Raw genomic sequence first — 56,007 nt, 5'->3', positions numbered from 1 at the left:
GCGGTCTCCGAGAGCGCGATGCGCGAGGTGATCGGGCGGTCTCAGATCCAGCCGATCCTGACCGGAGCGCGCAACGTCACAGAGCAGAATGTGCACGAGCTGATCCAGAGGACTTTGGACAGCTATGGTGCCGGCATTCAGATCACCCAGGTGCAGATGCAGAAGGTCGATCCGCCCGCGCAGGTGATCGACGCCTTCCGCGACGTCCAGGCGGCCCGCGCCAATCAGGAGCAGCTGCAGAACGAAGCGCAGACCTATGCCAACCAGGTTGTCCCCCAGGCGCGTGGACGCGCGGCCAAGATCCAGCAGGATGCCGAAGGTTACAGGGAACAGGCTGTCGCCGAGGCCAAGGGTCAGAGTGCACGCTTCCTGAAGGTTTACGAGGAATACAAGAAGGCGCCCGACGTGACGCGTGAACGGATCTACTTGGAGACGATGGAGCGCGTGCTCGGCGGGGCTGACAAGCTCGTCTATGACGGTGGCCCCTCGGGCCAGGGCGTCGTGCCCTATCTGCCGCTTCCCGAACTGGCGCCAAAGCGGACACCTACGACCGGTCCGCAGTCGAGCGGAGGCACCCGATGAAGTCTCCGGTCACAGGTTTTGTCACGCTGCTCGCCCTCCTGTTCGTCGTGATCGTCGGCTACATGTCGTTGTTCACCGTGCAGCAGACCGAGCAGACGATCGTGCTCCAGTTCGGCAGGCCGGTCGACGTCGTCACCGCGCCCGGCCTGCACTTCAAGGCGCCCTGGAACTCGGTGATCAACATCGACAAGCGGATTCTCGATCTGGAGAACCCGTCGCAGGAGGCGATCGCCTCCGACCAGAAGCGGCTCGTGGTCGACGCCTTCGCGCGCTATCGCATCAAGGACGCACTGCGCTTCTATCAGAGCGTCGGCTCGATCCAGGCCGCCAACATCCAGCTCACCACACTCCTAAACGCGGCGCTGCGCCGCGTGCTCGGCGAGGTCACCTTCATCAACGTGGTGCGCGACGACCGCGAGAAACTGATGCTGCGCATTCGCGACCAGCTCGACCGCGAGGCCGATGGCTACGGCATTCAGGTCGTCGACGTCCGGATCCGCCGCGCCGACCTGCCGGAGCAGAACAGCCAGGCGGTCTACCTGCGCATGAAGACCGAGCGTGAGCGCGAGGCCGCCGAGTTCCGGGCACAGGGTGGGCAGAAGGCCCAGGAGATCAGGTCCAGGGCCGACCGCGAGGCGACCGTCATCATCGCTGAGGCCAATTCGCAGGCTGAGCAGACCCGTGGTGCGGGCGATGCCGAACGCAACCGCCTGTTTGCAGAAGCCTACGGCAAGGACGCCGACTTCTTCGCCTTCTACCGGTCGATGACGGCCTATGAGAACGGGTTGCGTGCGAACGATACCCGCTTCCTGCTCCGGCCGGAGTCGGATTTCTTCCGGTACTTCGGTAGCCCGTCCGGCAGGACGCCAACCGAGACGCAGGCGAAGCCGTAAGCCAGACAAAGGGCGGCGGATTTCGCCGCCCTTCGTCCAGACAAGAACAGCATAGCGGGAGGTTCCATTCCGATGAGGTCCATTGCGGTCGCCGACTTCCTCATCGGCCTAGGCATCCTGTTCGTCCTCGAAGGCTTGATGTTCGCGGCCAGTCCAAACTGGATGCGCAAAGCCATGAAAAGCGCCATCGCCACGCCGGACAACATCCTGCGGGCGGTCGGGATCGGCTCGGCCGTGGCCGGCCTGGTCCTGATCTGGGTTATGCGGCGCCCGATTTAGGCCTTCGGCCCAACGCCAAAGTGAAGGCGCCAGACTGGTTTTCGCCGTATTATCGGGCTCTTGAGGCCCGTTAAGCTCCGCGCTTGCGCCGCGCCCCCGTTAGAGCGCAGTCTGGCGCCGAATCCCTTTTGCCTGGAGATCACAATGACTGCTGCCACCATTGCCCCGTCCCGCTCGCGCCGCCGCGCGCGATTTGGTGTTCGACTTGGGCTGGTTGCGCTCGCCATCGGTGCTTGCGGCGCGTTTGGCGCGCCGGCTCATGCGCGTGGACCGGATGGCATCGCCGACGTCGCCGAGAAGGTGATCGACGCGGTCGTCAACATCTCGACCTCGCAGAACGTCGAAGCCAAGGGCGGGGGCAGCAACTCGATGCCGCAGCTGCCGCCCGGTTCACCCTTCGAAGAGTTCTTCGACGATTTCTTCAAGAACCGCCGGGGCCCCGGCGGCGGCAGCAAAGGCGGCGAGAACAACGCGCCGCGAAAGACCAACTCGCTCGGAAGCGGCTTCATCATCGACACGGCGGGGGTCGTCGTCACCAATAACCACGTCATTGCGGATGCCGACGAGATCCACGTCATCCTCAACGACGGCACCAAGATCAAGGCCGAGCTGGTCGGCGTCGACAAGAAGACCGATCTCGCCGTGCTCAGGATCAAGCCGACGAAGCCGCTGGTCGCGGTGAAGTTCGGCGATTCCGACAAACTGCGGCTCGGCGACTGGGTGGTCGCGATTGGTAACCCCTTCAGCCTCGGCGGCACGGTGACGGCGGGCATTGTCTCGGCCAAGAACCGCGACATCTCGTCGGGACCATACGACAGCTACATCCAGACCGACGCGTCCATCAACCGGGGCAATTCCGGCGGCCCGCTGTTCAACCTCGATGGCGACGTCATCGGCGTCAACACGCTGATCATCTCACCGTCCGGCGGCTCCATCGGCATCGGCTTCGCCGTGCCGTCGAAGACAGTGGTTGGCGTCGTCGACCAGCTCCGCCAATTCGGCGAGCTGCGCCGCGGCTGGCTGGGCGTGCGCATCCAGAGCGTCACGGACGAGATCGCCGAGAGCCTCAACATCAAGCCCGCGCGCGGTGCGCTGGTCGCCGGCGTCGACGACAAGGGCCCGGCCAAGCCCGCCGGCATCGAGCCCGGCGACGTCGTCGTCAAGTTCGACGGCAAAGACGTCAAGGACCCGAAGGACCTGTCCCGCGTCGTCGCCGACACCGCGGTCGGCAAGGAGGTCGACGTCGTCATCATCCGCAAGGGCAAGGAAGAGATCAAGAAGGTCACGCTCGGCCGCCTGCAGGATCCCGACAAGGTGCAGGCAGCGGTGAAGACCGACGAACCGGCGCCGGAGAAGCCGGTGACGCAGAAGGCGCTCGGCCTCGATCTCGCAACGCTGAGCAAGGATCTGCGCACGCGCTACAAGATCAAGGACAGCGTCAAGGGCGTGGTCGTCACCAATGTCGACGCCAATTCGGATGCCGCCGAGAAGCGCCTGTCCGCCGGCGACGTCATCGTCGAGGTGGCGCAGGAGGCGGTGTCGAGTGGCGGCGACATCCAGAAGCGGGTCGATCAGCTCAAGAAGGACGGCAAGAAATCGGTGCTGCTGCTGGTCTCGAACGGCGAGGGCGAGCTGCGGTTCGTCGCGCTGAGCGTGCAGTAAGGGGCGCTGTTCGCCCCACACTCAACTGTCATGCCCCGCGAAGGCGGGGCATCCAGTACGCCGCGGCTTCTCGGTTCTAGTTCGCTGTCTCTGGAATACTGGATCGCCCGCCTTCGCGGGCAATGACAGCGAGAGGGGAGGCTTTACCCCTCCACGAACTCTTCGCGCCGATACCCCTGCGCATAGAGCAGCGCGGTGAGATCGCCGTGATCGATCCGCGCGGCCGCGGCGGCAGCCACCGCCGGCTTGGCGTGATACGCCACGCCCAGACCCGCCGCCTGGATCATCGCGAGATCGTTGGCGCCGTCGCCGACCACGACCGAGTCGATGTCGTCGAGATCGAACGATTCCATCAGGTCCACCAAGGTCGCGAGCTTCGCCGCGCGGCCCAGGATCGGCTCCTTCACTTCGCCGGTGAACTTGCCGTCGCGCACGACGAGCTCGTTGGCGCGGTTCTCCTGGAAACCGATCTTGGCGGCGACCGCGCGCGTGAACAACGTAAAACCGCCGGAGACGAGGCAGGTATAGGCGCCGTTCGCACGCATGGTGGCGACCAGCTCGCGGCCGCCCGGCGTCAGCGTGATGCGCTTGGCCAGGACCTCGTCGACCGCGCTGGCGGGCAGGTCCTTGAGCAGCGCGACGCGCTCGCGCAGCGCCGGCTCGAACTCGATCTCGCCGCGCATCGCACGCTCGGTGATGGCAGCGACATGCGCCTTGACCCCGACGAAATCGGCGAGCTCGTCGATGCATTCCTGGCCGATCATGGTGGAATCCATGTCGGCGAGAAAAAGCTTCTTGCGCCGGAAGCCGACAGGCTGCACGACGATGTCGATGGGCAAATCGCCGCGGAGCTCGCGGAGCCGCTGCTCGATGGCGTTGCGGTCGCTTTCGAGGTTACTGTCCGCGCCGAAGGGGATGTCGACCGCAACCCCGTCGAACAGCCAGTGCGCGGGCGCCGCCTGCGGCAGCACGGCGCGGGCGCCATCGACGATGGTCGAGTCGAGCGCGGGATTGTCAGGGTTGCAGATCAGCGTGGCGACGAGGGACATTTGAGGTTTTCGTGAGCGAGGGGTATTCCAGCAAGGCCGTGCTTATCGCAGGCCCGACCGCCAGCGGCAAGTCGGCGCTGGCGCTGGAGCTTGCGCGTGCCGCCGGCGGCGTCGTCATCAATGCCGATTCCATGCAGGTCTATCGTGACCTCCGCATCATCACGGCGCGGCCGACCGCGGCGGACGAGGCGCTCGTGCCGCATCGTCTCTATGGCCACGTCGATGCCGCCGTGAATTTCTCGGCCGGTGCCTGGGTAAGCGATGCGGCGAAGGCGCTCGACGAGGCGAGTGCGCAGCGACAGCTGCCGATCTTCATTGGCGGCACCGGGCTCTATTTCAAGGCGCTGACCACAGGTCTCTCCGCGGTGCCGCCGATCCCCGCCGAGCTGCGCGAGGATGTGCGCGCGCGGCTGGAACGGAACGGCGTCGAAGCGCTGCACGCGGAACTCGCAGTCCGCGATCCGCGCGCGGCCGAGCGATTGAACCTGCGCGACCGCACCCGCATTGCCCGCGCGCTCGAGGTGATCGAGGCAACCGGCCGTTCGCTGCTCGATTGGCAGCGGGAGGGACAGCCACCGCTATTGCCCAAGGACAGATTTCGCGCGGTCTTCCTCGCGCCCGAGCGTGACGAGCTCTATGCCCGCATCGATGCCCGTTTCGATGCCATGCTGGGCGCCGGCGCGCTCGAGGAGGTCGAGCGGCTCGCCGCCAGGCATCTTGATCCGCTGCTGCCGGCCATGAAGGCCCATGGCGTGCCATCCTTGATCCGGCACCTGCGCGGCGAGCTCAGCCTGGAGGAGGCCGCCAGCATTGGCCGCGCCGATACCCGCCATTACGCCAAACGGCAATTCACTTGGTTCCGGCACCAGCTGCCGGACTTCGAATGGGTGAGGCCGGAGCAAGCGAGCGGATGGCTCGCCGCGGCCGTGCCGGCGGAACGGCGCACCGACTGACGCGCTTTTGTGCCGGGTTCCCGAATTTACCTCTCGCCGAACCCGGGGAACACCGCTACACTGCCAAAATCGCGCGGGAACGGCCGCATTGCCTTGACATCCAAGGTTTGGCCGCTATGTTTCGCGCAACCTTTGGGAAGCCGAGCGCCGTCATGCGTAACATTATTACCAAACTCCTTATCGCCGTCGTACCCAGGCACACCGCCGGGGGTGGCTAGCTGCCATCCACATGACAGGCGGTGTGCATGGGCCCTCTTCAGGGCCTTTTTTATTTCCCGAACCCGACACGAATGAAGCCGCTGACAACAGCGCATCCGGAGCAAGCCAATGAGCGACAAGAGCCACGATCCGAACCAGATGACCGGCGCCGCGATGATCGTCCGCGCACTCATCGATCACGGCGTGACGGACATTTTCGGCTATCCCGGCGGCGCGGTGCTTCCGATCTATGACGAGATCTTCCAGCAGAGCGAGGTCCAGCACATCCTGGTCCGCCACGAACAGGGCGCGGGCCATGCCGCCGAGGGCTATGCGCGTTCCACCGGCAAGCCGGGCGTTGCGCTCGTGACCTCCGGCCCCGGCGCCACCAACATGGTGACGCCGCTGACGGATGCGCTGATGGACTCCATTCCGCTGGTCTGTATCTCCGGCCAGGTGCCGACGCATCTGATCGGCAACGACGCGTTCCAGGAATGCGACACCGTCGGTATCACGCGTCCCTGCACCAAGCACAATTGGCTGGTGCGCGACGTCAACGATCTCGCCAAGGTGCTGCATGAGGCCTTCTACGTCGCCACCTCGGGCCGTCCGGGCCCGGTGCTGGTCGACGTTCCCAAGGACGTGCAGTTCGCCACCGGCACCTACCATCCCCCGCGCAAGTCCGACGTGCACCGCTCTTACGCGCCGCGCGTGAAGGGCGATGCGACGCAGATCCGCAAGGCGGTCTCGCTGCTCGCGAACGCCAAGCGTCCCGTGATCTACAGCGGCGGCGGCGTCATCAATTCCGGCTCCGAGGCGACCCAGCTGTTGCGCGAGCTGGTTGAGGTCACCGGCTTCCCGATCACCTCGACGCTGATGGGCCTCGGCGCCTATCCGGCGTCGGGCAAGAACTGGCTCGGCATGCTCGGCATGCACGGCACCTATGAGGCCAACATGACCATGCATGATTGCGACGTCATGCTGTGCGTCGGCGCGCGCTTCGACGACCGCATCACCGGCCGCGTCGATGCGTTTTCGCCCGGCTCGAAGAAGATCCACATCGACATCGATCCGTCCTCGATCAACAAGAACATCCGCGTCGACGTGCCGATCATCGGCGATTGCGGCAACGTCCTCGGCGACATCCTCCAGGTGTTCAAGGCGGAGGCGAAGAAGCCCGACATCAAGTCGTGGTGGCAGCAGATTGCGCAATGGCGCGCCCGCAACTCGCTCTATTACAAGAGGAGCAGCGACGTCATCCTGCCGCAACACGCGATCCAGGCCTTGTTCGAGCAGACGCGCGGCAAGGATGCCTACATCACGACCGAGGTCGGCCAGCATCAGATGTGGGCGGCGCAGTTCTACGGCTTCGAGGAGCCGCATCGCTGGATGACCTCGGGCGGTCTCGGCACCATGGGCTACGGCCTGCCGGCCGCGGTCGGCGTTCAGGTGGCCCATCCCGACAGCCTCGTCATCGACATTGCCGGCGATGCCTCGGTGCAGATGACGATGCAGGAGATGTCGACGGCGGTTCAGTACGAGCTGCCGATCAAGATCTTCATCCTGAACAACCAGTACATGGGCATGGTGCGCCAGTGGCAGCAGCTGTTGCACGGTAACCGGTTGTCGCATTCCTATTCCGAAGCGCTGCCGGATTTCGTCAAGCTCGCGGAGGCCTACGGCGCCGTCGGGCTTCAGGTGCACAAGCCGGCCGATCTCGACGGCGCCATCAAGGAGATGATCTCGGTCAAGCGCCCGGTGCTGTTCGACTGCCGCGTCGCGGCGCTCGAAAACTGCTTCCCGATGATCCCCTCCGGCAAGGCCCACAACGAGATGCTGCTGCCGGAGCAGGCCAACGACGAGGCGACCGCGAAGGCATTCGCCGGCGGCAAGGCGTTGGTGTGACGCCATGTTCGACCTGAACGAACTCGAGCGCGCACATGCGATCGTGGGGCAGGCGGTGCCGGCGACGCCGGCGCATGCTTGGCCGTTGCTCAGCCGCCGGCTCGGCACCGCGGTCGTGGTCAAGCACGAGAACCACACGCCGACCGGCGCCTTCAAGGTGCGTGGCGGCCTGGTCTACCTCGATCGGCTGAAGCGAGAGCGGCCGAACGTGCCGGGCATCATCTCGGCCACCCGCGGCAATCATGGCCAGAGTCTTGCTTTCGCGGCGCGGCGTCACGGCGTGCCCGCCGTGATCTATGTGCCAAAAGGCAATTCGGTTGAGAAGAACCATGCCATGCGCGCGTTCGGCGCCGATCTGGTCGAGCACGGCGACGATTTCCAGCTGGCGCGCGAAGAAGCCGGGCGCCGCGCGCAGCTCGAAGGCCTGCACATGGTGCCGTCGTTCCACCCTGACCTCGTGCTGGGGGTGGCGACCTACGCACTGGAACTGTTCCGCGCGGTGCCGGATCTCGACGTGCTCTACGTTCCGATCGGGCAGGGCTCCGGTATCAGCGCCTGCATCCTGGTGCGCGACTTGCTGGGCCTGAAGACGGAGATCATCGGTGTGCAATCGACCGAGGCGCCGTCATATGCACTTTCGTTCGCGGCCGGCAAGGTCGTAACGACCGAGACCAGTGATACGCTGGCCGATGGCGTGGCGACACGCTTTCCGGACGCGGAAGCTGTTGCGCTTGTTTGCAAGGGCGCCTCGCGGATCGCCCAGGTTACGGACGATGAGATCGCGCTCGCGATCCGCGCCTATTGGACCGACACGCACAATCTCGCCGAAGGCGCTGGAGCTGCCGCGCTGGCGGCGGCGCTGCAGGAAAAGAGCAAGCTGAAGGGCAAGCGCGTCGGTCTCGTGCTGTCCGGCGGCAATATCGATTTCGATCTGTTCCGCCGTTGGGTCGGGACGGACGCGCCGGCGACGGCGTGACGGAGAGACAAGAGGGGACGACAATGAACCAGCCCGCATCCGCCTATTTCATCGAGGACCGTCACGATCCCAACGAGACGCATACGCTTGCGGTGCTCGTGCAGAACGAGCCGGGCGTGCTCGCGCGCGTCATCGGCCTGTTCTCGGGGCGCGGCTACAACATCGAGAGCCTCACGGTCTCGGAGACTGAGGCCCAGAAGCATCTGTCGCGGATCACCATCGTCACCACGGGCACGCCGATGGTGATCGCGCAGATCAAGAACCAGCTCGACCGCATGATCCCGGTGTACCAGGTCGTCGACATGACCCAGACCAAGCGCTCGATCGAGCGCGAGTTGGCGATGGTCAAGGTGCGCGGGCAGGGCGAGCATCGGGTCGAGGCGCTCAGGCTGGCGGATGCGTTCCGCGCCCGTGTGATCGACGCCACCACCGAGAGCTTTGTGTTCGAGATCACAGGCAATACGGACAAGATCAATCAATATATCGATCTGATGCGCCCGCTCGGCCTCGTCGAGGTGTCGCGCACGGGTGTTGCCGCGATAGGTCGCGGGCCTGAAGGGATGTGAGCCATGTTGGCGCGCGACTGGTACTACAACGAGCGGAACCGGATGGGGATCGAGCCCGCTGTGGCCTCGATCTACGACAACCATGACGATGCCGATCTGCGCGCGCGCGCCGCGCTGAAGATGCTCGGGGTCCAGCGCGGCTGGCGCATCGCCGATATCGGCTGCGGCAACGGCGTGCTCGCCACCGAAGCGGCGTTGATGGGGGCCGACGTCGACGCCATCGACATTTCCCCGGCCATGCTGGCGCTCGCCGAGATCTACGCCCGCGACCGCAAGGCGCCCGTGCGCACCCAATCCGCCGGCCTGCTCAGCTTCGCCTACCGGCCGGAATCCTACGATCTCATCGTGAGCGAGTTCACGCTGCACCACCTGCCGGATTTCTGGAAGGCGGTGGCGATGTCGCGGATTTTTCGCGCGCTCAAGCCCGGGGCGACATTTTATCTCCGCGACATCGTTTACTCATCGATGCCCGACGCGATCGAGCGTGACGTCGAGCAATGGGCCGACTTCCAGATCAAGAACCACGATTTCTCCCGCGAGGGCGTGGTGACTCACATGCGCGATGAATATTCCACCTTCGGCTGGGTGATGGAGCGGATGCTGACCGACGTCGGCTTCGCCCTGGTCGCGGCCGACTACCACGCGCCGATGCACGGCACGTATCTGCTGCGGAAACCGAAAGCCGGCGAGCAAGGCTAGACCAGAACAACAAACAGGGCTGCGAGACAAAGCAGAACCGGAAACAACAATGAAGCCGGCCGACATCCTCATCGCCGTCATGGTGGCGATCATCTGGGGGCTTGCCTTCGTGGCGAGCCGGATCGCGCTCGACGAGCTGTCGCCGGAGCTGATGACGGCGTTGCGCTTCACCATCGCTGCGGTGCCGTGCCTGTTCATTTCCAAGCCGAAGATCGCCTGGTCACTGCTGATTGCGATCAGCTTCACGCTGTTCCTGGGTCAGTTCCTGTCTCAGGCCTATGGTATCGCCCACGGCGTGCCGGTGGGTTTGACCTCCGTCGTGGTGCAGAGCCAGGCGCTGTTCACGATCGGCTTTGCCGCGCTCGCGTTCGGTGAGCGGCCGACGCCGGTGCAGACTCTGGGGATCGTCGTTGCCGCGGCGGGCCTTTTGATGATCTGCGGCACCGTCGGCTATGATTTCAGCGTCGGCGCCTTCGCGGTTCTGATGGTCTCGCCGCTCAGCTTCGCCATCGGCAATCTGTTGCTGCGCGGCGCCCGCGGCGTGCCGATGTTCGATCTCTTCGCCTGGCTCTGCCTCGCCTCGGCCGTGCCGCTGTTCGTGCTGGCGCTGATCGCCAACGGACCGGCGCCGACCTGGACGTCGCTGACGCACATGTCGCTCGCGTCAGCGCTCTGCATGCTGCTGCTCGGCGGCATTTCCACCAGTATTGCCTATTGGCTCTGGGGCCGCCTCCTGCGCGACTATCCGGCTGCGCAAGTCGTGCCGTTCGCACTGCTGGTGCCGTTCGTGGGCTCGGCGGCCTCCAGCATCGTGTTCGGCGAACGGTTCGGGCCGCTGCGCCTCGCCGGCATGCTGACCGTGATCTTTGGGATCGCCGTGATGGTGCTGGCGAAGCGCCCGCAAGTTCTACCGAAGACTGCGTGAGGGTGATGATGACGTACTCGCTGCTCTACGCCTTCCTCGTCTTCATGGTCGTGATGTATTTCACGCCTGGGCCGAACAACATCATGCTGCTGTCCTCCGGCCTGACCTACGGCTTCCGGCGCACCATCCCGCACATCGTCGGCATCGTGCTCGGTTTCGCCTTCATGGTCGCCGCGGTCGGCCTCGGGCTCGGCTCCGTGTTCCTGGCCTATCCGATCCTCCAGACCATCCTGAAATATGCCGGTGCCGCCTATCTGATCTATCTCGCCGCTGTGATCGCCATGGCCGGTCCGGCCAAGCCGGGCGAGGAGAATGGCCGCGGCCCCATGACCTTCTGGGGCGCGGCCATGTTCCAGTGGATCAATGCCAAGGGTTGGGTGATCGTGATCGGTACCATCACTGCCTATGCGGCGATCGCCCAATTCCCGCTCAACATCGCCATTCAGACCGTGATCAGCCTCGTCGTCGGCACGGTCTCGACGGTGGTCTGGGCGCTATTCGGTACCGCATTGCGGCCGGTTCTGACTTCCGAGCGGCTGGTCCGCGCCTTCAACATCCTGATGGCGATCCTGCTGCTGGCCTCCCTCTACCCCGTTTTCATGGATGCATGATGTCGCGGATTTCCATGCAGAAACGGGTTTCCCTCAGGGCTGAAAATGCTCTAGACAGCCCCCGAAATCCGCAAATTTCACCCTTCGGACACTGACCATTGGCCGATTTCGGCCCTGAACGAGGAAACGACCTATGCGTGTTTATTACGATCGCGACGCCGACCTGAACCTGATCAAGGGCAAGAAGGTCGCCATCGTCGGCTACGGCAGCCAGGGTCACGCCCATGCGCTCAACCTGAAGGATTCCGGCGTCAAGGAAGTCGCCATTGCGCTGCGCAAGGGTTCGGCTTCGGCGAAGAAGGCGGAAGCCGCCGGCTTCAAGGTGCTGGAAGTTGCGGAAGCTGCCAAATGGGCCGACCTCGTCATGATGCTGACCCCGGACGAGCTCCAGGGCGACATCTACCGCGAGCACTTGCACGACAACATGAAGAAGGGCGCTGCCCTGGTGTTCGCGCACGGCCTCAACGTTCACTTCAACCTGCTCGATCCGCGTGCCGACCTTGACGTGCTGATGATCGCGCCGAAGGGCCCCGGCCACACCGTGCGCTCGGAATATCAGCGCGGCGGCGGCGTGCCCTGCCTGATCGCAATTGCGAAGGACGTCTCGGGCAACGCCCACGACCTCGGCCTGTCCTACGCCTCCGCCATCGGCGGCGGCCGCGCCGGCATCATCGAGACCACGTTCAAGGAAGAGTGCGAGACCGACCTGTTCGGCGAGCAGGTGGTGCTCTGCGGCGGCCTGGTCGAGCTGATCAAGGGCGGCTACGAGACCCTGGTCGAAGCCGGCTATGCGCCGGAGATGGCCTATTTCGAGTGCCTGCACGAAGTGAAGCTGATCGTCGATCTGATCTATGAAGGCGGCATCGCCAACATGAACTACTCGATCTCCAACACCGCCGAGTACGGCGAGTACGTCACCGGCCCGCGCATCATCACCGACGAGACTAAGAAGGAGATGCGCAAGGTTCTGGCCGACATCCAGGGCGGTAAGTTCGCCCGCGACTGGATGCTCGAGAACAAGGTCAACCAGACCTCGTTCAAGGCGACCCGTGCCAAGCTCGCCGAGCACCCGATCGAGGAAGTCGGCGCGAAGCTGCGCGACATGATGCCCTGGATCAAGAAGGGCGCGCTGGTCGACAAGAGCAAGAACTGACGTCTGCGCCGTCATTCCAGGTTCGCGCTCAGCGCGCGCCCCGGAATGACGAGCGAAATTCAAGCTTCGCTCGCCAAGCCAAATCTTGGACCTTGGCGGCTATGGTCGAGCGAGATCGCAAACAGCGGTCTCGCTCTTTTCGTCTCGGCGAGACATCGCTCTCTCATTCTTTCCGCGGCCTGAAGCGCAGTTGAGCGGCTCGGCTCCTGCCAAATACGGCGTCGCATCAGCCCGCCGGGACGGTCTGCCCACGCGGATCGCGGGCCATCGCAATCATGCGCAGCGCCAGCACGATGAGCAGCGGAAGCAAGAAGGCGGCATAGAGCGGCATCGTCGGCACGCGCTTGCCGAACGAGACCATGAACTGGAGCCAGAGGTAATAGCCGCCCACAAGGTGCAGGGCCCGCCAGGCGCGCGGGCCGATCAGTGCGGCGGTGCGGTCGAACGATGTCGCGCCCATTGCGATGATGAAGCCGTAGCCGATGCCGCCGAAGACGTAGGAGGCTGCCGAGGTGGCCTCGGCAAATCCGGCCGGATCCATCCCGGCAAACGTCATGATCGCCGCCGCGTGGATGGCGTGGGAGGCCGCGAAGCTGAGGCCCAGATAGCGACGGTTGCGCTTCTGCCAGCGCGTCCAGGCATTGGGCCACAGCCGCGCCAGCGCCGCGGCGCTGAAGGCGAGGCAGAACAACAGGAGCGAGCTTCGCGCCGTGAAGCGGATCACCGTGCGAACGCCCTCGACCTCGAACTGCCGCATCGAGGCGATCCATAGGCTGAGTGCGACGAGGCTCACGCAGAGAACGGCCAGCAGGCGCCAGCCTTCGAGCCAGCTTCGACGTTCGGACATGGCGATCTCCTCCCTATGTAATCATCGATTACATTTGGCGTTAAAGGCGCCGTCAACGGTGTAATCATTGCTTACATTCACGTTCGGGTGAGGCTAGAAAGATCCATGCCTGTCCATCAGCCGTCCAAGCCACGCGCCCGCCGCCCTGCCACCGAAGCCCGGCCGTACCATCACGGCGACCTCCGCCGCGTGTTGATCGATGCTGCGCTGCAACTCGCAGCGGAAGGCGCCGAAGTCTCGGTGCGGGAGGCCGCGCGCCGGGCCGCGGTCTCGCCGGGGGCGCCGTTCCGACACTTTCCCAACCGCGATGCGCTCATGGCGGCCTCGGCCGAGGAGGCGCAGCGGCGCTTTCGCGCCGAGATCGATGCGGCGCTGCGCGAGGCTCCGGCCGCCGACCCGCTCGCCCGCTTCCGCGCCTTCGGTCTCGCCTATTTGCGTTGGGCCATGCGCAATCCCGCGCATTTCGAGATCATCTCGACCGGGCGCTATTTTGCCCATGGCAGCTCGCCGGACCTGACACGAGACAACGCCGAGCTGATCGCGCTGACGGAGCAGATGCTGGTCGACGCGGCAGAGCAAGGCCTGCTGCGGTCGGCCGACCTCAAGCGTATCCAGATCGCCGGGCGCGCCCTCGTCTACGGTTTCGCCCGCATGAATCTCGACGGCCATTTCCCGCGCTGGGGCGTCGGGGAGGGCGAGATCGAGCGGATGGCGGAGGGGGTGATCGACCTGTTCATCGCAGGTATCGCAAAGCCCTAGCGGGCCAGCGGCTCTGGTCGATGCCGTACGGCGCAGCCCGCTAACATTAAGCGAAGGTCGGACCGCGCCGCGCGTTGCCTCTCCTTGACCATTCCGTTACAGTTTTATGACACGGTGCAGGCTTCCGGCTGCTCCGGACGCCCTGGCTGTTTTTGGGTCGGCCAGCCAGGCTTGGCATCACCGCGCCGGACCAGAAGTTGCGTGTCGTCGATGGCGTCCGCGCCGAATCCAGGTCCTTCTGCCACGACGGCCGTGCTGGCGAGCGTCGCCGCGCTCGGCATCTGGCGGCTGCTCGCGGTTGCAGCGCCGCATCTGGCGGCACTCGCCCTGATGTACGAGACCGAGACCGATTTCGGCTCGCGCCTGTCCTTCGCGCTTGCCTGGGGCATCCTCAACTTCTTCTGGATCACGCTGCTGCGTCGCCCCGCGCTGTCGGGTGCGCTGTCGCTGACCATGGTGGTCGTGCTGGTGCTGCTGTCGCGGCTCAAGCACGACGTCGTGCAGATGACGGTCAACTTCATCGACCTGATGATGATCGACGGCGACTCCGTCGCGTTCCTGTTCACGATCTTCCCGAACTTGCGCTGGTCGGTGATCCTGGCCGGTCTGGTCACGCTGCCGCTGATGTATGCGCTGTGGTGGCTCGATCCGTTCCGCATCCGCCGCCTGCCGGCGCTCGCCTGCAAGCTCGCCTGCCTTGCCGCCCTGGTCTGCTATTCGCTCTATCACCCGGACGAGGCCTGGCGCGGCTATTACGACGACGGCTATCTCTCGAAATTCTTCCGCTCGGGCGTCACGGCCGTCTCCGATTTTGCGCAATACGGCTTCATGGAGGCGTCTGCTTCGACCGGCGAGCGGCTCAACATGCCGCTGGTCGATGCCTGCCACCCGGCTGGCCGCCGGCCCAACATCATCATGATCCATGATGAATCGAGCTTCGACATCCGCGCCGCCCAGGGCATCAAGGTGCCGCCGCGCTATGGCGACTATTTCAAATCGTGGGACGGCAAGCAGCGCACGTTCCTCGCCGAGAGCAATGGCGGGCCGAGCTGGTTCACCGAGTATAACGTGCTCGCAGGGCTTTCCTCGCGTTCATTCGGCCGCTTCGCCTATTTCGTCACGCGCATCGCCTCGAACCGGGTCGAGCGCGGCCTGCCGCTGGCGCTGCGCCGCTGCGGCTATGACACGCTGTCGCTCTATCCCGCCCATGGCGGCTTCATGGGCGCGCGCAGCTTCCAGATGACGACGGGAATCGAGCGCTTCCTCGATTCCAAGGATCTGGGCGCCAAGGGTGTCGAGCCCGACAGCTTCTTCTACGACAAGGCGCTTCAGCTGATCGGCCAGCAGCCGCCGAACAAGCCGCTGTTCGCCTTCATCTATCTCGGTGCCAACCACTTCCCCTGGGAGACCCGCTTCCGTCCCGATCTGCTGCCGAATTGGCGCGCGCCGGGCAATGTGCCGTCCATCGATGAATATCTGCGCCGCCAGACCATGAGCGCAGAGCAGTACAAGGCGTTCGTTGCCGGTTTGAAGAAGACCTTTCCCGGCGAGCCATTCCTGATCGTGCGCTACGGCGATCATCAGCCGGAGTTTGCGGCTGCCATCCTCGAGCCCGGGCTCGACGAGGGCGCCATCGGCAAGAAGCTCGACGCCTACGATCCGCGCCTCTACGCGACCTATTATGCCATCGACGCCATCAATTTCGAACCGGTCGGAAGCCAGGCCGTGATGGACACGATTGACGGTCCCTATCTGCCGCTGGTGGTTCAGGAAGCCGCCGGCATCCCGCTCGATCCGTCCTTTGCCGAGCAGAAGGAGATCATGCTCCGCTGCAAAGGCATCTTTTACGGCTGCAAGGATGGCGCCGAGGCGCGGCGGCTGAACCGGCTGCTGATCGACGCGGGGATGATCCGGGGGCTGTAGCCTCTCGCTTGGATCGCGGACGCAACTCTTCGACCGTCACCCCTGAGGTGCTCATCAAGCGGCGGCGGACCTACTGCTTGATCTTCTCCCACAACCACTTCGCCACAGCATCGGGCGATGAATTCGCATCATTGCCGCTGGCGCGCAGGTTCGCCTCGCGCATGGTGGCGATGTCGATCTTGCCGAGCAATGGCTTGAGCGCCGCCTGCAGTCGCTCGTCTCCGGCGCGCTTCGGCGCGAGCAGCAGGATCGCGTCGTAGGGCGGGATCGCGTGTTTGGGATCGTCGAGCGCTGTGAGCTCGTATTTGGCGATCAAGCCGTCGCTGGTGTAGCCGGCGATGACGTCGACCTCGCCGCTGGCCACGGCCGCATACATGAAGTCCGGCTGCATCTGGCGCTGGGCGCGGAACTGCAGCCCATAGGCCTTTTGCAGCGCTGCCCATTCGGGGCGCGAGAAGAACTCGTAGTCGCCGGCAATCGACAGCGTGGCCGCATGTGCGGCGAGATCGGCGACGGTTCGGATGCCGAGCGCATCGGCGCGTCGTCTTGGCATCACCAGCGCATAGGCGTTCTCGAAGCCGAGCTCGCCGAGCAGGGTGATGTCGTCCTTGGCGAGCGCCGTCTTCAATTCCGCCACCAGTTCGGCGCGCGGCTTGATGTCGGTGCGATGCAGCTGGTTGGCCCAGAGCGTGCCGGAATAGTCGACATAGAGATCGATGTCGCCGGCCTTCAGCGCCCCGAAGATCACGCTGGAGCCGAGGCCGGAGCGTGCGGTCGCCGAGAGGCCCGCCGCCTTGAGGCGGTCCCTCATCAATGCCGACAGGACATATTGCTCGGCGAAGGTCTTGGCGCCGACCACGTAGCCTGACGACGAGCGCCCCATGGTCGGCACCAGCGTTGCTGCAACCAGCGCCGCGATTCCGAGCGCCCCGAGGCCGCTGCGCGCGCGGCTGCGGCGGCGCAGGCCGCTCTCGATCAGGCCGAGCAACTGGTCGACTGCGAGCGCGAGCAGGGCGGAAGCCATGCAGCCGAACAGCACGAAGACCCAGTTCTGGGTCTGGAGGCCGGCGAAGATGTAATTGCCGAGACTGGTCTGCCCGATTGGCGTCGACAGCGTCGCGGTGCCGATCACCCACACCGCCGCGGTGCGGATGCCGGCCATCATCACCGGCAGCGCGAGCGGCAGCTCGACGATCAGCAGCGATTGCCGCGCGGTCATGCCGACGCCCTCGGCAGCCTCGATCAGCGCGGGATCGATGCCGTTGAGGCCGGTGATGCCGTTGCGCAGCACCGGCAGCATCGAATAGAGCGCCAGTGCCAGCATCGCCGGCAGGAAGCCGAACGCCGAAAAGGATATTCCGAACCAGGCCAGCGTGACGGAAGCAGCCAGCAGCAGCAGCGGATAGAACAGCGCGAGCAGCGCCAGCCCGGGTACGGTCTGCACGATGCTGGCCAACGCGAGCAGGATGCCGCGTGGCGCCGGACGGTTGCGCGTCAGGATCGCCAGCGGCAGGCTCACGGCGAGGCCAAGCGCGAGGGCGGCGAGGCTCACCCGCACATGGTTGCCGAGGTAGTCCGGCAGATGCGACAGCGCCTCGCCCCAGCGCGGATCGGTGAAGAGGCTCATGCCGCACCGCCCATCGGCAGCAACGCATTCAGCCGCTCGACCTGGCGCCGCGGGGTACGCAACAGCTCGAGCACGTACTCGTCGCTGCTGCTCGAGAGCTCCGCAGCCGTACCCTGTGCGAGCAATCGTCCGCCGCGCATCACTGCGATGCGGTCGGCGAGCAGGATCGCCTCGGTCATGTCATGGGTGATCATCACGGTGGTCAGGCCGAGCTTGCGGTGCAGCGCGCGATAATCGTCGCCGAGCGCATCGCGGGTGAGGGGATCGAGCGCGCCGAACGGCTCGTCCATCAGCACGATGCGGGGCCTTGCCGCGAGCGCCCGCGCCACGCCGACGCGCTGGCGCTCGCCGCCGGAGAGCGCCTCGGGCAGCCGGTCGCGATGCGTTGCGCGGTCGAGCTGCACGAGCTCCAGCAGCTCGTCGACGCGGCCTGCAACGGCCGCAGCCGGCTCGCCGAGCAGCTTCGGCGTGATGCCGATATTGTCGGCGACGCTCAGATGCGGAAACAGCCCGCCGCTCTGGAAGACGTAGCCGACCCGGCGCCGAAGCGCGACCGGATCGACATTCCGCACGTCCTCGCCTTCGACGGTGATGGTGCCGCTGTCGGCCTCGATCAGCCGGTTGGCGAGCCGCAGCAGCGTGGTCTTGCCCGAGCCCGAGCCGCCGACGATCGCCACAAACTCGCCCGCGGCGATGTCGAGCGACACGTTATCGACGGCTGCAAGGGAGCCGAAGCGCTTGGTGACGTGCTGGTAGCTGATCGCCAGCTTGGAAGACATCGTGGGAGAGCTCTCTTTTCTTTTATGCTCCCCTGGAGGGGGAGGGTCGATCGCGCGCAGCGCGAGCGGGGTGGGGTAATCTGTCCACTCGGGCACTGCCTCTGTGGAGAGACTGTCACCCCACCCCGTCTCACATTTCGCTGCGCTCATGTGAGCCGACCCTCCCCCTCCAGGGGAGGGTAAGAGCGCGGCAGAACGACATGCGTAGCACGCCCGGCGCCTCGATTGAACTTGGCCGCACGAGCGGCTAAGGCATCGGCCTGAGTTGGAGGAAGCACATGACGACGCCCACGGCAGTGGCGCTGGAAGATGCCAAGGTTGCGTTCCGGCTGGGGGACGGCCGGGTCTATACGGCGGTGGAGAAGGCCCATCTCGCGGTGGCACAGGGCGAGTTTGTCGCCATTGTCGGGCCCACAGGGTGCGGAAAATCGACGCTGCTCAACGTCGCGGCGGGCCTGCTCAAGCCCGCCGCGGGCAGCGTCAGGATTTTCGACCAGCCATTGGCGGGGCTGAATCGGGATGCCGGCTATTTGTTCCAGGCTGATGCGCTGTTCCCCTGGAAGACTGCGCTCGACAATGTCGCGATCGGACTCGAGGTCAAGGGCACGCCGCGCGCTGAAGCCTTGTCGCAGGCGCAAAAATGGCTGACCGCCGTCGGCCTCGGCGCCTTCGCGAACCGCTATCCGCACATGCTTTCGGGCGGCCAGCGCAAGCGCGTGGCGCTGGCGCAGGTGCTGATCCGCGATCCGAAGATCCTGTTGATGGATGAGCCGTTCGGGCCGCTCGATGCGCAGACGCGCCAGGTCATGGGCAATCTGCTGCTCGATCTGTGGAGTGCCGACCGCAAGGCCGTGCTGTTCGTCACCCACGATCTCGAAGAGGCCATCGCGCTCGCCGACCGCGTCGTGATCATGTCGGCGGGGCCATCCTCGCGCATCATCGGCGACTGGCGCGTCGGCCTGGCCCGCCCGCGCGACATTTTCGAGGTGCGCCTCGACAAGGAATTCCATGCGCTCCATCGCGAGATCTGGAGCGTGCTGAAGGACGAGGTGATGAAGGGGTACGCACAGTCCACTCAGGCGGCGGAGGTGGTCTGATGTCGCGCACGACGCTGTTTGCGCTGCAGATCCTGGTCGCTGTCGTCGGCTTGGTGCTGTGGCAGGTGCTGTCGACCGTTCCCGTGTTCGGCAAGATCCTGCTGCCGCCGTTCTTCTTTTCCAACCCGTTGGACGTGTTCAGCCAGATCGTGAAATGGTTCGCCTCCGGCGTGATCTGGAAGCACCTCGGCATCACCCTCGCGGAATCGATCCTCGCCTTCGTGATCGGATCGCTTGGCGGCGTCCTGGTCGGCTTCTGGTTCGCGCGCCAGCCGCTGGTCGCCGCGGTGTTCGACCCCTATGTGAAGATGGTCAACGCCCTGCCGCGTGTCGTGCTGGCGCCGATCTTCGCGCTGTGGCTCGGGCTCGGCATCTGGTCCAAGGTCGCGCTCGGCGTCACCCTGGTGTTCTTCATTGTCTTCTTCAACGTCTATCAGGGCGTCAAGGAGGTCAGCCGGACCGTGCTCGACAACGGCCGCATGCTCGGCATGAGCGAGCGGCAGCTGATGCAGCATGTCTATTGGCCGTCGGCGCTGTCGTGGATGTTCTCGTCGCTTCATACCTCCGTCGGCTTTGCCGTGGTCGGCGCGGTGGTCGGCGAATATCTGGGATCGGCGGCCGGGCTCGGCTATCTGATCCAGCAGGCCGAGGGCATCTTCGATGTCGCCGGCGTGTTCGCCGGCATGTTCGTGCTGTCGGCCTTCGTCATCCTGATCGATTTCGGCGTCACCTTGGTGGAGCGGCGCCTCCTGGTGTGGCGGCCGGCCGCGTCGGACGGGCGGGGGTAGGAAGCAGGTCTATTTGATCGCGTCGATGCGATCGCGGACGTGTGTTGGGCACCGCTATTGCGCCGAGGGGCTGATGGCCAGCCCGCTCAGGCGGAGCTTCTCAAGCCAGGCCCGCTGCTCTATGGTGCCGGCGGCCGAACGGAGGAAACCAATGAAGAACACGATTGCCAGGCTCGCCGGCGCACTGCTCGCGCTGACGCTCACCACCTCGCTTGCCGCGGCGCAAAGCAAGGTCACCATCGCGGTCGGCGGCGGCTCCTGCCTGTGCTATCTGCCGACGGTACTGGCCAAGCAGCTCGGCGAATACGAGAAGGCCGGCGTCAGTGTCGAGCTCGTCGACCTCAAGGGCGGCTCGGATGCGCTCAAAGCCGTGCTCGGCGGCAGCGCCGACGTGGTCTCCGGCTATTTCGACCATTGCGTCAACCTCGCCGCCAAGAAGCAGGAGCTGCAATCCTTCGTGGTTTACGACCGCTATCCCGGCCTCGTTCTGGTGGTCGCGCCCTCGCGCACCAACGACATCAAGTCGGTCAAGGATCTCGCCAACAAGAAGGTTGGCGTCAGTGCGCCCGGCTCCTCCACCGACTTCTTCCTGAAATATATGCTCAAGAAGAACGGGCTCGATCCCACCAGCGTCGCCGTGATCGGGGTGGGCCTCGGCGCCACTGCGGTGGCCGCAATGGAGCAGGGCCAGATCGACGCGGCGGTGATGCTCGATCCGTCCGTGACCGTCCTGCAGGGCAGCCACAAGGATCTGCGTATCCTCTCGGACACCCGTACCCAGAAGGACACGCTGGAGACGTTCGGCGGCGAATATCCGGGCGGCGCGCTGTATTCGACCGTGGCCTGGATCAACGGCCATGAGAAGGAGGCGCAGGCGCTCACCAATGCGATCCTCGCCACGCTCTCCTGGATCCATTCGCATACGCCGGAGGAGATCATGGCGAAGATGCCCGAGCAAACCGTCGGCAAGAACAAGGACCTCTATCTTGCCGCACTGAAGAATACGATCCCGATGTATTCCGAGACCGGCAAGATGGACCCGAAGGGCGCCGACGCCGTGCTTGCAGTGTTCAGCGTCGGCTCGCCCGAGGTGGCGAACGCCAAGATCGACGTCAGCAAGACCTTCACCAACAAATTCGTCGAGCAGGCCAAGAAGACAACGGGGAGTGCCAAATAGCCGACGCCATGGCGTGATATCAGGCGTCATGACGTCACCGGTCATACATCGCGTCGCGACGCTCGATCTTGCGGTGCGGCCGATCGTGTGGCCGTTCGCCGAGGAACGGCGCGCCGAGATCGCGGCGCATTTCGCCGAGAAGCAGCGCGAGCGGCCGAAAATCTGGAACGGCCGCATCCTGCTCGGGCGCGACGCCGTGTTCGACGACGGTCACCTGACGGCGACCTATTTCGAGACGGATTTCGCAAGCTTCCTCGCCTGGCGCGACTGGGGCTTTCCCGACAAGGCCGTGTTCAACGGCTTCGGCATGGGCGCGCTGCGCGCCTCCGACGGCGCCTTCATCATGGGCGAGATGGCGCCCCACACCGCCAATGCGGGCCGCATTTACTTCCCTTCGGGAACGCCGGATCTCGACGATGTCAGGGACGGCGCGCTCGACATTCCCGGCAGCGTCGTCCGCGAGGTCGGCGAGGAGACCGGCCTGACCGCGACCGACTATCGGATCGAGCCGGGCTGGCATTGCGTGGTCACGGGCCCCACGATCGCGATGTTGCAGGTCATTAACCTGGACATTCCGGGTGATGTGGCTCGCGCCCGGATCGAAGCCACCCTTGCGCGCGAGACCGAGCCGGAGCTGTCCGCTATTCACCTCGTGCGCGGGACCAGCGATCTCAGGCCGTCCATGCCGCGATTTGTCACGGCCTTCGTCGAGCAGCAGTTCGCAGCCCGCTGATGCGCGAGGCTTGACATCGCCGCGCGCAGCCCATGTGATGGGCCGAAGAATTGCACCAAGAATGCAATGCACAAATCGTCCAGGGAGGTTTTGATGCGCCTGCGCATGGCTGCCCGCTTGGTACGGGGGCTGTTGGTCGCGATATCAGCGACGGGCTTGGCGGTGTCTGCCGCGGCCCAAGAGAAGAAGCTCAAGATCGGCGTCATCTACGATCTGACCGGCCCGCTCGCCGGCGGCGGTTCGGAGCTGCAATATACCGGCGCAAGGATCATGCTGGATCAGTACAGCGCGAAAGACGTCGAAGGCTACAAGATCGAGGCGATCTATGCCGATGCTCAGAGCAAGCCGGATATCGCCATCAATGAAGCGATCCGTTTGATCGAGCAGGAAAAGGTCGACATGCTGCTCGGCTTCTTCTCCTCGGCGCAATGCGTGCCGGTGGCCGCGCGGGTCGAGCAGCTGAAGAAGTTCATGTGGATCACGACATGCATTTCGTCGGCGGTGCTGGAGAACAAGAACTACAAATACGTGTTTCGCCCGCAGGCCTCCGGCGACCAGTTCGGCATGATGACGATGGACTTCATCGCGCAGAATGCGAAGGAAAAGCTGGGCAAGGACCCGAAGGACCTGCGCGTCGCCATCATCCACGAGGACGGCGCCTACGGCGTCGACGTTGCCAAAGGCAACGAGGCCGGTGCCAAGAAGGCCGGTTTCAACATCGTGCTCAGAGAGGGCTATTCGGCGACGGCCCCGGATCTGTCTGCGTTGGTCACCAAGCTGAAGCGGGCCAAGCCGGATGTGGTGTTCCATACCGGCTATAATCCCGACATCACCTTGTTGCTCCGGCAAGCCCGCGAGCAGGGGCTGAAGTTCGGCGCACTGGTAGGACATGGCGCCGGCTACGGGGTCTATGAGAAGTTGAAGGAAGGCCTGGGCGCCGACGTAAACTACGTCTTCAACACCGATCCGATCTCGATCTGGCTCGCCAACCAGAAGAGCATGGATCCGAAGCTACCGCCGATCATCAAGGCGGTCGGCGAGGAGTTCGACAAGCGCAAGCCGGGTGTCGCCATCCGTTCGGCCCATGTCGGCATGGCTGCGTCCAACACCTATTTGTTCCTGAACGACGTGCTGCCGCGAGCGATCAAGAAGTATGGCGGCGTAGATCCCGATTCCCTGCGCAAGGCAGCACTGGACACCGACATACCCGAAGGCGGCACCATGCTCGGCTTCGGCGTCAAATTCCACGGCGAGGGTTCGCCAATGGCCGGCCAGAACGAGCGCTCGTTCCCGGTCGTGATCCAATACGTCGACGACAAGTCCTATGTGGTGTGGCCCAAGAGCCAGGCGCAGCGCGAGGCCGTGCTGCCGCTGCCCAAGGGCACCACCTACAGCAACCAATAGCGGGGTTCTGCGGTGTTGGAAGTCAGCGGATTGGTGAAGCGGTTTGGCGGCTTCACCGCCGTGAACAACGTCTCGTTCCGGGTCGATCAGGGCGAGATCCTCGGCCTGATCGGTCCCAACGGCTCGGGCAAGAGCACGATCTTCAACATGCTGTCCGGCACGCTGGCGCCGACCTCCGGATCGATCCTGTTCGCCGGGCACGAGATTGCGGGCCTTGCGCCGCACCGGATCATCAACAGCGGCATCGGGCGGACCTTCCAGATCCCGCGGCCGTTCCGCCGCCTCAGCATTTTCGAGAACGTCGCGCTTGCCGGCTTCTACGGCCAGGGCCGCCACAGCCGCGCCAAGGCGGAGGAGGCGGCCGAGCGGTCGCTGGCGATGGTCGGCCTGCCGACCGACCGCCATGCTAGCGTCGATGGGCTTGGCGCAGCGGGGCTGAAGAAGCTGGAGCTGGCGAAGGCGCTCGCCACCGCGCCAAAGCTATTGCTCGCCGACGAGAGCCTCGGCGGTCTCGACGAGGCCGAGATGGACCAGGCTGCGGACATGCTGCGCAACATCCGCGACGAGCTCGGCATCACCATCATCTGGGTCGAGCACATCATGGGTGTCCTGATGCGAGTCGTCGACCGCGTCATGGTGCTCGATCACGGCGAAAAGATCTCGGAAGGCCTGCCGAGCGCGGTCGCCGGCGATCCGCGCGTCATCGAGGTCTATCTCGGCACCGACGCCGAGACCACGCAGGCCGCGGCCGCCGAAGCGCGCCGCCGCGCAGGGGGCTAGGCGATGCTGGAGCTTCGCGGCCTCAATGCCGGCTATGGCACCTTCCAGGCGCTGTTCGACGTCAACCTCGACGTGAAGGCCGGCGAAGCCGTCGGCGTGATCGGCCCGAACGGTGCCGGCAAGACCACCCTGATGCGCGTCATCTCCGGCCTGATCCGTCCCTCGCGCGGATCGATCAGGATGGAGGGCGTCGACCTCGTCGCGACACCGTCGCACAAGATCGTCAGCCTCGGCATTGCGCATGTGCCGGAGAACCGGCGGCTGTTTCCGCAGCTCACGGTCGACGACAATCTCAAGATGGGCGCCTTCATGAAGGAGGCGCGGGACCAGTACGCCGAGCGGCTGGAGGTGGTGTTCGACCTGTTCCCCCGCCTGAAGGAACGCCGTCACCAGATGGCCGGCACCATGTCCGGCGGCGAGCAGCAGATGTGCGCCATCGGCCGCGCGATGATGTCCAATCCGAAACTGTTGCTGCTCGACGAACCCTCGGCGGGGCTCGCGCCGGTGGTGGTGCAGCAGGTGTTCGAGTTGGTGAAGCGGATCCGCGCCAGCGGGCTGACGGTGCTGATCGTCGAGCAGAACGTGCAGCAGGTGCTGAAGGTGGTCGATCGCGCCTATTTGATCGAGGCGGGCACGATCCGCGCGTCCGGCACCTCGGCCGAGATGCTGGCGAGCGACACGGTCAAGGAAGCTTATCTCGGGGTGTGATGGGCATGCAGGCGTTCCTGGACATATTCGACATCTACCTGCTGGAGGCCGTCATCAACGGCATCCTGCTCGGCGGCGTGCTGGCGCTGCTCGCGCTCGGGCTCAACCTGATCTTCGGTGTCATCGACGTGACCTGGATCTGCTACGCCGAGCTCGTCATGATCGGCATGTACGGCATGTATTTCATGGTGCAGTATTACGGTGTCAGCTATTTCGTCGCCGCCCCGCTCACTATCCTGCTGGTCGCCGTGCTTGGTGCGGCGCTGCACTACCTCGTTATTGCGCCGCTGCTGACCGCGCCACCGATCAACCAGCTGCTCGCGACCGGCGGGGTGCTGTTCGTGCTGCAGAGCTTTGCCACCGTTGCCTTCGGCATCGACTTCCGCAATCTCGGCATCCGCCTGCCGGTGCTCGCCTTCGGCGACATGAATTTCAGCTACGCACGACTGCTTTCGTTCGCCGCCGCGCTGGTCGGCATGGTCGCGGTCTATCTGTTCATGACGCGTACCTTCACCGGCACTGCGATCCGTGCCATCTCGCAGGACCGCCAGATCATGGCGCTGATGGGCGTCGACACCAGGCGGATCTACCTGATCACGTCGGCGCTCGGCGGCGCGCTCGCCGGTCTCGCCGCCTGCCTGCTGGTGCTGCAATACGACGTTCATCCCTTCGTCGGCCTGTCGTTCGGGCCGATCACCTTCCTGATCTGCGTGCTCGGCGGCCTCGGCAATTTCATCGGCGGCTTCATCGCCGCCTTCGTGTTCGCCGAGATCATCTCGCTCGGGGGCCTGTTCTCCGACCTCGAATGGGGCTATGTGCTGGCCTTCGCGTTCTTCATCGTCATGATGTTCATCCGGCCCGCGGGCCTGCTTACGAGGCGCCGATGATGGGGCAGGGGCGGCTTGCTGCATGGGGCGTGGGGCTGGCGGCGCTGGTCGCGCTGCCCTTCGTCTATCGCGATCCCTATCATCTGCACATCCTGGTGCTGATCCTGATCTGGTCGTTCGCCTATACGTCCTGGTCGATGATGGGGCGGTTCGGCCTCGTCTCGCTCGGCCATGGCGGCTTCATGGGGATCGGCGCTTACGTCACTGCGCTGTTGTGGAATCACGCAGGACTGTCGCCCTGGATCGGCATTCCCATCAGCATGGCGGCGGCCGGCGCGCTGGCGATGATCGTCGGCTATCCCTGCTTCCGCTTTCGCATCACAGGGCATTATTTCGTGCTGGTGACGCTGGCGCTGTCAGGCATCGTGCTCCAGGTCATCACCGCGACGCGCGACTATACCGGCGGCTCGCTCGGCTACACCCCGAACCGCGCGTCCGGCAACAGGCTGCTGGCGCTGCAATTCGACGACAAGACCACCTGGTACCTGATCGCGCTGGCGGTTTGGCTGTTCGGCATCGTGGTCTGGCACTGGGTCGACCGCAGCATGGCGCGTTATGCGCTGGAGGCGATCTCCGAGGACGAGGACGCCGCGGCTGCGGCCGGTGTCGACGTCACTGCCGAGAAGCTGAAGATCACGCTGCTCAGCGCGCTGATGACGGCTTTGGCGGGCGCGATCTACTGCCAGTACCAGATGTTCATCACGCCCGACACGGTCAGCGGCATCGCGGTCTCGCTGCAGATGGTGTTCGCCGCGATCGTCGGCGGGCTGTTCGTCTCGCTCGGTCCGACCGTCGGCGCCATCATCACCATCCTGCTGGCGGAAAGCTTGCGCATCGGTTTCGGCACCAAGGCGGTCGGCTGGGACAACCTCGTCTACGGCGTGCTGCTCGTGCTTTTCATCATATTCCTTCCCAAGGGCATCCTTGGTAGCTTGCTCGACCGATTGAAGTTGCAACGCAAGGTGCCCCGCGCTCATGAGCAAAAAGCCGTCCAAGTCGCTCGTCCAGGAGCTTGACCGCTACATCACGCCGTTTCGCTACGATGGCTCGGGCAAGTTTCACCTCAAGGACCACAAGACCGACGAGAAGGGCGATCTCGACAAGGAGAAGGCGCAGGCGATCCTCGATGCCAACAAGAAGCGGCTGATCGCGTTTCAGGAGAAGCTCTACGCCCAGGACCGCTGGTCGTTGCTGATCGTATTCCAGGCCATGGACGCCGGCGGCAAGGACTCCGCGATCAAGGCGATCTTCGAGGGCATCAACCCGCAAGGGTGCGAGGTCACGGCCTTCAAGGCGCCGAGCAGCAAGGAGCTCGACCACGACTTCCTCTGGCGTCATGCGGTCGCGCTGCCCGAGCGCGGCCATATCGGCATCTTCAACCGCTCGCATTACGAGGAATGCCTGGTGACGCGCGTGCACCCGGAGATTCTCGCCAAGGAGAAGCTGCCGCCAAGGCTCGTCACCAAGAACATCTGGAAGGAGCGGTTCGAGGACATCTCCGCCTTCGAGCGCTATCTCTGCCGCAACGGCACCGTGGTGCTGAAGTTCTTCCTCAACATCTCCAAGGAAGAGCAGCGCGAGCGCTTCCTCGCGCGGCTGGACGATCCGGCCAAACAGTGGAAGTTCTCCATGGACGACATCAGGGAGCGTGCGCTGTGGCCGCGTTACCAGGCGGTCTACCAGGACATCGTCCGGCACACCGCGACCTCCCACGCGGCCTGGTACGTCGTGCCCGCTGACCACAAATGGTTCGCCCGCGTCGTGATCGGCTCGGTGATCAATGCAGAGCTGGAAAAGCTCGACCTGCGCTTCCCCCGCGCCGACAAGGCCTCGCTGGAGGAGTTCAAGCAGGTGCGCAAGGCGCTGGAGAAAGAAGGGACGGGAGGCAAGAAGCAAGCAAAGTGACAGCCGGCGGGACCACGAACTGCAAGAACGTCAACTTCGCGCTCCAGGGCGGCGGCGCGCACGGCGCCTTTGTGTGGGGCGTGCTCGATCAGGTGCTCGAGGACGGCAGGCTCGCGATCGAGGCGATCAGCGCGACCAGTGCCGGCGCGATGAATGCGGTGGCGATGGCCTCGGGCATGGCGCATGGCGGCGCGGAGGGCGCGCGGGAGAGCCTGCACGCGTTCTGGTACGAAGTGTCGCGCATGGACATGGCGTACGATCTGATGTCGCCGCTGAACCAGTGGATCCAGGCCCTGAAGCTGCCGCCGGAATATCATCCGGTCCACGCCTTCATCCATACGCTGACGCACACGCTGCCGCCGAACCTGCTCAATCCCTTTCATTTCAATCCGCTTCGCGCGCTGCTGCAGCGCGTGATCGATTTCGACCGGCTCAATTCCTCGCCCGAGGCGCCGCAGCTGTTTCTAAACGCCACCAACGTCCGCACCGGCAAGATCAAGGTGTTCCAGAGCCCGCTGCTCACGGCGGAAACCGTGCTCGCCTCGGCCTGCCTGCCGCCCTATTTCCAGGCCGTCGAGATCGATGGCGAGCATTACTGGGACGGCGGCTATCTCGGCAATCCCGCGATCTATCCGTTGATCTACCGCAAGGGCAGCCACGACGTCGTCATCGTGCAGGTGACGGCGATCCGGCGCGACGAGCTGCCGGCCAGTGCCGCCGATGTCCTGCACCGCATCAACGAGATCAGCTTCAATTCGTCCTTGATGCGGGAGATGCGTGCGGTCGCCTTCGCCACCCGGCTGATCGACGACGGCGAGCTCGACAGCAACAGGCACAGCCGCATGTACATGCATTGGATCGGCAACGACGCGCTGATGTCGCAGCTCGGCACGGCCACGCAGTTCCACCCCGAATGGAGCCTGTTGTGCCGGCTGCGCGATGAGGGCCGCGCGGCGGCGCGCAACTGGCTGGCGCGAAACTTCGACCAGATCGGAAAGGCGTCGACGGTCGACCTAGCGGAGATGTTTCTCTAGGCGACGGGGGCCGGCCATCGACAGAAAGTGCGAAAACAACCCCATGCACAGTAGCCGGGCATAGCGGAATCAATGGCTTATCGGCCTTCATCATCGCGATGCGGATTTTGCGAAATTCGTTTGCATCGTCGGGCAAAACAGGGGCATAACGTCACCATGCCGGCTGCCTTCGGAAATCCCTCACTTCGCCCGGAAGCGCTTGACACAACGGGCCTTCGCGGGAACCCGGCTCGTCAAATGTGATCGTCAGATGATTGATCTGGCTTGACAGTTTTGCGACGCAGGAGGAGCATCATAGCGGTCGCAAACAAGCGACGCGCAACGTCCACCTCATGAGCAAGGGGAGGTCTATGACACCACCTCCGCAAATCCAGCCGCGTTAATTGCGATGGAGCTCGTTCGGACTATCGCATAGCGGCGGAAACCGCGAACGGCACGCCGGGACAAGGTTTAGCGGGCTGCATCAGTGAGGCAAAGCCCCTACCTTCCCGGCGCTGTATTTTGATCGTGTCGGATGGCCGTGAAGGCCGCCGCACCAATTTTTTTGACACCCCGCTCGTCTCAATCCTGCTGGTTGATCCGCAAACGGTCTTTGCGCGCGCTGACGGGACGTCAGCTCCCGATCCTGCGCTGCGGCAAATGCCAAGAGAATGTCGTCCCAAAGGCCAACTTCCGACACAGGCGGGGGGCGAATAGCGCCGATCCGACATGACGGATGTGCTTCGGCGGGGCGGCCACGCTACCTGCGAGCACATTCACTTTTCCAGGGAATCTGCGTGTCGCAAAAGCTTGTCCCGGCGCTTCTCGCCGCTCTTTTCCTTGCGATCTCTTCTCTCTCCTGCGCCCGCGCCGATGCGCCGGCCGCGAACGGTGCCGCGGCGCTATCGCCTGACGAGGCGAAGCGTGCGTTGGACACGCTTCAGGACGACAAGAAGCGCGCGCAGATGATCGATACGCTCCGTGCAATCGCCAACGCGTCTGGTCCGCAACAGGCCGCGCCGCAGCCGAATTCGCCGATCCCGCTTTCGGCCGACGGCCTCGGTGCGCAGCTCATGCTGACGGTCTCGGAGGAGATCGGCGAAATCTCGCGTGAGATCGCCGGCATCGCGCGGACGCTCACGCATTTTCCGGCGTTCTACTACTGGATCGTGCGCACCGCGAACGATCCCGCGGCTTACAATCTTCTGATCGAGATCGCCTGGAAGCTTGCGCTGGTGCTCGGCTGCGCCCTCTTGGCCGAATGGGTGATCTTCCGCCTGATCCGCCGGCCGGTCGCGTTCCTGGAGGGACGCGTGCCGCAAACCGCGCGCCTGCCGGCACCCGCGTTGCCGCTAGCCGATCCGCCATCGTCAGTCGCCGACGTTACGCCTGCACCTGAAATGCAGGAGCGACGCCACAGCCTTGCGCGGGTCTGGCAGATCATGCTGCGCCTGCCCTTCGTGTTCGGGCGTTTCGTGCTCGAGCTGCTTCCCGTGCTCATCTTCGTCGGCGTCGCCACCGCGCTGCTCGGGACGGAGATTGGAGAACCGACAACCGTCCGCCTCGTGATCCTCGCCGTCGTCAACGCCTATGCGTTCTCGCGCGGGCTCATCTGCCTGGTCCGGGCGCTGGCGGGGCCGTTCGGCTTGTTTCCGGTGCGCGCGGAGACCGCCGCCTATGTCGAGATCTGGGCGCGCCGTATCGTCGGCGTCGGCATCTCCGGCATCGCCTTTGCCAATGTGGCGCTGCTGCTCGGCCTGCACCGCGCCGGCTACGCCGCGCTGCTGCGCATGGTGATGCTGGTCGTGCACCTCTTCATCGCCGTCATCATCCTGCAATGCCGCCGCCAGGTCGCCGATGCCATCCGCGCGCCGGCCGAGCGGCAGGGGATCGCGGCTCGTTTGCGCAACCGCATCGCCGGCGGCTGGCACTATCTTGCCATCGCGCTCGACCTCGCGCTCTGGGCGGTGTGGGCGCTCAACATCCGCAACGGCTATTCGCTGCTGCTGCAATATTTCGTCGGCACCATCGCAGTGGCGCTGATCGCACGTGTCGTCATCATGCTGACGCTGAGCCTGATCGACCGCGGCTTCCGCATCAAGCCGGAGATCCTCCAGCGCTTTCCCGGCCTCGAGATCCGCGCCAACCGCTATCTGCCGCTGCTGCGCAGGATCGTATCCGGCGTGATCGCCTTCATCGGTTTGGTGGCGGTGCTCGAGGTCTGGGGCGTGGACGCGATCGTCTGGTTCTATGGCGGCCAGATCGGCAGCCGGCTGATCTCGGCCGTGGTGACCATCGGCCTCGCCGTGCTCATCGCTGCGGCGATCTGGGAAGCCAGCAATGCGCTCCTGGACCGCCAGATCAATACGCTGTCGCGGGACGGGCACTATGCCCGCGCCGCGCGGTTGCGCACCTTCCAGCCGATGCTGCGGACCGCGCTGCTCTGCCTGATCGCGACAATCGTCGGCCTCACCGCGCTGAGCGAGATCGGCGTCAATGTCGCCCCGCTGCTGGCGGGCGCCGGCATTGTCGGCATTGCGATCGGTTTTGGCTCGCAGAAGCTGGTGCAGGATCTCATCACCGGCCTGTTCCTGCTGTTGGAGAATACGGTGCAGGTCGGCGACAGCGTCAGTGTGTCCGGGCTGTCGGGCGTCGTCGAGAACGTCTCGATCCGCACCATCCGCCTGCGCGCGGGTGACGGCGCCGTGCACATCGTGCCGTTCAGCGCGGTCACGACCATCACCAATGCCAGCCGCGGCGCCGGCAACGCTTCGGTCAGCGTCAACGTCGCCTACAAGGAAGACACCGACCGCGCCGGCCAGATCCTCAAGGACATCGTCGACGAGATGCGCCGTGAAGCGGATTTCCGCGCGCTCATCCGCGGCGACCTCGAGCTGTGGGGCGTCGACAAGGTCGACGGCGCGATGGTGTCGATCGTCGGCCAGATCCGCTGCACCGAGGCCGGCCGCTGGCCGGTCCAGCGCGAATTCAACCGCCGCATGAAGCTGCGCTTCCAGCAGAACGGCATCGAGGTCGCATCGTCGGTGCAGACTATCCTGATGCACATCGCGCCGCCGGCGGACAGCGCTGCCAATCTGACGCCCCGGCGGGCGGCGGGATAGACGGGCGATCCATATCAGTTCTTGGCGGCGGCCTGAGCGCCCGCCTCGTCCTTCGAGACGGCGCTACGCGCCTCCTCAGGATGAGGCTAATCGGCGTCGGTGCCCGTTGATCCTGATGTCGCGCACTCCGTCCTCATCCTGAGGGCCCGCCAACAGCGGGCGTCTCGAAGGATGGCCGCGGGTGAGATAGGGGCCTCCATGGTTCGAGATGGCGCTGACGCGGCTCCCCACCATGAGGAGTTCGTGCCCTGCCGTGTTAAGCTTTTCGCGCGCGAGTGCCAGGCGTTTGCAAAAATCTGCTGCGGTGCGAGATCACGATCGCGGCCGGAGTCGCTACGTCCTTGATCTCGACTGAACGCTGGCCGACAATGGCCGTGGTTCAATAAGAAACTCCTTGGGGGAATCGTGAATAGACCTGCTCGGGTCAGCGCCCATTCGACATCATCCGACACCGCGCACGGCATGACGCTGCTGCGCGACCCCCTGCTCAACAAGGGCACGGCCTTTACGGAAGCGGAGCGCGCCGCACTCGGCTTGCGCGGCCTGTTGCCGCCCTGCGTGCTGACGATGGAGACCCAGGCTCAGCGCGTGCTCACCAATCTGCGCACGCTCCCGACGGATCTGGAAAAATACGTTGCCCTGAACGCGCTGCATGACCGCAACGAGGCGCTGTTCTTCCGCGTCGTCGTCGACAATATCGACGAGATCCAGCCGATCATCTACACCCCGACGGTCGGGCTTGCCTGCCAGAAATACGGCCTGATCTTCCAGCGGCCGCGTGGCATGTTCATCTCCTCGCGCGACCGCGGCCAGATCGCGGAGATCCTGAAGAACTGGCCCTACCAGGCCAGGCTGATCGTCGTCACCGACGGCGAGCGCATTTTGGGACTTGGCGATCTCGGTGCCAACGGAATGGGCATCCCGGTCGGCAAGCTATCGCTCTATTCGGCCTGCGCCGGCGTGCATCCGGAAGCGTGCCTGCCGATCGTGCTCGACGTCGGCACCAACAACGAAGAACTGTTGAACGATCCCTATTATCTCGGCCTGCGCGAGCGGCGGCTGACGGGCGAGGCCTATGACAGCTTCGTCGACGAGTTCATGCAAGCCGCGCGCAAGACGTTCCCGGGCGTGCTGATCCAGTTCGAGGACTTCGCCAATCATTCGGCGTTCAAGCTGCTGCACAAATATCGCGACGAGGCCTGCGTCTTCAACGACGACATCCAGGGCACCGCGGCGGTGGCGCTCGCCGGCCTGTTCTCGGCTCTGCGCATCTCCGGCGACAAGCTGAAGGATCAGAAGATCCTGTTCCTCGGCGCGGGCGAGGCGGCGACCGGCATCGCCGACCTCGTGGTCTCCGCCATGATGGCGGAAGGCGCATCCGAGGCGGACGCGCTTCGCCGAAACTGGCTGGTGGATTCCCGCGGTCTCGTCGTCAGCGGCCGTGAAGGCCTTTCTGGCCATAAGCTCCGCTATGCCCATGCCGGTCAGGCGCCGATCGCCGACTTCCTCACCGCCATCAAGACGCTGAAGCCGACGGCGATCATCGGCGTCGCCGCGGTCGGCGGCGCCTTCACGCCCGACGTGCTCAAGGCGATGGCCGAGCTCAACGAGCAGCCGATCGTGTTCGCGCTCTCCAACCCGACCTCGAAAGCCGAGTGCTCGGCGGAGGATGCCTATCGCTACACGGAGGGACGCGCGCTGTTCGCCTGCGGCAGTCCGTATGATCCGGTCAAGCTCAACGGCCGCAGCTTCGTGCCGCGCCAGGGCAACAATTCCTACATCTTCCCGGGCGTCGGCCTCGGCGTCATCGCCAGCCGCTCGCGCCTCGTGACCGACGAGATGTTCATGGCGGCGGCCCACGCGCTCGCCGATTGCGTCGGCAAGGAGGACCTCGCCCAGGGCAGCCTCTATCCGGCACTGCCGCGCATCCGCGAGGTCTCCGTGCGCATCGCGGCGGCGGTTGCGGATGTGGCCTATCAACGCGCGCTCGCCGACGGACCCGCGCCCAACGACGTGAAGGCTCTGGTCCAGTCGCAGATGTACGAGCCGAAGTACTAGAGATCGGGCCGCGCCGAAACGCGCGGCTCGCGGGCCGTATCGGGCTGCATCCTTCGCCGATCTGTCCCGATTCTGAACAGGTCACTGTGGTGGAATCGCCACAGCTGGCGCGAAACGAAGGCGGCCCCAGAGCCGCTTTTGTTCCGACAAGGTTCTGCCCTCATTGCCCACCGAAACTTGGGGTTGTTCGGAGGGCGCATCATGTCTCGCATTGCAAGTGCCGAAACTGCCCGGATGTCGCTGGCGAGCTCGAGCCGGTTATTGCTCGCGGTCCTGGGTGCCGCATCGCTCGCTGCCTGCTCGCAATCGCCGGTCGGCCGTCAGAAAGCCGATCTCGCCGGAACAACCCGGCAAGCCGCGGTCGAGCGCCCGCACCGGGTGGCGGCGCTGCATCCGCGCCCGATCAGCCGGGCGCGCGTCACCGACCGCGACGCAAAGCAAACCGCTTCGCACGGCATCGCCAGCTTCTATTCGGATACGCAGACCGCGAGCGGCGAGAAGTTCGACAGGAACGAATTGACCGCGGCGCATCCCACCCTGCCGTTCGGCACCAAGCTGCGCGTTACCGAGACCTCCTCCGGCCGTTTCGTTACGGTCAGGGTCAACGATCGCGGGCCCTTCGTGCGCGGACGCGTGGTCGACATCTCGCCGTCCGCCGCCGAGGCGCTCGGCATGGTCGACAAGGGCATTACCAATGTCAGGCTCGAAGTCGTGCAATAGGGCGCCACGCGTCGCGACCGTGCGGCGCGCTTAACCGGCTGTTAGCGGCTTCTCAAGCACCATGGCTGTCCGCACAATTCGGGGCTTTGGGGGGGCGACGCTTGAACACGATCCAGCATCTCGAAGATCAGGCTGCGCGCGCCGAGCGGCTCGCCAAACGGATCACGGATACGCTGACGATCGAAAAGCTGCTGACCTTCGCGGGCGAACGCCGCCGCGAGATCGAGGTCATCGCCGGCAAGCACCGTCGCAACTAGCCGTCCTTTCGGCAAGCGAGCTTCATTTCATCGCGCTTTGGGAATGGCTTTCGATGAAGTCGCTGAGATAATCGGGGAGCTCTATTCCATAGATGTCGCAGCGTGCGCGGATCTCGCCGGCGACGTCGCACGAGATATCCTTCATCCAGTGCTCGAGCGTGTTGAACGAGATCACCTTGATCGGGTCATTGAAGCAGCCGGCGACGAGCTCGCCGATCGTGGTGTCGAGATCGCTGCGCTCGATGCGGATTTCGGTCGCCTCGTCACGGCGATCAACCACCACGAACAGGGTCTGGTCCGCTCCGTAAGGCACGATCGGTGATGATACGCCGGCGTCAAACATCTCGAGGCGCTCACGTCATTGCTTTGATCCCTGACAACGGGAAGAACCGGAAGAAGGTTCCTACTCGCGCGCTTGTGAAGGGCGTCAGAGAAATTCTCTCAAGCGCGACAGCTCGAGGACGTGTTCGGGGGAGAGGATTTCGGTGACGAGCGGCGGCTGCGCTACGGTGCGGATCTCGTAGAGATGGCGGGTCGTCGCCGGTTTCTGCATGAAAGCCGAGATGCAATCGTCGAGCGTGCCTTCGATGAGCTGGTAGGGCTCCCGGTCAGGCTGGCGCCGATTGGCAAGTGATGGCCATTTATGCAGCACCGCAAGCGCGCCGAAATTGACCTTTGAATCCCCGACCACGTCCCCCATCGCCCTGCCTCACGCAAAACAGGACCCCAGCACACGTGCTCGTGTGCCGGGGCCGATACACCTGTCGCTGCACTCAATGCCACAGACACCGAACGCGGCAGCCGGGAAAAGGTTCCCGGCCGCCTCGTGGCTGCGTCAGCTCGCCGCCGCCGCGATCTCGTGCCGCGGGCTGGCGTGACCATCTCCGTGACCGTCACTGCCGCTGATCTTGGGCGGCAGTCCGGCGAAGCGCCGCAAGGCTTCCGCCATCTGCACCCGTCCCGACACGCCTGTGATCACCACGTCCACCATCGCAAAGGACGAGTGGAAGTGGCCGCGCGCCTTCAATTGCTCGACCGGCACGCCCGCTGCGGCCATTGCCTCGGCATAGGCGATGCCCTCGTCGCGCAGCGGATCGAACTCGCAGGTGACCACGAGGGCCGGCGGCAGGCCGGCGACCTTGCCGCGCAGCGGGGCGACCCGCGGGTCGGTGCGGTCCGCCGGCGAGCAATAGAGGTCCCAGAACCAGTACATCAGCGAGCGCGTCAGGAAGTAGGCGGTCCCATTTTCGTTGTAGGAGGGCCGATCGAAGCTGCAGTCGGTGACCGGGCAGACCAGAAGCTGGCCGGCGATGGCTGGCCCGCCGCGGTCGCGCGCGAGCTGGCAGGTGACGGCGGCGATGTTGCCGCCGGCGCTCCAGCCTGCAACCAGCACCGGGCCCGGTCTGCCGCCGAGTTCGGCGGCGTGCGCGGCGATCCAGCGCGTGGCCGCATAGCCGTCTTCCGCAGCCGTCGGGAAACGATGCTCCGGTGCGTGGCGATAGCCGACGCTGACGAACATCATGCCGGTCCGCCGCACCATGTCGCGGCAGAACGGCTCGTCCGATTGCTCGTCGCCGAGCACCCAGCCGCCGCCGTGGAAATAGACCACGACCGGATGCGGTCCCGGCGTTGCCGGCTTGTAGACGCGGTAGGGCAGCGCGCCATCGGCGACGGGCAGGGTGCCGTCGACGATCTCGCCAATTGGCCGACCTGCAGGGCGGCCCTTGTTGAACTCGTTGACGAAGGCGCGGGCGCCGAGCGCGCCCATCGACTCGATCGGCGGCAGGTTGAGCGAGGCGAGCAGGTTCAGCACCAGCCGGACGTCCGGCTGCAGGCGCACCACCTCGCCGTCATTGCATTGGACCGTGCCGTCGGGGCCGGTGAGCTTGAAGCCGAGCATGCCGCGGCTGACCACCTCGTCGCAGATGCTGCGATAAGGGCCGACGCCGCCGGTATAGGGCATCAGGCCCTGCACCTTGCCGGGCACGTTCGCGCCGGTGTACCAGGTGTTGGCGAGTCGGTGCAGCGTCAGCATCGAGCAGTCGGCCATGTGCCTGTTCCAGCCGGCCTGCGCCGTCTCGGTCGGCTCGATCGTGGTGAAGCCGGCATCGCGCAGCGATGCAAGGCGATCGACCACCCAGTCGACATGCTGCTCGATCGACACCGCCATGTTCGATAGCACCGACGGGCTGCCAGGGCCGGTGATCATGAAGAAGTTCGGGAAGCCCTCGACCGTGAGGCCGAGATAGGTCTGCGGTCCCTGCGCCCAGACATCGGACAGCGACTTGCCGCCGCGCCCGGTGATCGGATGCACGGCACGGATCGCGCCGGTCATGGCGTCGAAGCCGGTTGCGAAGACGATGACGTCGACTTCGAAGCTGCGGCCGTTCGTGGAAATGCCGCTCGCGGTGATCGCCTTGATCGGCTCCTTGCGCAGATTGACCAGCGTGACGTTCGGCCGGTTGTAGGTTGCGTAATAATTGGTCTCGAGGCAGGGGCGCTTTGCGCCGAAAGGATGGTCGTCCGGCATCAGCGCCGCGGCGGTCTCGGGATCCTTGACGGCGACGCGGATCTTCTCGCGGATCAGGTCCTGGACGATCTTGTTGCCGTCGACGTCTACGGCCTGGTCGGCCCAGAGCTGCGTCAGGATGTGGACGAGGTCGCCGGCCGCCCAGGCGCGCTCGAACCGCTCGCGACGCTCGGCATCGCTCAATTGCCAACTCACGACCGTCTGCTGCGGGTAGGGCACGCCGGCCATCGACTGCCGCGCCTGCTCGCGATAGGCCGCGCGGTCGCTCTGCAGCAGGCTCATGCGGTCCGCGGGCGCCGGGCCATTATGCGCCGGCAATGCGAAATTCGGTGTGCGCTGGAACACCGTCAGATGCGCGGCCTGCTCGGCGATCACAGGGATCGACTGGATCGCCGAGGAGCCGGTGCCGATCACGGCGACGCGCTTTCCTTTGAGATCGACGCCGTCATGCGGCCAGCGCCCGGTGAAATAGACCTCGCCCTTGAAGTCCTTGACGCCGTCGATCTCCGGCGGCTTTGGCGCGGAGAGGCAACCGGTCGCCATGATGTAATGGCGGCAGGAGACGGGCGGCCCATTGTCGGTGGTGATGAGCCAGCGCTCGGACGCTTCGTCCCATCTGGCTTCGGTGACCTTGGTCTTGAAACGGATGTCGCGGCGCAGATCGTAGCGATCGGCGACGAAGCCGAGGTAACGCAGGATCTCGGGCTGGGTCGCGTATTTCTCCGACCAGGTCCAGGCGGTCTCGAGCTCCGGATCGAACGTGTAGCTGTAGTCGATGGTCTGGATGTCGCAGCGCGCGCCAGGATAGCGGTTCCAATACCAGGTGCCGCCGACATCGCCGGCCTTGTCGAGCCCGACCGCCGAGAACCCCGCCTTGCGCAGCCGATGCAGAAGGTAAAGGCCGGCAAATCCGGCGCCGACCACGGCAACATCGACCTGCTGAGGGGTTCCGCGCTCATCGGAGGTACGTGTGGCGACCATTGCGTCAGGCATGGTATTCCTCCCGGATGTCTTGTTTTGGCGGCAGGCTATCGCCGCAGGCTCAGCTTGTCATTACAGCAAGTGCAATCTTAGGGTGGTCGTTTGCGGCGGCTTCGTGACCGCGCGAAGGTTGTGGCACCACACGCACCGCGATGCACAATGGCCGTGATCGCCCGGGGTAATCAGCCATCGTCCTTCTGTGTATGCTTGCGCTTACAAGCCACGCGTACCGCCCGGGCGTCATGACAGAGTTGAGTGAACGCACCAAAGCGAACATGGACGTCGTCCTCGAGCAGACGTGCCGGCAACTGCCGCATGGCGGCGATCACGACAGCCGCAGGTTCATCGCCGAGCGCCTGATCGAGGCGGCGCGGGCGGGACACTCCACGCTCGGCGAGCTCGGCATCGTCGCGCGCCACGCGCTCGCGGAGCTGATTGGCAAAGGCGGTTAGGCTCAAGGCGCGCGAGGCTTGCCTCGCCGACGGCTTCGGACATAACCTGCCGAAACCCTTCATCGAGATCGTTGCGAAGATGCGGGCCTGGCTTGCATTCGTTGCGGCTATTGCAGTCCTGTGTGGCGTCGGCCCGGCCGCCGCTCAGCCGGTCGGGCAGTTTCCATTCGCGCTGACGCGTGAAGGGCAGATGCTCGGCGCCGTGGAGGGCGAGGTGGCCTCGTTCAAGGGGCTGGCTTACGCGGCGCCGCCGCTCGGCGCGTTGCGCTGGCAACCGCCGCAGCCGACGACCGAAAGCTCGGAGATGCGCACCGCCTACGAATACGGCGCGCCGTGCCTTCAGCCGGCGCTGCCGGCGGCGAGCGAGGATTGCCTGACGCTGAACGTGTTTCGTCCTTTCGGGGTCGACGGCCCGTTGCCGGTGATGGTGTTCATCCATGGCGGCGCGTTCGTCACGGGCACCGCGAACGATCCGCTGTTCGATGGCGCCAAGCTGGCGCAGGCGGGCCTCATCGTGGTCACCGTGAATTATCGCCTCGGCGCGCTCGGCTGGCTCTCGCATCCCGCGCTGTCGGACGCCGGCTCCGGCAATTTCGGCCTGATGGACCAGATCGCCGCGCTGCACTGGGTGCACGACAACATCGCGGCCTTCGGCGGCGATCCTGATAACGTCACGCTGTTCGGCAGCGATGCAGGCGCGACATCGATTGCACTGCTGATGCTGTCCGCGCAAGCGCGCAATCTCTTCCACAAGGCCATTCTGCAATCGGTGCCCGGCCGCGCGCGCCTGCGTTCGGCAGAAGAGGCGGATGCCATCGGCCGGGAGTTCGTGGCCGCGCTTTCGGTGAACATGGATCTGCGTGCAGTCGAGCCGCGGCGCCTGCTGGCCGCCGAGAAACAACTGCTGGATAAATCGCCGCACAGCTTTGCACCGATGATGGATGGACGTCTCGCGACCGAGGACCCCGCCGCGGGTTTTGCGGCCGGACGCCAAAGCCGCATTCCCCTGATCATCGGCTCGAACGAGGATGAGACCGGCTTGGAGAACGAGACCGCGATCAAGGAGGAGCTTGCGCCGCCGGGCGCGGGCGGCGGCGAATTGCGCAAGCTCTATCCCGATCTCGCCAGACCTTCGGATCTCGCGGCAAGAATTTACACCGACAAGGTCTTTTCCGAGCCGGTGCGGCTGCTGGCACGTCTGCACGCGGCAGGCGGCGCGCCGACTTTTCGCTACCGCTTCGCCTATGTGCCGGAGGCCAGGCGCGCCAATCCGGACGTCGGCCACGGGCGCGAGCTGCAGTTCATCTTCGGTACGGAAGGCGTGCCCGGTGCGGGCATCCTGTCGCGGCGCGACCGCGAGGTCGCAGGCCGCATGCGCGCCTATTGGATAAACTTCGCCCGAAGTGGCGATCCCAATGGTCCCGACCTACATGGTCCCGACCTGCCACGCTGGGACGCAGCTAGCGGCGATCGCCTGCTGCTGATCACGAACGATGGCATCGCGAGCGGCGACGATCCGATCGCGGATCGTCTCGACCGGCTCGCAAATGAGGGCCGGAGATGAAGCGGATTTAAGCCGCGAGCTCGACGCGCGGCGCCGGGCTGAGCCGGTCTTCCTCCAGGTAATCCATCGCGCCGTCCTTCTCGACGGCATAGAACTGCTGGCCATCCCGCGACTTGAAGGCGGCGCGGACGACACCGCGGCGACCCTTGTCACTGTTGACGACGTCCCCCAGCGCAAACTTCCTCATCGTACGTCTCACTTGTCTTCAGGCCGACTGCTTCGGCCCAGCGGGGATTCTGGGCGGCAAATCGTTAACGACTTGCTAACCATGCCGCTTTGCCTATGCTCATCGCCGATCGTGCGGACTGCTCGCACGCGCCCGTTGTCAACGAGACGAGCCGATGACGCGATTTCCGACCCTGTTCCTGTCGCATGGCGGCGGCCCCTGGCCCTTCATGGAGGACAGGCGGGTGCAATATGCCAAGACCGCCGAGGCGTTCGCGAACTTGCCGCAGCTTCTGCCCGAGAGGCCGAAGACGGTGCTGGTCATCACCGGGCATTGGGAAGCCGACGCCTTCACGGTGTCGACCTCGCCGGGTCCGCCGATGGTGTACGACTATTACGGTTTCCCCGAGCATACCTACCACATCAAATATCCGGCGCCGGGCAAGCCCGAGCTTGCCGCGCAAGTGAAGGCGCTGCTGACGCATGCCGGCCTCGATTGCCGCGAAGATCCCGACCAGGGTTTCGATCACGGCACGTTCGTTCCGCTCGGGCTGATGTATCCGAATGCCGACATGCCGATCGTGCTGCTGTCGCTGAAGTCCAGCTATGACGCGGCCGAGCACGTCAAGGTGGGGCAAGCGATCGCATCCTTGCGCGACGAAGGCATCCTGATCGTCGGCAGCGGCCTGACCTATCACAACATGCGCGGCTTCAACCGTCCGGAGTCCAAGCCCGTCTCGTATGATTTCGAGGCCTATCTGAACGAGGCAATCAGCAACCCCGATGCGGCGCGCCGCAATGCCATGCTGGTCGATTGGGAGAACGCGCCGAGCGCACGCCTTGCACATCCGCGCGAGGACCATCTGCTGCCGCTGATGGTGGCGGCCGGTGCTGCGGGAAGCGACGTCGGACGGCGCGTCTTCGTCGACGAGGTCGCGCATGTGGCGATGGCCTCGTATGTGTTTGGGTAATGATCTCTTCTCCCTGGCCCCTCAAGCGGGGAGAGGCGAAGAAAGCCTCACCCATATCTCAGCTTCATCACCAGAATGCCGCCGGCGAGAACCATGGTGACGGCGTTCGCCGCGACCAGGGGGGCATCGCCTGAAAGCAGGCCGTAGATGAGCCAGAGCGTGAGGCCCAGCATCATGACCAGAAACATGCCGAGAGAAATGTCGCGCGCCGAGCGGGTCTTCCAGACCTTGATGAACTGCGGCGCGTAGGCGACGGTGGTGCAGGTGGCGGCGGCAAAGCCGAGCAGCTTGATCGCGAAGGGGTCCATGTCGGCTCTATAGCATGGATTCGGCTCTGCCTCACGCGCGGGCCGCCATCAGCCCGCGATAGAGCGCGGCATAGTCGCCGGCGCGGTTGCGCCAGGAGACGTCGGTCGCAAGGCCGCTGCGCTGCAGGCGGCGCCAGGTCAGCTTGTCGTGGAAGGCAATGTTGGCCTTGCGCAGCGTGCCGGCGAGGGCATCCGCCGTCACGGGGGCGAATTTGAAGCCGGTGGCATCGTGGCCGGACGCGTCGGCCTCGCCGATATCGACGATGGTGTCTTCGAGGCCGCCGACGCGCGAGACGATCGGCACGGCGCCATAGCGCAGAGCGCAGAGCTGGGTCAGGCCGCACGGCTCGAAGCGCGACGGCACGATCAGCGCGTCCGAGCCGGCCTGGATCAAATGCGCGAGAATCTCGTCATAGCCGATCACGACGCCGATCCGGCCCGGATTGGCGCGGGCCGCGGCCTGGTAGCCATCCTGCAGATCGCGGTCGCCGCTGCCGAGCAGCGCGAGCTGCATGCCTTCGCGCAGGATGGTCGGGATGGCCTCCATCAGGAGATCGAGCCCCTTCTGCCATGACAGCCGGCTGATGACGCCGAGCAGCGGCGCTTCGTCCGAGGAATCGAGGTTGAACTGCTGCTGCAGCACCGCCTTGTTCGCGGCCCGGAATGTCAGGTCTTCCGCGCCGAAGCGGTAGGCGATGTGCGGATCGGTTTGCGGATTCCAGACCTCGGTGTCGATGCCGTTGAGGATGCCGCTCAGCACATTGGATCGTTCACGAAGCAGGCCGCCGAGGCCCATGCCGCCTTCGTCGCTCTGGATTTCCTTCGCGTAGGTCGGCGATACCGTGGTGATGCGATCGGCAAGGCGCAAGCCGGCCTTCAAGAAGCTGATGCCGCCGAAATATTCCAGTTCGTTGACGTTGAAGGCATGCCAGGGCAGGCCGATCGATCCGATCAGCTCAGGAGCGAACTTGCCCTGGTAGGCCATGTTGTGAATGGTCATCACGGTGCCGGGCCGCGGACGATTGTCGTAGTGCAGATAGGCCGGCGCGAGCCCCGCCTGCCAATCGTGGGCGTGCACGACATCGGGCACGAAGGCCGGCACGAGGCCGTGGCCGATATCGGCCGCTACGCGCGACAGCGCGGCGAAGCGCGCGCCGTTGTCCGCCCAGTCGACGCCGTCAGTGGTGACGTAGGGGTTGCCCGGCCGCGCATAGAGATGCGGCACGTCCAGCACGAACAGATCGAGCCCGGCATGCGAACCCGCCAGCAGCCGGCCGGGACCGCCGAAATAATCGGGCCAGCGCCGCAGTTCCTCTGTGCCGGACAAAAGGCGCATCACGTCGGGATAGCCCGGCAGCAAGGTGCGCATCTCGACGCCATGCGCCTTCAGCGCAACCGGCAGCGCGCCCGCAACATCTGCGAGGCCGCCGGTCTTGACGAGGGGATAGACTTCAGAGGCGACCGCGAGGACGCGAACAGGCGTCATGTATTGAGCCTGTCGATCATCGGCTGGGTGATCAGCGAGATGCCCTGCTCGGTGGTGCGGAAGCGCTTTCCGTCGAACTCGGGATCCTCGCCGACGACGAGCCCTTCCGGGATCTCGACGCCGCGGTCGATCACGACGTTCCTCAAGCGGGCGCCGCGGCCGACACTCACGTAAGGCATGATCACGGCATTCTCGACATTGGCGTAGGAGTTGATGCGCACGCCGGTGAACAGCAGCGAGCGGCGCAGCGACGCGCCGGAGATGATGCAGCCGCCGGAGACCAGCGAACTCACCGCCTGGCCGCGCCGGCTCTCCTCGTCATGGACGAATTTCGCCGGCGGCGTGATCTCGGCATAGGACCAGATCGGCCAGGCGCGGTCGAACAGGTCGAGCTCGGGCACCACGTCGGTGAGGTCGATATTGGCGGCCCAATAGGCGTCGACCGTGCCGACGTCGCGCCAATAGGCGCGAGTGTCGCTGCCGGAGCGGACGCAGGAGGTCGAGTACTGGTGCGCCATCGCGCGGCCGTTCTTGACCAGGTAGGGAATGATGTCCTTGCCGAAATCGTGGTTCGAGTTCGGGTCCTCGGCATCGCGCTTGAGCTGATCGAACAGGAATTTCGCGTCGAACACGTAGATGCCCATGCTGGCGAGCGAGACGTCCGGCTTGCCCGGCATCGGCGGCGGATCCTTCGGCTTCTCCAGGAACTCCTGGATCCAGCCGTTCTCGTCGATATGCATGATACCGAAACCGGAAGATTCGGTCCGCGGCATTTCCAGGCAGCCGACGGTGACGTCGGCGCCGCTCTCGACGTGCTGGCGCAGCATCACCTCGTAGTCCATTTTGTAGATGTGGTCTCCGGCCAGCACGACGATGAAGCGGCAGGCGTGGGATTCGATGATGTCGATGTTCTGGTACACCGCGTCCGCCGTGCCGACATACCACATGCTCTCGGAGACGCGCTGGCTGGCGGGCAGGATGTCAAAACTCTCGTTGCGTTCGGGGCGGAAGAAGTTCCAGCCCATCTGAAGGTGCCGGATCAGGCTGTGCGCCTTGTATTGGGTTGCCACCGCGATACGGCGGATGCCGGAGTTCACCGCGTTCGACAGCGCGAAATCGATGATGCGGGACTTGCCGCCGAAATAGACCGCCGGCTTGGCGCGGCGGTCGGTCAGCTCCAGCAGGCGGCTGCCGCGTCCTCCGGCCAGGACAAACGCCAGCGCCTGACGGGCAAGCGGCTCGGGTCTCGCGGCACTCATGTGATCCTCCCACAACTCTGGCGCTCGCGAGAAGCCTCCCGGCCGCGCACATTGGAACCGATAGTAATGGCACGAATAGTAAATCGTGAAGGTGGTTGTTGGTTGCGAATGCACCGGAAGCTTAATGCCCTGCCGGGGTGATCGGGCCTCAGCCACCGTCGTGCGGCTGTCACAGGCGACGACGTCGCCGGGCACCAGTGATCAGAACGGAGGCAAGCGTCTTGTGCGGTGCACGCAAACTCCAGGCTTTGAAAATTCTGCGCTTTGACTTGGCGCAAGGATGCCCGATCATGGCGCTGCGATCCTTTTCCAAACGAAAGGTCAGACAGGGAGTAAGACGATGAGGATCTGGAAGACGGCAATTGCCTGTTCGTTGGCCGGCGTGGTCATGGCGGCCCAGATCGGGCAGGCCACGGCGGGCCCGATGCCGACCAACGTTGCGACGATGAAGGCTGCGGCCGGTGATAATGTCACACCGGTGCATTGGCGCGGCGGCGGCTGGGGCTTAGCCCTCGGTGGTCTCGCAGCCGGCGCGCTCATCGGCGGTGCCATCGCCGCGGGGTCTCCTTACGGCTATTACGGCTACGGCGGCCCCTATTACGGCGGCTACGGCTATGGATATCCGGGCTACGGCTATGGTTACGCCCCCGCCTATTACGGCGGCTACGGCTACGCACCGGTCTATCCGCGATATTATCGGCCCTATCGTCCGTACTACAGCTATGGCTACTACCGGCCGTACCGGGTTTATCACCGGCCGTACGGGGTCTACCGTCCCTACTACCGCGGCTACTGGTGAGACCGCGCGGCTAGAACGAGAGCCACACGATCAGGCTCATACATGCAACATGCATGAGCAGGATCGCGGCGAGATGCAATGGCCCTGGCCTGAGGCGAAGCCTGTGCATCCCGCCGCCTCCGCCTAGTTCGATCCCGCGGCCGCAGCCGTGAAGCTGCGGTCGACGGCTTTGCTGACGTCGAGCTTCTTCGGCAGGATGCCGTAACGCGTCGCGCGGTCAGAGGCTTCCTGCACCTCCTTGACCACGTTCTCGTCGACCACGATCGGGCTGGTGCGCTGCGCAGTGTAGGCCGACAGCAGCACGTCCTCCGGCAGTTTTGTCAGTTCAGCGGTGTTCTTGGCGTACTCGCCGAGATGGTCGAGCGACCATAGCCGCGCCTTGTTCAGCCGCTGCACCAGGTCCTGCACCGCCGCGCGTTTGGTGGCGATGGCGTTGTCGGAGGCAACGATGAAGGTGATGGTCGGCGTCAGCCCTTCGCCGTTCGCGATGACGCGGGCCTTGTCCTTCAACGTTGCGAACGAGACGTAGGGCTCCCACACCGCCCAGGCGTCGATCGAGCCGGCGAGCAGCGCGATCTTGGCATCGACCGGGCCGAGCGGCGCGAAGGTCGCATCCTCCAGCTTGATCTCTGCCTTCTCCAAGGTCGCATCGATCAGGAACTGGCCCCAGCCGCCGCGTGTGCCGGCGAGGCGCTTGCCCTTGAGGTCGGCCGCTGATTTGATCTGGGATTCCTGGCGCACCAGGATGGCCTGCGTCTTCGCATCCGAGCGCGTGCCGCCGATCGCCTTGATCGGCGCGCCCGCGGCATAGACCGAGAGGAACGAGAGATCGCCGGTGTAGCCGACGTCGAGCGCGCCGGCATTGAGCGCTTCGAGGATCGGTGCGGCCGCGGGGAATTCCGACCATTCGATTCTGTAGGGCAGGTCCTTCGCATAGCCGGAGATTTCGAGCAGCGAGCGATTGCCGCCTTTCTGGTCGCCGACGCGCAGCACGACATTGTCGGCGGCGAGCGATGCGGCGGCGGTCGATAGTACGATCGCGGCGGCGAGCAGCGAGGTGGCGAGCCGGCGCGTGATGGAATGGTGGTGAGAGTTGATGCTCATTGGATCCGTCTTGTTGCGTCGCTCACGAGGCGTGAGCAAACGATGCAGCGAGACGCGCAAGTCTATGAGCGCGCGGCGTGCCGTCAATGAAATGGGCAACCGTATTGTACGTGCTTCAGGCAATGACGTTTCAGCGGAGCGCTGCTTTCGAGAATGCGCCGCGTGCGCGGCCGAAGCTGCACAGGGATGCAGCAGGCGATGGAGTCGCGCTTGACCTTGCGTGCCCCTGCATCTGCGAAAATCCTTTCATCGCTCCCGCATGCGCAGATGGAGAGAAATGACTTCCCTTCGCGCAACATTCGAAAATCCATTTCATTGACGATGTCGCGAACGCGCCGCATGATTTGCGCATCGCATCAATGCGGCGCGGGAAGCGCCGACGGAACAATTTTCTCTCAACGCAGCTCCGCACGGAACATGCGCAACGCGACCCGTTGCGCACACGGCGGAGCCGTGCCAGCGCAGGAGCCAGGGGCCAATGACCAACGACAACCAGCGCAGCGGATCGAAATTCGACCGGCGCCACCTGCTTCAGGCAGGGCTTGCCGCCGCTTTTGCCGCGCCGCTCGGCGCGCTGGGCGCGCAGGCCTTTGCACCGCGCGCCATCGCGCCGGGTGTCGACTTCTCCGAGTTTCCGCTGTGCCGCACCGCCTCCGACGCACCCGCGCTCACCGGCGCGCCGCGCAAGCTGAAACTGTCGTGGAATGCCGGCGCCGTCTGCCTCGCGCCGGTGCCGGTCGCCATCGAGCACGGCTTCTTCCAAATGCATAATCTCGACGTCGAGCTCGTCAACTATTCCGGCTCGACCGACCAGCTGCTCGAAGCCATCGCGACGGGCAAGAGCGATGCCGGTCTTGGCATGGCGCTGCGCTGGCTGAAACCGCTGGAGCAGGGGTTTGATGTCAAGATCGCCGCAGGCACCCATGGCGGCTGCATGCGCGTGCTGTCGCGCGCCGATTCCGGCGTCGCGAAGCTTGCCGACCTCAAGGGCAAGATCGTTGCGGTCGGCGATCTCGCTGGTCCCGACAAGAACTTCTTTTCGATCCAGCTGGCCAAGCTCGGCATCGATCCGGTGAAGGACGTCGACTGGCGCGCTTATCCCGGCAATCTGCTCAACGTTGCCGTGGAGAAGGGCGAGGTGCAGGCGTTCCTGTCGTCCGATCCGCTCGCCTATCTCTGGCTCAAGGACACGCAGTACAAGGAGGTCGCCTCAAATCTCGATGGCGAGTACCGCGAGAAGAGCTGCTGCATCCTCGGCCTGCGCGGCTCGCTCGTGCGCGAAGAGCCTCAGGTCGCGCGCGCCATCACCCGGGCGCTGCTCGATGCCGCGATGTTCACGGCGCAGAATGCGACGGTCGCGGCGAAATCGTTCCAGCCCTATGCGCCCAAGGCGGCGACGCTCGCCGATATCGAGGGCATGGTGCGCTACCACACCCACCATCATCATCCCGTCGGCGATATCTTGAAGCGCGAGCTCAAGGCCTATGCCGACGACCTCAAGAGCGTGCAGGTCTTCAAGCAGAGCACCGACACCGCCAAATTCGCGGAGCGCATCTATGTCGACGTATTCGCTGTCTGACGGCCTCGCCTCCGGCGCGCCGCGTACCTCGCGCGTGCCGCTGCTGGCGACGTGGATCCGGCAATCCGGCGTCGGCGTGCTCGCCAGCGTCGCGTGGATCGCTTTCGGCCTGTCCTGCCTGTGGTGGCAGGATGTCGGCGATTGGTCGCGCACCCATTCGCTCGGCATTGCCGCCTTCATCATCGCGGCGCTCGCGCTGTTCGATACCGTCGGCGCCGACTATCTGGGATCGGCGGGACAGGCGCTGCACAAGCGGGCGCCATGGCTGGTCGCGCTCGGGGCGTTTCTGACGGTGTGGGAGGTCGCGACGGCAAAATTCGCCTGGCTGCCGCTGCCGTTCTTCCCACCGCCGCAGGCGATCATCGAGGTCTATACCGACGATCTGCCGAAGTTGCTCGACAGCGTCTTTGCATCGATCAAGCTGCAGCTCGGCGGCTATCTGATCGGCGCGACGATCGGTTTCCTGACCGGCGTCTCGATCGGCTGGTCGCGCGCGGTCGGCTATTGGGTGCATCCGGTGCTGCGCTTCATCGGCCCGTTGCCGGCAACCGCCTGGCTGCCGATTGCCTTCTTCACCTTCCCCTCAAGCTGGAGCGCCTCGACCTTCCTGATCGCGCTCGCAACCGGCTTTCCGGTGACGGTGCTGACCTGGTCGGGTGTCGCGAGCGTCAGCAACGCCTACTACGACGTTGCGCGGACGCTGGGGGCAAAGCCGTCGTTCCTGGTGCTGAAGGTCGCGATCCCCGCGGCATTGCCGCACGTCTTCGTCGGCCTGTTCATGGGGCTCGGCTCGTCCTTTGCCGTGCTCGTCGTCGCCGAGATGATCGGCGTGAAGGCCGGGCTCGGCTGGTACCTGCAATGGGCGCAGGGCTGGGCCGCCTATGCCAACATGTATGCAGCGCTGATCGTGATGTCGCTGCTCTGCTCCGGCGCGATCACGCTGCTGTTTGCGATCCGCGATCGCCTCCTGGTCTGGCAGAAGGGGACCGTCAAATGGTAGCCACAGCTCTCGCCGATGCGGTCACGCATCCGGCCGCCGGCGCTGCGCTCGACATCGAGCAGGTCAGCCACGCCTTCGATATCGACGGCACCGAGCTGCCGGTGCTGAGCGATGTTTCGATTTCGGTTGAGCCCGGCGAGTTCGTCGCGCTGCTCGGCCCGTCCGGCTGCGGCAAGTCCACCTTGCTGCGGCTCGTGGCCGGGCTCGACAAGCCCAAGGCAGGAAGGCTGCGGGAGGATGAGGAGCGCATCAGGCGCCCGCATCCGTCGCGCGTCGTCGTATTCCAGGATCCGACCCTGTTTCCTTGGCGGTCGGTCTGGGACAACGTCGCCCTGGGCCTCGAGGCCCAGGGCATTCTGAGGAGCCAGCGCCAGCGCGTCGATGCTGCGCTCGACCTCGTCGGACTGTCGTCCTTCCGCAATGCCTATCCGCACCAGCTCTCCGGCGGCATGGCGCAGCGCGTCGCGCTGGCGCGGGCGCTGGTCAACGATCCCAAGATCCTGATCCTGGACGAGCCCCTGGGAAAACTGGACTCGCTGACCCGGATCACCATGCAGGCCGAGCTCGTTGCGCTCTGGCAGCGCAAGGGGTTCACCACGCTGCTGGTGACGCATGATGCGGAGGAAGCGCTGGTGCTCGCCGACCGCGTCGTCGTGTTCAGCGAGCGGCCCGCGCGGGTGAAGGCCGACATTCGCGTCGACCGGCCGTATCCGCGCCATCGCGGCGATCCTTATCTGGCAGACTTGCGCCGTCAGATCCTTGGACTGTTGGGGCTGGACGCCACATGGTGACCTCCATAGCCAAGGGCCGCACGGCTCATAGCGAGCCCGACTACATCGCCCGCGCCGCGACGCTCGCCACAAGCTTTGCAGCGCGCGCGGCCGCGCACGACCGCGTCGGCAGCTTTCCCTTCGCGAATTTTCGCGAACTGTCGGAGGCGGGCTTGCTGTCGCTGACGGTGCCGGCGGTTCATGGCGGGGCCGGTGCCGGCGCGCGCTATGCCGCGCGCGTGCTCGGCATTCTCGGCAAGGCCGATCCGCCGACGGCGTTGGTGCTGTCGATGCATTACATCAATCATCTCGTGATGGCGCGCAGCCCGAACTGGCCGGCGCGGCTCTCGCGCGCGAGAGCGTCGAGGGCATCGCGCTCATCAATGCCCTGCGCGTCGAGCCGGAGCTCGGCTCGCCCGCGCGCGGCGGCCTGCCGGCGACGATCGCGCGGCGCACTGAAGCCGGCTGGCGCGTCTCCGGCCACAAGATCTACTCGACGGGCTCGCCGATCCTGAAATGGTACCTGGTCTGGGCGCGCACCGACGAGGCCGAGCCGCGGGTCGGCCAGTTCCTGGTGCCGGCGGGCCTGCCGGGCACGCGCATCGTCGAGACCTGGGACCATCACGGCCTGCGCGCCAGCGGCAGCCACGACGTCATCTTCGACGACGTCGTGATCCCGCTCGATGCCGAGGTCGACGTGCGCAAGCCGGCGGACTGGCGCACGCTCGACGTCACGCAGGCGACCGTCCACACCGTCTTCGTCGCTGCGATCTATGACGGCGTTGCCCGTGCCGCGCGCGACTGGCTGATCACGTTCCTGAAGCAACGCGTGCCCGCCAGCCTCGGCGCGCCGCTCGCGACCTTAGCCCGCGCGCAGGAGATCCTCGGTGCGATCGAGGCGCGGCTTGCGGTCAACGCGCGGCTGATCGACACGTTCGCCCGAGACTTCGACGATGGGGTCGAGCTCTCCGCCGGTGAATCCAACGTGGTCAAGCTGACGGTCACCAACAACGCCGTTGCGGCCGTCGAGGATGCGCTGTCGCTGACCGGCAACCACGGGCTCAGCCGCGCCAATCCGCTGGAGCGGCATTATCGCGACGTGCTGTGCGGCCGCGTGCACACGCCGCAGGACGATTCCACGCGCATCGGCCTCGGCCGTGCCGCGCTCGGCCTCTAGGGATCAACAGGGAGACGATCATGTCGATCGAGTTCATCGGTTTCATCAGCAACAACAATTCGTCCGAGACCGTCGTCCGGGAAGGGCCGGTGCTGAATCCGACCCATATCGAGACGGTGGCGAAGGCGCACGAGAATGCCGGTTTCGACCGGGCGCTGCTGGCGTTTCATTCGACCTCGCCCGACGCGCTCCAGGTCGCCCAGCACGTCCTGAGCCACACCGAGAGGCTCAACGTGCTGATCGCGCAGCGGCCCGGCTTTACTGCGCCGACATTGCTGGCGCGGCAGTTCGCGGTGCTCGACCAGTTTTCCCGCGGCAGGGTCGCCCTGCATGTCATCACGGGGGGCAACGCGACCGAGCTCCGGCAGGACGGCAATACGCTCGACGACAAGGACGAGCGCTATGCCCGCACCTCCGAGTTCCTGGACGTGCTCAAGCTGGAATGGAGCAGCGACACGCCGTTCAGCTACAACGGTAAGTATTACCGGGTCGAGAACGGCTTCTCGCAGGTGAAGCCGTATCGTCCCGAAGGCATCCGCGTCTATTTCGGCGGCGCCTCGGATGCGGCGATCGACGTTGCCGGCAAGCACGCCGACACCTTTGCGCTGTGGGGTGAGTCCTATGCCCAGGTGCGCGACGTCACCTCGCGCGTCCACAACGCGGCGGTGCGGCAGGGGCGGCCGACGCCGCGCTTCAGCCTGTCGGTGCGGCCGATCATTGCGCCGACCGAAAAGCAGGCCTGGGAAAAGGCCGAGGAGATCCTGGTGCGGGCCACCGCGCTGCAGGACAAGACCGGCTATCGCAAGCCGGCCGACGGCCACGCCACCGCCGGCGCGCGCCGGCTGCTCGCGCTCGCCGATCAGGGCAGCCGCATCGACAAGCGGCTCTGGACCGAGATCGCAAAGCTCACTGGCGCCAACAGCAACACCACGGCGCTGGTCGGCACGCCCGAGCAGGTCGCCGAAGTCTTCGGCGATTATTACGACCTCGGCATCAGCCATTTCCTGATCCGCGGCTTCGATCCGCTGATCGACGCCATCGAATACGGCCGCGAGCTGATCCCGCTGACGCGCGAGCTGATTGCCAAGCGCCAGGCCGTTCGCGGCGAGGCCGCGGAATGATCCGCCTCATGCTGGCCGGCGCGCTGCTGTTCGCTTCGTTCGAAGTCGCAGCTGCGCAAACCACCTTGCGCGTCGGGGATCAGAAGGGCAATGCGCAGGCCGTGATGGAAGCGGCCGGCGTGCTCAAGGAAGTCCCCTACAAGATCGAGTGGAGGGAGTTTCCGGCGGCGGCTCCCTTGCTGGAAGCGCTCAGCGCCGGCGCGATCGAGACCGGCCTCGTTGGCGATGCGCCGTTCACTTTCGCCGCCGCCTCCGGTGCGCCGGTGAAGGCGATCGCTGCCATCAGGCAGACGCGCGAGGGGCTCGCGATCCTCGTGCCCGAGAACTCGGCGATCAAGAGCTTTGCCGATCTCCGGGGCAAGAAGATCGCAACCGGCCGCGGCTCGATCGGCCATCAGCTGATCCTCGCGGCGCTCGAGAAGAACGGTTGGAGCGCGAGTGACGTGCAGATCGCGTTCCTGGCGCCGTCCGACGCCAAGATCGCCTACACGCAAGGCTCGGTCGATGCATGGTCGACCTGGGAGCCGTATGTCAGCCAGGAGGAGGTGCTGTTCAAATCGCGCCGTATCATCACCTCGGAAGGGCTGACACCGGGGCTAAGCTTCCAGGTGGCGCGGCCCGACGCGATCAGGGACAAGCGCGCCGAGCTGACGGACTTCATCCGCCGCCTCACCGCGGCGCGGGCGTGGTCGCTGAACAACATCGACAGCTACGCGGCGACCTGGGGCAGGTTGATGAACATCCCCACCGCCGTGCCGCAGAACTGGCTGTCGCGCGCCAAGATCCGCATCGCGCCGATCGATGACGGCGTGATCGCCGATGAGCAGGCTACGATCGACCTCTATTTCCGCTGGGGACTGATCAAGCAGAAGCTCGATGCGGCGGAGATCGTCGATCGTTCGTTCACGGACGCGATCGCGAAGGCGGGGTTGTAATGCTCCGCCGTCATTCCGGGGCGCGACGAAGTCGCGAGCCCGGAATCCATTCATCGACAGACATTGCGGCTCGATGGATTCCGGGCTCGCCCTTCAGGCGCCCCGGAATGACGACTGTGGGTGTGAGAGCTCACGAGTCACTCAAGCATTCGTGAAGCGCGACGAGCACGTTCCAGCGCAATCGCCTTCTTCGAAATATTCCTTCTGCATTCTCACCGCCCGACAAAACCCTCATTGCTATTTGCGCCGCAGCTCTTGCGGCACGGCGCACTCCCGCAAAGATCAATCCGACGACCACATCGGGAGACCGGCCATGGGCCTGCAAGAAACAAAAATCGAATCGCTTCCCTTCGTCACTGCCGAACTCAATTATCTCGCACCGATCGAAGGCAAGCCGCGTACCTACGCGTTCGATCCGCCGCCGGGTGAGCCCAAGAGCACTTCGCTGCCGGAGCCGCACAAGGTGCCGATCTTCGATGCGCGGCTGATCGCGCAGAACTTCTCGCTGGATCGCGAGGGCTTTGCGTTGGTGCGTCACCCGACGCAGGTGAAGGATTTCTACAACGAGGACGAGGTGAGGGCGGTCTATTATCCCGCCGTGGAGGCCTTTCTGCGCGCGACGCTGAAGGCCGACCGTGTCGTCATCTTCGACCACACTGTGCGCAAGCGTGTCGAGGGCGCGCCTGATATCCGCGACGGTGGCCCGCGTCAGCCGGCCACGCGCGTCCATGTCGACCAGACCATCACGTCCGGCACCAACCGCGTCCGCGAGCATCTGCCTGATGAAGCCGACGAGCTGCTGAAGGGGCGCGTGCAGGTGATCAATCTGTGGCGGCCGATCCGCGGTCCCTTGCGGGATTCACCGCTCGCCATGGCCGACGGCACCACGGTCAAGCCGGAAGACCTCGTCGCTTCCGACCTGATCTATCCCAACCGCCGCGGCGAGACCTATTCGGTGAAATACAATCCGAACCACCGCTGGTTCTATTTCCCGGAGATGACGCCGGATGAGGCGCTGTTGCTGAAGTGCTACGATTCCGCAACCGACGGCCGGACCCGTTTCGGGCCGCATACCGCATTCGTCGATCCGACCACGCCGGCCGATGCCGCGCCGCGCGAGAGCATCGAGGTCCGCACGCTGGTGTTCCACCGGCAGTAACAAAGTGTGATAGCCCTGCCGGGCACTTGCCGGCAGGGTTCCTGGAACCGGAGGGAACAAGGGACGTTTGCAGCGCCGGGCAGGGCAACCGGGAGGGTGCCGTGCAAGCGCAGATGACACTATTGGTATCTCTGGCCAGCTTTTTGCTTTTTGCCTTTTCTGTTGCCCACGCTGAAAGCGGGCTTGCTTCGTACTACGGATACAGCAAAGCCGGCAAAGGCGGGGAGCTGACCTGTGCCCACCGCACCCGTCCGTTCGGCAGCGTGCTCAGGGTGTCCTACAGCGGACGCACGATCCAGTGCCGCGTCAATGATCGCGGTCCCTTCATCCGCGGCCGCATCGTCGATCTCTCGGTGCCGGCCGCCCGCGCGCTCGGCATGATGAGCGCCGGCGTGGTGCGGGTCTCGGTGGATTAGGCGTCCGAGCGCGCTATAGTGCCGCCGAAAGCAAGGGGGCGCTATGACTCGGATCAGGGTGGGACTCGTCGGCTGCGGCTTCGTGTCGGAGCTGCACATGTATGCGTTCCGGCGCGTCTATGGCGTTGACGTCGAGGTCGCGGCGGTTGCTGCCCGCAGCGACAAGGTTGTCGCGTTTGCCGGGCATCACAATATCCCGCGTGTTTACCGCAGCTTCGCCGAGCTGATCGCCGACCGCGATCTCGACGTCGTCGACATCTGCACCCCGCCCAATCTTCACGCCGAGATGATCGTCGCCGCCATGCAGTCCGGCAAGCACGTCATCTGCGAAAAGCCGTTCGCCGGCTATTTCGGCCGCGAAGGCGATCAGCAGCCGATCGGCAAGCACGTGCCGAAGGCGCTGATGTATGAACGCGTGATCGAAGAGATGGACAGGACGCGGGCCGCGATCGAGCGCACCGGAAAACTCTTCATGTATGCCGAGGACTGGATCTACGCGCCGGCGGTGACCAAGACCGCCGAGATCATCAAGGCGACCAAGGACAAGATCCTGTTCATGAAGGGCGAGGAGAGCCATTCCGGCTCCCACGCCGCGCATGCCGCGCAGTGGGCGATGACCGGCGGCGGCTCGCTGATCCGCATGGGCTGCCATCCGCTCTCGGCCGTGCTGTATCTGAAGCAGGTCGAAGCCAGGGCGCGCGGCGAGCGCATCCGCGTCGCCAGCGTCACCGGCGATGTCGGCAACGTCACGGCCGGGCTCAAGCCGGAGGAGCGCAGCTACATCAAGGCCAATCCCGTCGACGTCGAGGACTGGGGCACGCTCACCGCCACTTTCTCGGACGGCACCAAGGCGACCGTGTTCTCCGGCGACATGATCATGGGCGGCGTGCGCAATCTGATCGAGACCTATACGAGCGGCGGCTCCCTGTTCGCCAACATCACGCCGAACAATCATCTGATGAGCTATCAGACCAGCGAGGAGAAGCTCGCTTCCGTCTACATCACCGAAAAAGTCGACCGCAAGACCGGCTGGCAATATGTCTGTCTCGAGGAGGAATGGACGCGCGGCTATTTGCAGGAGATCCAGGACTTCATGGAATGCGTCGCGACGGGCCGCCAGCCGCTGTCGGACCTCGCGCTGGCCTATGAGACGATCAAGGTGAACTATGCGGGATATTGGGCGGCGGAGGAGGGGC

54 protein-coding genes and 1 pseudogene (1 of these 55 only partly in view) are annotated in these 56,007 nt (G+C 65.1%); 42 read left to right on the top strand and 13 right to left on the bottom strand.

From position 1 onward, the window contains the following. The 4 genes from hflK to I6F17_RS26075 form a co-directional block, all read left to right on the top strand. Positions 1-582, top strand: partial view of an FtsH protease activity modulator HflK gene (gene hflK / locus I6F17_RS26090; protein ID WP_225131736.1) — the 3' portion only. Its footprint begins 555 nt before the window's first position; only the last 582 of its 1,137 coding nucleotides appear in the window; its start codon lies beyond the left edge, outside the window; its stop codon occupies positions 580-582. Further along, the gene (locus I6F17_RS26085; protein ID WP_036037453.1) at positions 579-1,475 is read left to right on the top strand and encodes a protease modulator HflC; all 897 of its coding nucleotides are present in this window, start codon (positions 579-581) and stop codon (positions 1,473-1,475) included. The genes hflK and I6F17_RS26085 overlap by 4 nt, the downstream gene beginning before the upstream one ends. 72 nt (positions 1,476-1,547) lie before the next feature. Continuing rightward, positions 1,548-1,754, top strand: a complete 207-nt coding sequence (locus I6F17_RS26080) for a DUF2065 domain-containing protein (protein WP_036037455.1) — start codon at positions 1,548-1,550, stop codon at positions 1,752-1,754. Between the two features lie 144 nt (positions 1,755-1,898). Continuing rightward, on the top strand, positions 1,899-3,416 hold the full coding sequence (locus tag I6F17_RS26075; RefSeq protein ID WP_225131735.1) for a Do family serine endopeptidase: 1,518 nt from the start codon (positions 1,899-1,901) through the stop codon (positions 3,414-3,416). Positions 3,417-3,559: 143 nt separating this feature from the next. Here I6F17_RS26075 and serB read toward each other — a convergent pair whose 3' ends face one another. Next, positions 3,560-4,465 carry a phosphoserine phosphatase SerB gene (gene serB, locus I6F17_RS26070; protein ID WP_225131734.1) on the bottom strand — a complete coding sequence of 302 codons (906 nt, stop codon included), beginning with the start codon at positions 4,463-4,465 and terminating at the stop codon, positions 3,560-3,562. Between the two features lie 11 nt (positions 4,466-4,476). On the opposite strand from serB, the gene miaA reads away from it, so the two are divergent. The 8 genes from miaA (at position 4,477) to ilvC (ending at position 12,451) form a co-directional block, all read left to right on the top strand. Then, the gene (miaA, locus tag I6F17_RS26065; protein ID WP_225131733.1) at positions 4,477-5,418 is read left to right on the top strand and encodes a tRNA (adenosine(37)-N6)-dimethylallyltransferase MiaA; all 942 of its coding nucleotides are present in this window, start codon (positions 4,477-4,479) and stop codon (positions 5,416-5,418) included. 327 nt (positions 5,419-5,745) lie between these two features. Beyond that, entirely contained in the window at positions 5,746-7,521 is a 1,776-nt protein-coding gene (locus I6F17_RS26060) for an acetolactate synthase 3 large subunit (RefSeq protein ID WP_225131732.1), read from the top strand. A gap of 4 nt (positions 7,522-7,525) precedes the next feature. Continuing rightward, positions 7,526-8,497: a threonine dehydratase gene (locus tag I6F17_RS26055; RefSeq protein WP_225131731.1), complete on the top strand. Its 972-nt coding sequence runs from the start codon at positions 7,526-7,528 to the stop codon at positions 8,495-8,497. 23 nt (positions 8,498-8,520) lie between these two features. Next, positions 8,521-9,063, top strand: a complete 543-nt coding sequence (ilvN, locus tag I6F17_RS26050; protein ID WP_018640841.1) for an acetolactate synthase small subunit — start codon at positions 8,521-8,523, stop codon at positions 9,061-9,063. A 3-nt stretch (positions 9,064-9,066) separates the two neighbouring features. Further along, complete coding sequence (locus tag I6F17_RS26045) at positions 9,067-9,762, top strand: class I SAM-dependent methyltransferase (RefSeq protein ID WP_225131730.1); 696 nt, start codon at positions 9,067-9,069, stop codon at positions 9,760-9,762. 49 nt (positions 9,763-9,811) lie between these two features. Further along, positions 9,812-10,687: an EamA family transporter gene (locus tag I6F17_RS26040; RefSeq protein ID WP_225131729.1), complete on the top strand. Its 876-nt coding sequence runs from the start codon at positions 9,812-9,814 to the stop codon at positions 10,685-10,687. 8 nt (positions 10,688-10,695) lie between these two features. Continuing rightward, positions 10,696-11,298: a LysE family translocator gene (locus I6F17_RS26035; protein WP_036006650.1), complete on the top strand. Its 603-nt coding sequence runs from the start codon at positions 10,696-10,698 to the stop codon at positions 11,296-11,298. Between the two features lie 133 nt (positions 11,299-11,431). Continuing rightward, positions 11,432-12,451 carry a ketol-acid reductoisomerase gene (ilvC, locus tag I6F17_RS26030; RefSeq protein WP_036006621.1) on the top strand — a complete coding sequence of 340 codons (1,020 nt, stop codon included), beginning with the start codon at positions 11,432-11,434 and terminating at the stop codon, positions 12,449-12,451. Positions 12,452-12,677: 226 nt separating this feature from the next. Here the strand turns inward: ilvC and I6F17_RS26025 are convergent, their stop codons facing one another. Then, positions 12,678-13,298: a hypothetical protein gene (locus tag I6F17_RS26025; protein ID WP_128263130.1), complete on the bottom strand. Its 621-nt coding sequence runs from the start codon at positions 13,296-13,298 to the stop codon at positions 12,678-12,680. A gap of 105 nt (positions 13,299-13,403) precedes the next feature. On the opposite strand from I6F17_RS26025, the gene I6F17_RS26020 reads away from it, so the two are divergent. Beyond that, positions 13,404-14,057, top strand: coding sequence for a TetR/AcrR family transcriptional regulator (locus tag I6F17_RS26020; protein ID WP_225131728.1), 654 nt, complete (start codon positions 13,404-13,406; stop codon positions 14,055-14,057). Positions 14,058-14,267: 210 nt separating this feature from the next. Further along, positions 14,268-15,980 carry a sulfatase-like hydrolase/transferase gene (locus tag I6F17_RS26015; protein ID WP_225131727.1) on the top strand — a complete coding sequence of 571 codons (1,713 nt, stop codon included), beginning with the start codon at positions 14,268-14,270 and terminating at the stop codon, positions 15,978-15,980. Positions 15,981-16,050: 70 nt separating this feature from the next. Here I6F17_RS26015 and I6F17_RS26010 read toward each other — a convergent pair whose 3' ends face one another. Both I6F17_RS26010 and I6F17_RS26005 read right to left on the bottom strand, forming a co-directional pair. Further along, complete coding sequence (locus I6F17_RS26010; RefSeq protein ID WP_225131726.1) at positions 16,051-17,607, bottom strand: ABC transporter permease/substrate-binding protein; 1,557 nt, start codon at positions 17,605-17,607, stop codon at positions 16,051-16,053. Then, positions 17,604-18,386, bottom strand: a complete 783-nt coding sequence (locus tag I6F17_RS26005) for an ABC transporter ATP-binding protein (RefSeq protein ID WP_225190450.1) — start codon at positions 18,384-18,386, stop codon at positions 17,604-17,606. The genes I6F17_RS26010 and I6F17_RS26005 overlap by 4 nt, the downstream gene beginning before the upstream one ends. Before the next feature lie 278 nt (positions 18,387-18,664). On the opposite strand from I6F17_RS26005, the gene I6F17_RS26000 reads away from it, so the two are divergent. From I6F17_RS26000 to I6F17_RS25930, 15 genes are all read left to right on the top strand, one after another. Beyond that, the gene (locus I6F17_RS26000) at positions 18,665-19,483 is read left to right on the top strand and encodes an ABC transporter ATP-binding protein (RefSeq protein ID WP_225132242.1); all 819 of its coding nucleotides are present in this window, start codon (positions 18,665-18,667) and stop codon (positions 19,481-19,483) included. Then, positions 19,483-20,271, top strand: coding sequence for an ABC transporter permease (locus I6F17_RS25995; protein WP_036006641.1), 789 nt, complete (start codon positions 19,483-19,485; stop codon positions 20,269-20,271). Before I6F17_RS26000 ends, I6F17_RS25995 begins: the two co-directional genes overlap by 1 nt. A gap of 151 nt (positions 20,272-20,422) precedes the next feature. Further along, complete coding sequence (locus I6F17_RS25990; RefSeq protein WP_225132241.1) at positions 20,423-21,448, top strand: ABC transporter substrate-binding protein; 1,026 nt, start codon at positions 20,423-20,425, stop codon at positions 21,446-21,448. 28 nt (positions 21,449-21,476) lie between these two features. After that, positions 21,477-22,181 (top strand): NUDIX hydrolase, encoded by a 705-nt coding sequence (locus I6F17_RS25985; RefSeq protein WP_225132240.1) that lies wholly within the window; start codon positions 21,477-21,479, stop codon positions 22,179-22,181. A 93-nt stretch (positions 22,182-22,274) separates the two neighbouring features. Continuing rightward, entirely contained in the window at positions 22,275-23,585 is a 1,311-nt protein-coding gene (locus I6F17_RS25980; RefSeq protein WP_036037487.1) for an ABC transporter substrate-binding protein, read from the top strand. Positions 23,586-23,597: 12 nt separating this feature from the next. Then, entirely contained in the window at positions 23,598-24,365 is a 768-nt protein-coding gene (locus I6F17_RS25975; protein WP_036037489.1) for an ABC transporter ATP-binding protein, read from the top strand. Between the two features lie 3 nt (positions 24,366-24,368). After that, positions 24,369-25,073, top strand: a complete 705-nt coding sequence (locus I6F17_RS25970) for an ABC transporter ATP-binding protein (protein ID WP_225132239.1) — start codon at positions 24,369-24,371, stop codon at positions 25,071-25,073. Positions 25,074-25,078: 5 nt separating this feature from the next. After that, complete coding sequence (locus I6F17_RS25965) at positions 25,079-25,960, top strand: branched-chain amino acid ABC transporter permease (RefSeq protein WP_225190449.1); 882 nt, start codon at positions 25,079-25,081, stop codon at positions 25,958-25,960. Continuing rightward, complete coding sequence (locus I6F17_RS25960) at positions 25,957-26,976, top strand: branched-chain amino acid ABC transporter permease (RefSeq protein WP_036037494.1); 1,020 nt, start codon at positions 25,957-25,959, stop codon at positions 26,974-26,976. The genes I6F17_RS25965 and I6F17_RS25960 overlap by 4 nt, the downstream gene beginning before the upstream one ends. Further along, on the top strand, positions 26,936-27,865 hold the full coding sequence (locus I6F17_RS25955) for a polyphosphate kinase 2 family protein (protein ID WP_225131802.1): 930 nt from the start codon (positions 26,936-26,938) through the stop codon (positions 27,863-27,865). Before I6F17_RS25960 ends, I6F17_RS25955 begins: the two co-directional genes overlap by 41 nt. Further along, on the top strand, positions 27,862-28,899 hold the full coding sequence (locus I6F17_RS25950; protein ID WP_036037497.1) for a patatin-like phospholipase family protein: 1,038 nt from the start codon (positions 27,862-27,864) through the stop codon (positions 28,897-28,899). The genes I6F17_RS25955 and I6F17_RS25950 overlap by 4 nt, the downstream gene beginning before the upstream one ends. A gap of 776 nt (positions 28,900-29,675) precedes the next feature. Continuing rightward, complete coding sequence (locus tag I6F17_RS25945) at positions 29,676-32,000, top strand: mechanosensitive ion channel domain-containing protein (RefSeq protein WP_225131803.1); 2,325 nt, start codon at positions 29,676-29,678, stop codon at positions 31,998-32,000. A 405-nt stretch (positions 32,001-32,405) separates the two neighbouring features. Next, on the top strand, positions 32,406-34,058 hold the full coding sequence (locus I6F17_RS25940) for an NAD-dependent malic enzyme (protein ID WP_225131804.1): 1,653 nt from the start codon (positions 32,406-32,408) through the stop codon (positions 34,056-34,058). Positions 34,059-34,259: 201 nt separating this feature from the next. Further along, on the top strand, positions 34,260-34,778 hold the full coding sequence (locus I6F17_RS25935; RefSeq protein ID WP_225131805.1) for a septal ring lytic transglycosylase RlpA family protein: 519 nt from the start codon (positions 34,260-34,262) through the stop codon (positions 34,776-34,778). Between the two features lie 101 nt (positions 34,779-34,879). Beyond that, on the top strand, positions 34,880-35,035 hold the full coding sequence (locus I6F17_RS25930) for a hypothetical protein (RefSeq protein ID WP_172787410.1): 156 nt from the start codon (positions 34,880-34,882) through the stop codon (positions 35,033-35,035). Positions 35,036-35,057: 22 nt separating this feature from the next. Here I6F17_RS25930 and I6F17_RS25925 read toward each other — a convergent pair whose 3' ends face one another. The 3 genes from I6F17_RS25925 to I6F17_RS25915 form a co-directional block, all read right to left on the bottom strand. Continuing rightward, positions 35,058-35,378, bottom strand: a complete 321-nt coding sequence (locus tag I6F17_RS25925) for a hypothetical protein (protein ID WP_036006679.1) — start codon at positions 35,376-35,378, stop codon at positions 35,058-35,060. 84 nt (positions 35,379-35,462) lie between these two features. Continuing rightward, on the bottom strand, positions 35,463-35,735 hold the full coding sequence (locus tag I6F17_RS25920) for a hypothetical protein (RefSeq protein WP_225131806.1): 273 nt from the start codon (positions 35,733-35,735) through the stop codon (positions 35,463-35,465). A gap of 135 nt (positions 35,736-35,870) precedes the next feature. Beyond that, a complete protein-coding gene (locus I6F17_RS25915) occupies positions 35,871-38,558 on the bottom strand; it encodes an alpha/beta hydrolase fold domain-containing protein (protein WP_225131807.1) in 2,688 nt (895 codons plus the stop codon). Between the two features lie 191 nt (positions 38,559-38,749). Between I6F17_RS25915 and I6F17_RS25910 the strand changes: the two genes are divergently transcribed. Beyond that, complete coding sequence (locus tag I6F17_RS25910; RefSeq protein ID WP_036006688.1) at positions 38,750-38,998, top strand: hypothetical protein; 249 nt, start codon at positions 38,750-38,752, stop codon at positions 38,996-38,998. Between the two features lie 79 nt (positions 38,999-39,077). Next, positions 39,078-40,562, top strand: coding sequence for a carboxylesterase family protein (locus I6F17_RS25905; protein ID WP_225131818.1), 1,485 nt, complete (start codon positions 39,078-39,080; stop codon positions 40,560-40,562). Between the two features lie 7 nt (positions 40,563-40,569). Here the strand turns inward: I6F17_RS25905 and I6F17_RS25900 are convergent, their stop codons facing one another. Continuing rightward, a complete protein-coding gene (locus I6F17_RS25900) occupies positions 40,570-40,749 on the bottom strand; it encodes a hypothetical protein (RefSeq protein WP_036006694.1) in 180 nt (59 codons plus the stop codon). Between the two features lie 154 nt (positions 40,750-40,903). Here I6F17_RS25900 and I6F17_RS25895 point away from each other — a divergent pair, with 154 nt between their 5' ends. Continuing rightward, positions 40,904-41,698 (top strand): class III extradiol ring-cleavage dioxygenase, encoded by a 795-nt coding sequence (locus tag I6F17_RS25895; protein WP_225131808.1) that lies wholly within the window; start codon positions 40,904-40,906, stop codon positions 41,696-41,698. Between the two features lie 47 nt (positions 41,699-41,745). Here the strand turns inward: I6F17_RS25895 and I6F17_RS25890 are convergent, their stop codons facing one another. Genes I6F17_RS25890 through glgC form a run of 3 tightly spaced genes read right to left on the bottom strand, consistent with a single transcriptional unit; the run spans position 41,746 to position 44,751 of the window. Next, positions 41,746-42,006, bottom strand: a complete 261-nt coding sequence (locus I6F17_RS25890) for a SemiSWEET transporter (RefSeq protein WP_036006700.1) — start codon at positions 42,004-42,006, stop codon at positions 41,746-41,748. 31 nt (positions 42,007-42,037) lie between these two features. Beyond that, positions 42,038-43,492, bottom strand: coding sequence for a glycogen synthase GlgA (gene glgA, locus I6F17_RS25885; RefSeq protein ID WP_225131809.1), 1,455 nt, complete (start codon positions 43,490-43,492; stop codon positions 42,038-42,040). After that, on the bottom strand, positions 43,489-44,751 hold the full coding sequence (glgC, locus tag I6F17_RS25880) for a glucose-1-phosphate adenylyltransferase (protein WP_036006706.1): 1,263 nt from the start codon (positions 44,749-44,751) through the stop codon (positions 43,489-43,491). Before glgC ends, glgA begins: the two co-directional genes overlap by 4 nt. A gap of 340 nt (positions 44,752-45,091) precedes the next feature. On the opposite strand from glgC, the gene I6F17_RS25875 reads away from it, so the two are divergent. Then, the gene (locus I6F17_RS25875; protein ID WP_036037515.1) at positions 45,092-45,550 is read left to right on the top strand and encodes a hypothetical protein; all 459 of its coding nucleotides are present in this window, start codon (positions 45,092-45,094) and stop codon (positions 45,548-45,550) included. 123 nt (positions 45,551-45,673) lie between these two features. On the opposite strand, the gene I6F17_RS25870 is transcribed toward I6F17_RS25875, so the two are convergent. Both I6F17_RS25870 and I6F17_RS25865 read right to left on the bottom strand, forming a co-directional pair. Next, the gene (locus tag I6F17_RS25870) at positions 45,674-46,654 is read right to left on the bottom strand and encodes an ABC transporter substrate-binding protein (RefSeq protein ID WP_225131810.1); all 981 of its coding nucleotides are present in this window, start codon (positions 46,652-46,654) and stop codon (positions 45,674-45,676) included. An 83-nt stretch (positions 46,655-46,737) separates the two neighbouring features. After that, positions 46,738-46,995: a hypothetical protein gene (locus I6F17_RS25865; protein ID WP_225131811.1), complete on the bottom strand. Its 258-nt coding sequence runs from the start codon at positions 46,993-46,995 to the stop codon at positions 46,738-46,740. A gap of 137 nt (positions 46,996-47,132) precedes the next feature. On the opposite strand from I6F17_RS25865, the gene I6F17_RS25860 reads away from it, so the two are divergent. The 9 genes and pseudogenes from I6F17_RS25860 to I6F17_RS25820 all read left to right on the top strand — a co-directional run. Further along, entirely contained in the window at positions 47,133-48,233 is a 1,101-nt protein-coding gene (locus I6F17_RS25860) for an ABC transporter substrate-binding protein (protein WP_225131812.1), read from the top strand. After that, a complete protein-coding gene (locus I6F17_RS25855) occupies positions 48,211-49,233 on the top strand; it encodes an ABC transporter permease subunit (RefSeq protein ID WP_225131813.1) in 1,023 nt (340 codons plus the stop codon). The genes I6F17_RS25860 and I6F17_RS25855 overlap by 23 nt, the downstream gene beginning before the upstream one ends. Next, positions 49,227-50,024, top strand: coding sequence for an ABC transporter ATP-binding protein (locus I6F17_RS25850; RefSeq protein WP_225131814.1), 798 nt, complete (start codon positions 49,227-49,229; stop codon positions 50,022-50,024). The genes I6F17_RS25855 and I6F17_RS25850 overlap by 7 nt, the downstream gene beginning before the upstream one ends. After that, positions 50,018-51,180, top strand: a pseudogene (locus I6F17_RS25845) (acyl-CoA dehydrogenase family protein). Before I6F17_RS25850 ends, I6F17_RS25845 begins: the two are co-directional and overlap by 7 nt. Before the next feature lie 20 nt (positions 51,181-51,200). Then, positions 51,201-52,301 carry an LLM class flavin-dependent oxidoreductase gene (locus tag I6F17_RS25840; RefSeq protein WP_225131815.1) on the top strand — a complete coding sequence of 367 codons (1,101 nt, stop codon included), beginning with the start codon at positions 51,201-51,203 and terminating at the stop codon, positions 52,299-52,301. Beyond that, positions 52,298-53,236, top strand: coding sequence for an ABC transporter substrate-binding protein (locus I6F17_RS25835; protein WP_036037537.1), 939 nt, complete (start codon positions 52,298-52,300; stop codon positions 53,234-53,236). The genes I6F17_RS25840 and I6F17_RS25835 overlap by 4 nt, the downstream gene beginning before the upstream one ends. A gap of 313 nt (positions 53,237-53,549) precedes the next feature. Then, a complete protein-coding gene (locus tag I6F17_RS25830; protein ID WP_225131816.1) occupies positions 53,550-54,395 on the top strand; it encodes a CmcJ/NvfI family oxidoreductase in 846 nt (281 codons plus the stop codon). A 101-nt stretch (positions 54,396-54,496) separates the two neighbouring features. Beyond that, positions 54,497-54,811, top strand: a complete 315-nt coding sequence (locus tag I6F17_RS25825) for a septal ring lytic transglycosylase RlpA family protein (protein WP_036037541.1) — start codon at positions 54,497-54,499, stop codon at positions 54,809-54,811. 43 nt (positions 54,812-54,854) lie between these two features. Next, positions 54,855-56,007, top strand: a 1,153-nt coding sequence (locus I6F17_RS25820) for a Gfo/Idh/MocA family oxidoreductase (RefSeq protein WP_225190448.1), incomplete at its 3' end; no start/stop codon positions are given.

Origin of the sequence: Bradyrhizobium sp. NBAIM18 (assembly GCF_020193825.1) — a bacterium.
In the GTDB taxonomy this organism is placed as follows: Bacteria; Pseudomonadota; Alphaproteobacteria; order Rhizobiales; family Xanthobacteraceae; genus Bradyrhizobium; species Bradyrhizobium yuanmingense.
This window is presented reverse-complemented; position numbering and strand designations above follow the sequence as displayed.

Bases quoted from the DNA above. Each gene is read 5' to 3' on its own strand.
- I6F17_RS25990 (WP_225132241.1), top strand. From the start codon at position 20,423: ATGAAGAACACGATTGCCAGGCTCGCCGGCGCACTGCTCGCGCTGACG.
- I6F17_RS26000 (WP_225132242.1), top strand. From the start codon at position 18,665: ATGACGACGCCCACGGCAGTGGCGCTGGAAGATGCCAAGGTTGCGTTC.
- I6F17_RS26015 (WP_225131727.1), top strand. From the start codon at position 14,268: ATGGCGTCCGCGCCGAATCCAGGTCCTTCTGCCACGACGGCCGTGCTG.
- ilvC (WP_036006621.1), top strand. From the start codon at position 11,432: ATGCGTGTTTATTACGATCGCGACGCCGACCTGAACCTGATCAAGGGC.
- I6F17_RS25875 (WP_036037515.1), top strand. From the start codon at position 45,092: ATGAGGATCTGGAAGACGGCAATTGCCTGTTCGTTGGCCGGCGTGGTC.
- I6F17_RS25980 (WP_036037487.1), top strand. From the start codon at position 22,275: ATGCGCCTGCGCATGGCTGCCCGCTTGGTACGGGGGCTGTTGGTCGCG.
- I6F17_RS25960 (WP_036037494.1), top strand. From the start codon at position 25,957: ATGATGGGGCAGGGGCGGCTTGCTGCATGGGGCGTGGGGCTGGCGGCG.
- I6F17_RS26055 (WP_225131731.1), top strand. From the start codon at position 7,526: ATGTTCGACCTGAACGAACTCGAGCGCGCACATGCGATCGTGGGGCAG.
- glgA (WP_225131809.1), bottom strand. From the start codon at position 43,492: ATGACGCCTGTTCGCGTCCTCGCGGTCGCCTCTGAAGTCTATCCCCTC.
- I6F17_RS26075 (WP_225131735.1), top strand. From the start codon at position 1,899: ATGACTGCTGCCACCATTGCCCCGTCCCGCTCGCGCCGCCGCGCGCGA.
- I6F17_RS25915 (WP_225131807.1), bottom strand. From the start codon at position 38,558: ATGCCTGACGCAATGGTCGCCACACGTACCTCCGATGAGCGCGGAACC.
- I6F17_RS26010 (WP_225131726.1), bottom strand. From the start codon at position 17,607: ATGAGCCTCTTCACCGATCCGCGCTGGGGCGAGGCGCTGTCGCATCTG.
- serB (WP_225131734.1), bottom strand. From the start codon at position 4,465: ATGTCCCTCGTCGCCACGCTGATCTGCAACCCTGACAATCCCGCGCTC.
- I6F17_RS25910 (WP_036006688.1), top strand. From the start codon at position 38,750: ATGCTTGCGCTTACAAGCCACGCGTACCGCCCGGGCGTCATGACAGAG.
- I6F17_RS25870 (WP_225131810.1), bottom strand. From the start codon at position 46,654: ATGAGCATCAACTCTCACCACCATTCCATCACGCGCCGGCTCGCCACC.
- I6F17_RS25935 (WP_225131805.1), top strand. From the start codon at position 34,260: ATGTCTCGCATTGCAAGTGCCGAAACTGCCCGGATGTCGCTGGCGAGC.
- I6F17_RS26040 (WP_225131729.1), top strand. From the start codon at position 9,812: ATGAAGCCGGCCGACATCCTCATCGCCGTCATGGTGGCGATCATCTGG.
- I6F17_RS25905 (WP_225131818.1), top strand. From the start codon at position 39,078: ATGCGGGCCTGGCTTGCATTCGTTGCGGCTATTGCAGTCCTGTGTGGC.
- I6F17_RS26020 (WP_225131728.1), top strand. From the start codon at position 13,404: ATGCCTGTCCATCAGCCGTCCAAGCCACGCGCCCGCCGCCCTGCCACC.
- I6F17_RS26005 (WP_225190450.1), bottom strand. From the start codon at position 18,386: ATGTCTTCCAAGCTGGCGATCAGCTACCAGCACGTCACCAAGCGCTTC.
- I6F17_RS25860 (WP_225131812.1), top strand. From the start codon at position 47,133: ATGACCAACGACAACCAGCGCAGCGGATCGAAATTCGACCGGCGCCAC.
- I6F17_RS26080 (WP_036037455.1), top strand. From the start codon at position 1,548: ATGAGGTCCATTGCGGTCGCCGACTTCCTCATCGGCCTAGGCATCCTG.
- I6F17_RS26060 (WP_225131732.1), top strand. From the start codon at position 5,746: ATGAGCGACAAGAGCCACGATCCGAACCAGATGACCGGCGCCGCGATG.
- I6F17_RS25900 (WP_036006694.1), bottom strand. From the start codon at position 40,749: ATGAGGAAGTTTGCGCTGGGGGACGTCGTCAACAGTGACAAGGGTCGC.
- I6F17_RS26085 (WP_036037453.1), top strand. From the start codon at position 579: ATGAAGTCTCCGGTCACAGGTTTTGTCACGCTGCTCGCCCTCCTGTTC.
- I6F17_RS25985 (WP_225132240.1), top strand. From the start codon at position 21,477: ATGACGTCACCGGTCATACATCGCGTCGCGACGCTCGATCTTGCGGTG.
- I6F17_RS26035 (WP_036006650.1), top strand. From the start codon at position 10,696: ATGACGTACTCGCTGCTCTACGCCTTCCTCGTCTTCATGGTCGTGATG.
- glgC (WP_036006706.1), bottom strand. From the start codon at position 44,751: ATGAGTGCCGCGAGACCCGAGCCGCTTGCCCGTCAGGCGCTGGCGTTT.
- I6F17_RS25965 (WP_225190449.1), top strand. From the start codon at position 25,079: ATGCAGGCGTTCCTGGACATATTCGACATCTACCTGCTGGAGGCCGTC.
- I6F17_RS26045 (WP_225131730.1), top strand. From the start codon at position 9,067: ATGTTGGCGCGCGACTGGTACTACAACGAGCGGAACCGGATGGGGATC.
- I6F17_RS25865 (WP_225131811.1), bottom strand. From the start codon at position 46,995: ATGCGGCGCGTTCGCGACATCGTCAATGAAATGGATTTTCGAATGTTG.
- I6F17_RS25890 (WP_036006700.1), bottom strand. From the start codon at position 42,006: ATGGACCCCTTCGCGATCAAGCTGCTCGGCTTTGCCGCCGCCACCTGC.
- I6F17_RS25840 (WP_225131815.1), top strand. From the start codon at position 51,201: ATGTCGATCGAGTTCATCGGTTTCATCAGCAACAACAATTCGTCCGAG.
- I6F17_RS25855 (WP_225131813.1), top strand. From the start codon at position 48,211: ATGTCGACGTATTCGCTGTCTGACGGCCTCGCCTCCGGCGCGCCGCGT.
- I6F17_RS25955 (WP_225131802.1), top strand. From the start codon at position 26,936: ATGAGCAAAAAGCCGTCCAAGTCGCTCGTCCAGGAGCTTGACCGCTAC.
- I6F17_RS25830 (WP_225131816.1), top strand. From the start codon at position 53,550: ATGGGCCTGCAAGAAACAAAAATCGAATCGCTTCCCTTCGTCACTGCC.
- I6F17_RS26025 (WP_128263130.1), bottom strand. From the start codon at position 13,298: ATGTCCGAACGTCGAAGCTGGCTCGAAGGCTGGCGCCTGCTGGCCGTT.
- I6F17_RS25920 (WP_225131806.1), bottom strand. From the start codon at position 35,735: ATGGGGGACGTGGTCGGGGATTCAAAGGTCAATTTCGGCGCGCTTGCG.
- I6F17_RS25850 (WP_225131814.1), top strand. From the start codon at position 49,227: ATGGTAGCCACAGCTCTCGCCGATGCGGTCACGCATCCGGCCGCCGGC.
- I6F17_RS25835 (WP_036037537.1), top strand. From the start codon at position 52,298: ATGATCCGCCTCATGCTGGCCGGCGCGCTGCTGTTCGCTTCGTTCGAA.
- I6F17_RS25995 (WP_036006641.1), top strand. From the start codon at position 19,483: ATGTCGCGCACGACGCTGTTTGCGCTGCAGATCCTGGTCGCTGTCGTC.
- I6F17_RS25895 (WP_225131808.1), top strand. From the start codon at position 40,904: ATGACGCGATTTCCGACCCTGTTCCTGTCGCATGGCGGCGGCCCCTGG.
- ilvN (WP_018640841.1), top strand. From the start codon at position 8,521: ATGAACCAGCCCGCATCCGCCTATTTCATCGAGGACCGTCACGATCCC.
- I6F17_RS25970 (WP_225132239.1), top strand. From the start codon at position 24,369: ATGCTGGAGCTTCGCGGCCTCAATGCCGGCTATGGCACCTTCCAGGCG.
- I6F17_RS25925 (WP_036006679.1), bottom strand. From the start codon at position 35,378: ATGTTTGACGCCGGCGTATCATCACCGATCGTGCCTTACGGAGCGGAC.